This window comes from Pedosphaera parvula Ellin514 (assembly GCF_000172555.1).
Taxonomy (GTDB): Bacteria; Verrucomicrobiota; Verrucomicrobiia; order Limisphaerales; family Pedosphaeraceae; genus Pedosphaera.
The window spans coordinates 1-57,671 of the sequence record NZ_ABOX02000005.1; the positions used below are offsets into that span (position 1 = coordinate 1).

General features: G+C 53.5%; 39 protein-coding genes, 1 pseudogene and 1 riboswitch (1 of these 41 running past the window's edge). Of the genes and pseudogenes, 27 read left to right on the plus strand and 13 right to left on the minus strand.

What is annotated here, in order from left to right; all coding sequences use genetic code 11:
• The first annotated feature begins 51 nt into the window (after positions 1–51).
• On the plus strand, positions 52–1,266 hold the full coding sequence (trpB, locus tag CFLAV_RS05120) for a tryptophan synthase subunit beta (RefSeq protein WP_007413579.1): 1,215 nt from the start codon (positions 52–54) through the stop codon (positions 1,264–1,266).
• 116 nt (positions 1,267–1,382) lie between these two features.
• The gene (locus CFLAV_RS05125) at positions 1,383–1,934 is read left to right on the plus strand and encodes a tyrosine phosphatase family protein (RefSeq protein WP_150107279.1); all 552 of its coding nucleotides are present in this window, start codon (positions 1,383–1,385) and stop codon (positions 1,932–1,934) included.
• On the opposite strand, the gene CFLAV_RS05130 is transcribed toward CFLAV_RS05125, so the two are convergent.
• A complete protein-coding gene (locus CFLAV_RS05130; protein ID WP_160164486.1) occupies positions 1,876–3,141 on the minus strand; it encodes a M48 family metallopeptidase in 1,266 nt (421 codons plus the stop codon). The genes CFLAV_RS05125 and CFLAV_RS05130 overlap by 59 nt on opposite strands.
• Before the next feature lie 150 nt (positions 3,142–3,291).
• On the opposite strand from CFLAV_RS05130, the gene CFLAV_RS31855 reads away from it, so the two are divergent.
• The 5 genes from CFLAV_RS31855 to CFLAV_RS05155 all read left to right on the plus strand — a co-directional run bounded on the left by CFLAV_RS31855 (position 3,292) and on the right by CFLAV_RS05155 (position 8,723).
• A complete protein-coding gene (locus CFLAV_RS31855) occupies positions 3,292–5,052 on the plus strand; it encodes a sensor histidine kinase (RefSeq protein ID WP_007413582.1) in 1,761 nt (586 codons plus the stop codon).
• 85 nt (positions 5,053–5,137) lie between these two features.
• A complete protein-coding gene (locus CFLAV_RS05140) occupies positions 5,138–6,019 on the plus strand; it encodes a YicC/YloC family endoribonuclease (RefSeq protein WP_040547080.1) in 882 nt (293 codons plus the stop codon).
• A gap of 49 nt (positions 6,020–6,068) precedes the next feature.
• Positions 6,069–6,713, plus strand: coding sequence for a guanylate kinase (gene gmk / locus CFLAV_RS05145; protein ID WP_007413584.1), 645 nt, complete (start codon positions 6,069–6,071; stop codon positions 6,711–6,713).
• A 183-nt stretch (positions 6,714–6,896) separates the two neighbouring features.
• Positions 6,897–7,661, plus strand: coding sequence for an acid phosphatase (locus CFLAV_RS05150; protein ID WP_160164487.1), 765 nt, complete (start codon positions 6,897–6,899; stop codon positions 7,659–7,661).
• A gap of 6 nt (positions 7,662–7,667) precedes the next feature.
• The gene (locus CFLAV_RS05155; protein WP_007413586.1) at positions 7,668–8,723 is read left to right on the plus strand and encodes a serine hydrolase domain-containing protein; all 1,056 of its coding nucleotides are present in this window, start codon (positions 7,668–7,670) and stop codon (positions 8,721–8,723) included.
• A 241-nt stretch (positions 8,724–8,964) separates the two neighbouring features.
• Here the strand turns inward: CFLAV_RS05155 and CFLAV_RS05160 are convergent, their stop codons facing one another.
• The 3 genes from CFLAV_RS05160 to CFLAV_RS05170 form a co-directional block, all read right to left on the minus strand.
• Positions 8,965–9,615, minus strand: coding sequence for a 3-keto-alpha-glucoside-1,2-lyase-like domain-containing protein (locus tag CFLAV_RS05160; protein ID WP_007413587.1), 651 nt, complete (start codon positions 9,613–9,615; stop codon positions 8,965–8,967).
• 409 nt (positions 9,616–10,024) lie between these two features.
• Positions 10,025–11,785: a tetratricopeptide repeat protein gene (locus tag CFLAV_RS05165; RefSeq protein WP_160164488.1), complete on the minus strand. Its 1,761-nt coding sequence runs from the start codon at positions 11,783–11,785 to the stop codon at positions 10,025–10,027.
• 552 nt (positions 11,786–12,337) lie between these two features.
• Positions 12,338–12,622: a hypothetical protein gene (locus tag CFLAV_RS05170; RefSeq protein WP_007413592.1), complete on the minus strand. Its 285-nt coding sequence runs from the start codon at positions 12,620–12,622 to the stop codon at positions 12,338–12,340.
• A 237-nt stretch (positions 12,623–12,859) separates the two neighbouring features.
• Here CFLAV_RS05170 and CFLAV_RS05175 point away from each other — a divergent pair, with 237 nt between their 5' ends.
• The 5 genes from CFLAV_RS05175 (at position 12,860) to CFLAV_RS35425 (ending at position 16,232) form a co-directional block, all read left to right on the plus strand.
• Positions 12,860–13,189, plus strand: a complete 330-nt coding sequence (locus CFLAV_RS05175) for a hypothetical protein (protein WP_007413593.1) — start codon at positions 12,860–12,862, stop codon at positions 13,187–13,189.
• A gap of 212 nt (positions 13,190–13,401) precedes the next feature.
• Positions 13,402–14,178: a hypothetical protein gene (locus CFLAV_RS05180; protein WP_007413594.1), complete on the plus strand. Its 777-nt coding sequence runs from the start codon at positions 13,402–13,404 to the stop codon at positions 14,176–14,178.
• A 50-nt stretch (positions 14,179–14,228) separates the two neighbouring features.
• On the plus strand, positions 14,229–15,131 hold the full coding sequence (locus CFLAV_RS05185; RefSeq protein ID WP_007413595.1) for a HEAT repeat domain-containing protein: 903 nt from the start codon (positions 14,229–14,231) through the stop codon (positions 15,129–15,131).
• Between the two features lie 95 nt (positions 15,132–15,226).
• Positions 15,227–15,991 (plus strand): hypothetical protein, encoded by a 765-nt coding sequence (locus tag CFLAV_RS05190; protein WP_040547087.1) that lies wholly within the window; start codon positions 15,227–15,229, stop codon positions 15,989–15,991.
• Between the two features lie 103 nt (positions 15,992–16,094).
• Entirely contained in the window at positions 16,095–16,232 is a 138-nt protein-coding gene (locus tag CFLAV_RS35425) for a hypothetical protein (protein WP_160164489.1), read from the plus strand.
• 78 nt (positions 16,233–16,310) lie between these two features.
• On the opposite strand, the gene CFLAV_RS05195 is transcribed toward CFLAV_RS35425, so the two are convergent.
• The gene (locus CFLAV_RS05195; RefSeq protein ID WP_083808755.1) at positions 16,311–18,149 is read right to left on the minus strand and encodes an SPFH domain-containing protein; all 1,839 of its coding nucleotides are present in this window, start codon (positions 18,147–18,149) and stop codon (positions 16,311–16,313) included.
• A 181-nt stretch (positions 18,150–18,330) separates the two neighbouring features.
• A riboswitch (cyclic di-AMP (ydaO/yuaA leader) is annotated at positions 18,331–18,497 on the minus strand.
• Between the two features lie 240 nt (positions 18,498–18,737).
• Here CFLAV_RS05195 and CFLAV_RS05200 point away from each other — a divergent pair.
• From CFLAV_RS05200 to CFLAV_RS05220, 5 genes are all read left to right on the plus strand, one after another.
• Complete coding sequence (locus CFLAV_RS05200) at positions 18,738–19,787, plus strand: amidohydrolase family protein (RefSeq protein WP_160164490.1); 1,050 nt, start codon at positions 18,738–18,740, stop codon at positions 19,785–19,787.
• 504 nt (positions 19,788–20,291) lie between these two features.
• Positions 20,292–20,630 carry a P-II family nitrogen regulator gene (locus CFLAV_RS05205; protein ID WP_007413599.1) on the plus strand — a complete coding sequence of 113 codons (339 nt, stop codon included), beginning with the start codon at positions 20,292–20,294 and terminating at the stop codon, positions 20,628–20,630.
• A 69-nt stretch (positions 20,631–20,699) separates the two neighbouring features.
• A complete protein-coding gene (glnA, locus tag CFLAV_RS05210; RefSeq protein ID WP_007413600.1) occupies positions 20,700–22,112 on the plus strand; it encodes a type I glutamate--ammonia ligase in 1,413 nt (470 codons plus the stop codon).
• A gap of 434 nt (positions 22,113–22,546) precedes the next feature.
• On the plus strand, positions 22,547–23,905 hold the full coding sequence (gene dnaA / locus CFLAV_RS05215; protein WP_040547091.1) for a chromosomal replication initiator protein DnaA: 1,359 nt from the start codon (positions 22,547–22,549) through the stop codon (positions 23,903–23,905).
• Positions 23,906–23,976: 71 nt separating this feature from the next.
• Complete coding sequence (locus CFLAV_RS05220; RefSeq protein ID WP_007413602.1) at positions 23,977–24,948, plus strand: ABC transporter ATP-binding protein; 972 nt, start codon at positions 23,977–23,979, stop codon at positions 24,946–24,948.
• Positions 24,949–25,184: 236 nt separating this feature from the next.
• Here CFLAV_RS05220 and CFLAV_RS05225 read toward each other — a convergent pair whose 3' ends face one another.
• From CFLAV_RS05225 to CFLAV_RS05250, 5 genes are all read right to left on the minus strand, one after another.
• Positions 25,185–27,221 carry a monovalent cation:proton antiporter family protein gene (locus CFLAV_RS05225; protein WP_007413603.1) on the minus strand — a complete coding sequence of 679 codons (2,037 nt, stop codon included), beginning with the start codon at positions 27,219–27,221 and terminating at the stop codon, positions 25,185–25,187.
• 619 nt (positions 27,222–27,840) lie between these two features.
• The gene (locus CFLAV_RS05235; RefSeq protein ID WP_007413605.1) at positions 27,841–30,348 is read right to left on the minus strand and encodes a PEP/pyruvate-binding domain-containing protein; all 2,508 of its coding nucleotides are present in this window, start codon (positions 30,346–30,348) and stop codon (positions 27,841–27,843) included.
• Positions 30,345–31,259 carry a phosphatase PAP2 family protein gene (locus CFLAV_RS05240; protein WP_007413606.1) on the minus strand — a complete coding sequence of 305 codons (915 nt, stop codon included), beginning with the start codon at positions 31,257–31,259 and terminating at the stop codon, positions 30,345–30,347. The genes CFLAV_RS05235 and CFLAV_RS05240 overlap by 4 nt, the downstream gene beginning before the upstream one ends.
• A complete protein-coding gene (locus CFLAV_RS05245) occupies positions 31,246–32,508 on the minus strand; it encodes a 1-acyl-sn-glycerol-3-phosphate acyltransferase (protein WP_007413607.1) in 1,263 nt (420 codons plus the stop codon). The genes CFLAV_RS05240 and CFLAV_RS05245 overlap by 14 nt, the downstream gene beginning before the upstream one ends.
• A gap of 168 nt (positions 32,509–32,676) precedes the next feature.
• A complete protein-coding gene (locus CFLAV_RS05250; RefSeq protein WP_007413608.1) occupies positions 32,677–33,969 on the minus strand; it encodes an MFS transporter in 1,293 nt (430 codons plus the stop codon).
• 121 nt (positions 33,970–34,090) lie between these two features.
• Here CFLAV_RS05250 and CFLAV_RS05255 point away from each other — a divergent pair, with 121 nt between their 5' ends.
• The 5 genes from CFLAV_RS05255 (at position 34,091) to CFLAV_RS05275 (ending at position 41,712) form a co-directional block, all read left to right on the plus strand.
• Positions 34,091–34,957 (plus strand): tetratricopeptide repeat protein, encoded by an 867-nt coding sequence (locus CFLAV_RS05255; protein ID WP_007413609.1) that lies wholly within the window; start codon positions 34,091–34,093, stop codon positions 34,955–34,957.
• Between the two features lie 2 nt (positions 34,958–34,959).
• Entirely contained in the window at positions 34,960–36,960 is a 2,001-nt protein-coding gene (locus CFLAV_RS33645; protein WP_007413610.1) for a metallophosphoesterase, read from the plus strand.
• 352 nt (positions 36,961–37,312) lie between these two features.
• Positions 37,313–40,207 (plus strand): PAS domain-containing protein, encoded by a 2,895-nt coding sequence (locus CFLAV_RS05265; protein ID WP_160164491.1) that lies wholly within the window; start codon positions 37,313–37,315, stop codon positions 40,205–40,207.
• Positions 40,208–40,537: 330 nt separating this feature from the next.
• On the plus strand, positions 40,538–40,963 hold the full coding sequence (locus CFLAV_RS05270; protein WP_007413612.1) for a hypothetical protein: 426 nt from the start codon (positions 40,538–40,540) through the stop codon (positions 40,961–40,963).
• Positions 40,964–41,136: 173 nt separating this feature from the next.
• Positions 41,137–41,712: a YdeI/OmpD-associated family protein gene (locus CFLAV_RS05275; protein ID WP_007413613.1), complete on the plus strand. Its 576-nt coding sequence runs from the start codon at positions 41,137–41,139 to the stop codon at positions 41,710–41,712.
• A 55-nt stretch (positions 41,713–41,767) separates the two neighbouring features.
• Here CFLAV_RS05275 and CFLAV_RS31860 read toward each other — a convergent pair whose 3' ends face one another.
• Positions 41,768–45,322, minus strand: coding sequence for a DEAD/DEAH box helicase (locus tag CFLAV_RS31860; protein WP_007413614.1), 3,555 nt, complete (start codon positions 45,320–45,322; stop codon positions 41,768–41,770).
• 202 nt (positions 45,323–45,524) lie between these two features.
• Positions 45,525–46,889: a basic secretory protein-like protein gene (locus CFLAV_RS31865; protein WP_007413615.1), complete on the minus strand. Its 1,365-nt coding sequence runs from the start codon at positions 46,887–46,889 to the stop codon at positions 45,525–45,527.
• Positions 46,890–47,385: 496 nt separating this feature from the next.
• Here CFLAV_RS31865 and CFLAV_RS05290 point away from each other — a divergent pair, with 496 nt between their 5' ends.
• The 5 genes and pseudogenes from CFLAV_RS05290 to CFLAV_RS05315 all read left to right on the plus strand — a co-directional run.
• Positions 47,386–49,221, plus strand: a complete 1,836-nt coding sequence (locus CFLAV_RS05290) for a glycoside hydrolase family 15 protein (protein WP_040547095.1) — start codon at positions 47,386–47,388, stop codon at positions 49,219–49,221.
• A 699-nt stretch (positions 49,222–49,920) separates the two neighbouring features.
• Entirely contained in the window at positions 49,921–51,444 is a 1,524-nt protein-coding gene (locus CFLAV_RS05300; RefSeq protein WP_007413618.1) for a glycoside hydrolase family 25 protein, read from the plus strand.
• Between the two features lie 341 nt (positions 51,445–51,785).
• Positions 51,786–55,541, plus strand: coding sequence for a beta strand repeat-containing protein (locus CFLAV_RS05305; protein WP_160164492.1), 3,756 nt, complete (start codon positions 51,786–51,788; stop codon positions 55,539–55,541).
• A gap of 160 nt (positions 55,542–55,701) precedes the next feature.
• Positions 55,702–56,346, plus strand: coding sequence for an NADPH-dependent F420 reductase (locus CFLAV_RS05310; protein WP_007413620.1), 645 nt, complete (start codon positions 55,702–55,704; stop codon positions 56,344–56,346).
• A 97-nt stretch (positions 56,347–56,443) separates the two neighbouring features.
• A pseudogene (locus CFLAV_RS05315) lies at positions 56,444–56,667 on the plus strand (glycoside hydrolase family 15 protein); the annotation flags it as partial.
• Between the two features lie 28 nt (positions 56,668–56,695).
• On the opposite strand, the gene CFLAV_RS05320 reads toward CFLAV_RS05315, so the two are convergent.
• Positions 56,696–57,671: the 3' portion of a cobalamin B12-binding domain-containing protein gene (locus CFLAV_RS05320; protein ID WP_007413622.1), read on the minus strand. It continues 77 nt past the right edge of the window; the window shows 976 of its 1,053 coding nt (coding positions 78–1,053); its start codon lies off the right edge, out of view — the gene reads right to left on this strand; the stop codon is at positions 56,696–56,698.

Consider the following 57,671-nt stretch of genomic DNA (forward strand, 5'->3'; position numbering starts at 1 on the left):
TGCTGGAATTATGCACTCGCCCTTCGCGATGCTGCCTGCTAAATTCGGGTTATGAGTGCCATTGCCACTTCGTCGGTTCCTGATAAGCAGGGTCATTTCGGTCCGTACGGCGGACGTTATGTGCCTGAGACTCTCATGCACCCGCTGCAGGAGTTGGAGGCGGAATATTTCCGCAGCCAGACTGATCCTGAATTTCAGAAGGAACTGCAGTATTATCTGCGCGAATTCGTCGGCCGACCTACTCCGCTCTATCACGCGGAACGACTGACACGTGAGCTTGGCGGAGCGAAAATTTATTTGAAGCGCGAGGATTTGCTGCACACCGGCGCTCATAAGATCAACAATGCGATGGGCCAGATCCTTTTGGCCAAGCGCATGGGCAAGACACGGATTATTGCCGAGACCGGTGCGGGTCAGCATGGCGTCGCGACGGCCACGGTGAGCGCGATGTTCGGCATGAAGTGCGTCATTTACATGGGCGAAGTCGATTGCGAACGGCAGATGTTGAATGTGTTTCGCATGAAGATGCTGGGCGCAGAAGTGGTGCCGGTGAAAGCCGGTCAGCGCACTTTAAAGGAGGCCGTTAATGAGGCCATGCGCGACTGGGTGACCAACGTTCGCAACACGCATTATATTCTCGGCACGGCTTACGGAGCGCATCCCTATCCGTTGATGGTGCGTAATTTTCAACGTATTATCGGCGATGAAGCGCGGCGTCAGATTCTTGAGCAGGAAGAACGGTTGCCGGATTTGCTCGTGGCTTGCGTGGGCGGAGGCTCGAATGCAATCGGTTTGTTTTATCCTTTCCTCGAAGATAGCTCAGTGAAGATGGTCGGCGTGGAAGCGGGCGGACTGGGCATCGAGCCGGAGAAACACGCGGCGCGTTTCCAAGGCGGGTCGCTGGGCGTGTTGCAAGGCACGCGCTCTTATATTTTGCAGGATGAGCATGGCCAGATTCAATTGACTCACAGTGTTTCGGCGGGATTGGACTATGCGGCAGTGGGGCCGGAGCACGCGTGGTTGCGAGACCAAAAGCGTGTTGAATACAGCTATGCGACCGATGAGAAGGCGCTTGAAGCTTTCATGAAACTGGCGCGGTTGGAGGGAATCATTCCTGCGCTCGAGTCTTCGCACGCTATTGCCGAGGTCATCCAACGCGCGCCAAAAATGCGCAAGGATGAGATCATCATCGCGAACCTTTCAGGACGTGGCGACAAGGACGTGGCGCAGGTGGCGACGAAAGTTGGGTTGGAGATGCCCAAGTAAACGGCCCATGGGCATGGATGGTGCTTATTTTCAGGTTCCGGCCCGTTTGACAAAGCAAGCAAGCGTCTACAGAATGTGCCAATGATATATTCTATTCCAGCACCGTTATGAACGGGATGCCGTATAGAATATCCATCTGCGGCAAACAAGGGGTGGATAGTTTTTCCAGGCAGGGCGTTACACATTTGCTTTCCATTGAAGATCCGTCGGTTCCCAAGGATACGCCATCGTGGTTTTCAGGTCCGCATGAACAGGTGCGGTTTCATGATGTGGAAAGTGTGCGGGAGGCAGAGGCGATGAGAGCTGTGGCCCCGACAAAGGAAGATGTGGCGGCCATTTTAAATTTTGGAGAGGTCTGCTACAATGCTTCGGAAAACGGGAGAGTGCATTTGCTGATTCATTGCTTTGCCGGAGCATGTCGTTCGACAGCGGCGGCCTATGCGCTCATTTGCCAGGCGATGGGGCCGGGCTGTGCGAGGGAAGCATTGGAGCACGTCCTGAGCGTGCGACCGGAGGCATTTCCGAATTACCTGGTGGTAAAGCATGCGGACCTATCGTTGCAACGAGGGGGAGAAATGCTTCAGGCATTGGGACCGTTGAGATCGCAATTTAAAAAGATAGTAGACGAATGGGCTGAGGATCCGGATTTTGCAGGGGAGGAGAGTTAGTGTAACTTGTCGGAGCATTTGCAATGAGGGGCTTCCCGCCATGCAGCGACGGCAGGATGAAGTTTGCGGCAACCAGGAATCCGACTCCCATTGCCATTACCATACCCATCCGTGTTTGTTTGGCTGGAGCCTTCGGTCGCGGATAATCAGGGGTAACTCCGGCTGCGAGCAGACGGTCGTAGAGATGCGGGTGAGTCTGTTTATTTGTGGGATTGACTGCGGGTAAAAGGTTTTCACGATAAACCTTTTCCAATGCCTGCGCATAAGCACCATCGTCGAGCTCGTTTTCCTTGGCAATTTGGTCGGCGCGCTTCTCCATGCGTAACGAAAGCGATCGGGAAAATCGCAATACGACAAACATCAACACCGCAATCAGCACCAGGCCAAAAAATCCCAGATAATTCATGGCCGGTTTGATAAGGAGCCAGGGAAAAATCGCCAGTGAGCCAAGAAGTCGGCCAGCGAGAGTGGTTTTGGATTCGGTCAGATGTCCCAGCTCATGGGCGCAAATCGAGGAAACTTCAGCGTCATCGCAGAGCTCAAGCAACCGGTTGCTAAATAAGAGAACATTTGTCGTTGGAAACGCGTAGGCCTGTGCCATTGGACCTTCGAGCATCCAGACCTCTTTTACCTGAACCCGCATTTTGGAGGATGTTTGCTGAACAATTTGGACCAGCCGGGGAGTGGCCGGCTTCAAGAGTTTTACCAGCCGAAGGAATTTTAAATTGAGCCCGTACTGCCAGAAGAAATGAAAGGCGAGAATGATGATGATAATCGGCAAGGTAACCCAGCCAAATTCCTCAGGCATTAATGCAACGCCTCCCAGAAAAAACAGCCAGATGCCCAAGTGCAACACCCAAAATGCAGCCAGATGCTGCAGCAGCCTGCGAGAATCATAGCCTGCAAATATTTCCCGATTCATGGAAAGCGTGCCCAGGATGGCCCCCAACAGGGCCGCGACGACCAGGAGAAACCAAGCGCCGGCTGCTTGCGGATAACAGAGCTTAAGGGTCAGATAAAGTACCGCGGGAATGACCAGAGTATTGGATGTCGCTGAAACGCGAGCTGGCCAGAGCAACCTTGCCCGTTCTGTCCAATGTGCAGAGCCGGTGCGGCGCCAGGGTATCAGGGACAGCCAGTTCGTGGCGAACGCCAGAGCAAAAGCCCCCAGAAATAGCGCTGGTATCTGCCAAAGAAGTTGAGTCATGGGTTCACCTTCATGTGCCGCATCATAGCAATCAGGAGCTACTTGACAATTCTGATCAACCATCACGATGACAAACCCGGCGGATCGCACTGATTGTTTTTCAGAACTTCTGGGCTAGGTTGCCTTTGTCTTACTTCGAAGAATAATGACATGAAAAGGACAGCAACCCGAGACTTGCGGCTTATCTGGATTCTTTGTTTATTGGCGGGGAGCTTCCTGGTAACGGCAATTGGCAATGCACAAACCAATCTGAATGTTTCAAAGCCGGTAAGGTTGAGCGAAGCTGAGAAAGCGTGGTTGCGGCAACACCCGGTGGTGTATTGGGGAGTCGATCCCCATTGGCCTCCATTTTCGAGCTTTGACAGGCAGGGACGAGCCTCGGGCATCAATGTGGAAATGGTTGAGCTCATCGCGAAGCGGGCGGGATTGAACATCAAGCTGGTGCAGACGCCTGCGTGGTCTGAAACACTTCGCAAAGCTGACACGCGTGAGATTGATTTTATAGGCGGAATTGCACGCACCGAAGAACGGGAGCGGCTGCACGGTTTAAAATTTACCGAAGCCTATTGTTCATTCCCGACAGCCATCATCACTCGCGAGAATACGCCGTTTTTTACCCCACTTGAGGAACTCATCAAGTCGCTGCGAATTGCCCTGCCACGGAATTATGCCACCACGGAAGAGCTCCTGCGGGATTATTCTGGAGCGCGGGCGGTGCTCACAGATACCGAGGAAGAAAGCATGTTGGCCGTAGCCGGTAACAAGGCTGACGCCACCGTGCTGAACCTTGCCAGTGCCAGCTACATCGTGCATATGCGCGGGCTGGCCAATCTGAAGATCTCCGGTTTCACCGACCCTGAATTTTATCTGAGACTGGCAGTGCGCAACGATATGCCGGAACTTCATTCCATCCTGGAGAAAGGCCTGGCCACGATCGACAAGCGGGAAGCAGAAGCGATATATGCCAAGTATATTCTACCGGGAACGCTGGAGGAAATTAACTGGAGGACATGGCGTCGCCGGGTGATATATTTCATTTTAATTGGGGGGGCCGCACTGGTGGGGGCTCTGCTTTGGAACCGAAAACTGGCTGGTGAAATTCGCCGACGCGAGGCGGCAGAAATAGACTTGCGCCGGGTGCGAGACCAACTGGAGAAACATACCCGGGAACTCGATCGTCACGCCACTGAGATGCAGGGATTGAATGAGCGGTTGGTCAGCGCGAACAAGGATTTGGAGTCGTTCTCTTCTTCAGTATCACACGATCTCAAGTCGCCACTGCGACGGCTCCGGAGCTTTGTTGATTTGTTGCAGGAGGACGCTGGTGATACGCTCAACGCCGAAGGTCGGGAGTGCCTGGCCATTATCAACCATGAGGCGCGTCGAATGGGGCAGTTGATCGAGGATCTGCTGGCCTTTTCGCGAGTCGGCCGTTCGGAAATGCACCTGGCACCTGTAAACCTTGAGCAATTGGTGAACGAGGTGGTTCGCGATGTCCAGCTTGAAACCAAAGGGCGGGAAATCATCTGGCAGATTGAGCCTCTGCCTGAAGTGCGGGGAGACCGTGCGTTATTGCGTCAGGCTGTCGTAAATCTGATTGATAACGCCGTCAAGTTCACTCGCGGCCGCAGTCCGGCAAGGATCAACTTTGGTGTCCTGCCGGCTAAACCCGATGACAAAGAGGTGACGTTCTATATCCGGGACAACGGTTCGGGGTTCGATATGAATTATGCCTACGCCATATTCGAAGCTTTCCAAAGGCTGCATAGTCAGGAGGAATTTGAGGGCACGGGCATCGGGCTGGCCAATGTTCAGCGTATTATTCAGCGGCACGGAGGGCGTGTTTGGGCCGAGGGCGAGGTCAATAAAGGGGCGACCTTTTACTTTACCCTGCCTCGAAAGATGTCGTAGCTGCTGTACGTGCCAGACGATTCGACTTATCCCCTCCAAAAAAGGTTGGCCTGCAAGACCGACTTACTTCATAGTTTCTTGACGAATGAAATCAATGACGGGTTATGGGCGGGGTGAATGCGCCCAAAACGGCTTTAAAATCACCGTGGAACTGAGCTCTGTAAACCGGAAACAGAGCGAAATTTCGCTGGTGCTGCCACGCGAACTTGAAGTGCTCGAGGCGCAGGTCCGCGACGTGCTGAACAAGTCCATCGCGCGCGGCCGCCTGACGGTGCGCGTCACGCTCCATGCCGCCAATGGTCAGACCGCAAGCAAGGTGCGTTTGAACGTGCCGCTGGCCAAGGCTTACGTGAAGGAATTGAATCGCCTGGCCAAGGACCTCAAATTGGTTGGACCCATCACCCTCGATTTGCTGGCCCGTGCCCCCGGAGTTTTTGAGACGGACAACGAAATGGCGGATGCCGAGGATTTCTGGCCGGCGGTGGAAACGGCATTGAATAAAGCTCTCGCCACGTTGTTGAAGATGCGTGAACGGGAAGGCGCCCATCTGGCCAAGGATTTGGGGAATCGCATTGAGATCATGCGCAAGGCAGCGGTGCAGATACAAAAGCGGGCTCCTGAAGTGCAGAAGCGTTATCGCGAGCAACTCATCATGCGCATCAAGAGTGCCGGGGTGGAAGCGCCGGGGGTGGATGATGAACGTCTCCTGAAGGAGGTGGTTTATTTCGGCGATCGTTCGGATATTTCGGAAGAATTGACCCGGCTGCAAAGTCATTTCCAACAGTTCAGCGATTGCCAGACTTCAAAGGAACCGGTGGGGCGTACACTCGATTTTTTAGCGCAGGAAATGAACCGCGAAATCAATACGATTGGTTCGAAGGCGAATGACAGTCTCATTTCCCATGCGGTGGTGACGTTGAAGGCGGAATTGGAAAAATTCCGCGAGCAGGCTCAAAACGTCGAATAAAATTTCAATCCACGGGTTTAGTGGCGGTTCGCAGGCGATTCAAATTTACATGTCAGAGTCCACATCCAATCCAACGACGAGCACGGGTCCGTTGCTGATCATCATTTCGGCGCCGTCCGGCGGTGGCAAGACCACGCTATGCCAGCAATTGCTCGCCACCTATCCCGGTTCGATGACCAGGGCAGTCACCTGCACGACTCGTGCGCCGCGCGAGGGAGAGAAGGACGGGGTGGATTATTATTTCATTGATGCCGGGTCGTTTCTCAAGCGCTTGCAGGCGGGTAATTTTCTCGAGCACGCGACGGTTTATGGGAACAGCTACGGCACCTTGAAGTCCGAGGTGTTGGGCAAGTTGCGGCAGGGGAAGGATGTGTTGCTGAGTGTGGATGTTCAGGGGGCCACGACGATTCGCAACCAGGCGGAAGATGAGCCGGAGTTGAAGAAGGCGATGATCCAGGTGTTCCTGACGCCGGTATCGCTGGCGGTGCTGGAAGAGCGCTTGAAGCGACGCAATGCGGATGCCTTGCCGGTGATTCAAAAACGATTGAGCGTGGCGCGGCAGGAGATTTCGCAATGGCGTCATTTCGATTACCTGATCACGAGCACGACGATTGGGGAGGATTTGCGCCGGATGAAGGCCATCATTGAAGCGGAGAAGATGAGGATTACGCGGTCGCATCCGCCGGAGATGTAACGGAAAAAAGGGAGCGGTAACCGCAGATTCACTCAGATGAACGCGGATGGGGAGACGTCCGGACACGAGTGCAAGGATGGCTGCATGGAGGTGAAGGCGAGGGGGCTTAACCGGGAAACGGAGGGCTGGCTTTTTGGTATTCTTTCGTTATTGTTGCTGGCTAAATTAAACCGTTGTACTTTTATGAATTTTAAATCCAGATTTCATGGCTTGATGGCAAGGCAAGGTGCCCAGCGGCTCGGTGTGGCCTTGCTGATCCTCCTCTCGACCGTGGCGCCGGTTTTGGCTGAAGACCTTTACCTGGCTCCGGGCAAGCCGGATAGCATTGCGTTGTTGGGGCCGCCGCCGGTTTCGGGATCGGAAGAGCAGGCGGCTGATCTGGCGTTGTCCCAGTCGGTTTTTAAGGCACGGACGGAGGCGGAAACGGCTCATGCAACGAAGTCGGCCACGCTTTCGCTGTTCAACTTTGCGCCGGCGATCGGACCGTTCTTTCAACCGGGAAAATTTCCTAAGACGGAGGCTCTCTATGCCAAGGTGAAAAAGGAATTGCGCACGCCGATTGATACGCCAAAGAATCATTGGAAGCGTTTGCGTCCTTATCAGATTGACTCGGCTTTGGTTCTTGGTCGTGGGGAGCCGAGCGCCAGTTATCCGAGCGGCCACTCCACCTGCGGCACGGTTCAGGGTTTGATTCTGGCGGAAATATTTCCGGAAAAGCGGGAGGCCATCATGGAAGTCAGCCGTAATATCGGTTGGGACCGCGTGCTGACCGGCAAACATTTTATATCGGATGTCCGTGCGGGTCGTGTGTTGGGACAAGCGATTGTTCGGGAGTTGCTGGCCAACCCCGCTTTCCAGCGTGACCTGGCTGAAGCGAAGGAAGAGGCGAAGGCGGTTCAGAGTCAGCAGACGCAGCCGGCGGAGGCGCTGGTTGGGGCGGGGAAATAATTGTGCATGAAAATTTGGTTGTTGGCTGTGCTGTTGTTCTGCTCCCAGCTCGTCCGGGCGGATAAGGTGGATGGTTATGTCCGGGAGCAGATGAAGAAGGGAAGCATCCCGGGTGTGGCAGTCACGGTGATCAAGGATGGGAAGCGGGTGAAGACGGGGTTGTATGGTTTCTCCAATCTGGAACTCAAAACGTCGGTGACGAAAGACAGTGTTTTTGAGATTGGGGCGCTGACGAAGCAGTTCACGGCAGCGGGGATTTTGTTGCTGGTGCAGGAGGGGAAAGTGTCGTTGGAGGCTCCGATCAGCCAGTATTTGACGAATACACCGGCTGCCTGGAGCAGTATCACCGTGCGTCATTTGCTGAATCATACTTCGGGTATCAAATCGTTTACGGATCAGCCGGGGTTCGAGTTGTCGAAGCATCTGACGCAGCAGCAGTTCCTGGAAAATTTGGCGATATTGCCGCTCGAATTTCGGCCGGGGGAACAGTTCAAGTATGGGAATACCGGGTTCATCCTGCTCGGTTACATCATCGAGAATGTGAGCGGAAAGAGTTATTGGGAGTTCATGAACGAACGGTTGTTTGCACCGTTGAAGATGCGGACGACGACAAATCGGGAGCCGGCGACGGTGATGGCGGGGCGCGCGAATGGTTATGAGCGGAGCAAGAGCGGCGGGTTGGTGAATCGGGATTATAATCTTACGGAGTTGTTCAGCACGGGCGGGTTGGTTTCGACGTTGGAAGACATGGTGAAATGGGATGCGGCGTTGGCGGAGAACAAGGTGCTGAGTGCGGCGACGAAGGAGCTGATGTGGAATCCCACGCGGCTGAAGGATGGGACGATGAAGCATTATGGATTTGGCTGGGGGGTGGAAACGAATGGTCGGCGAAATGTGGGGCACAGTGGTTATACTTCAGGGTTCACGTCGAGTTATCAGTTATATCCGGATGACAAGTTGAGCATCATTGTGCTTTGCAATCTGGGTGAGGAGAGTCTGGCGACGATTTTGGCGGATGGGATTGCGAAGTTTTATTTGCCGGAGGTTAAGGTGGGTAAGTGAGTGGCAACGTGGATGTTGGTTTTTGAAATATTAAGATGTGAGAGGACAGAATTGGGAGATTAGAGTCGCGGGAGATCCCCGCTGCAACGAAGGGTCTTGGCGCATCTTCCCTCATGCCGGCCTTCTCCCATAGCAAAGGGAGAAGGTGACTACGGCTGGCGTCCCATAGTTAATTGGGCGTTGTGGCGTGGATTGCCATCATGGGTTCTTTTACGTTGGAGAGGTGAGGCGAATCGGCACCCTACTGAGCTGAGCTGAAGGAGAAGTCGTCGAAGAGGGTGACGCTGTCGGATTTGGTCCAGACGCCGACCTTGCCGGAATCCTTGATGGAGTCGTCCTGGACGTTGATGACCTGTTGGCCGTTGAAGGAGACGAGGAAGCGGTTGTCTTGGAAATCGACGCGGAGGGTATGCCATTTGTCGGGCAGGACTTTGACGTCGGCGGTTTTGAATTCTTCACGCTTGCCGCGGATGGTGTGGAAGATGACGACGCTGTCTTCCTTCGCATTGGCGCGGGCGACGTAGTAATTGTCCTTGTCTTTGCACCGCCAGATGACGCCGCCGGCCTGGTCTTCCTTGCCGCCCACGAGCTTGAATTTCACTTCGACAAAGCCGTTCTTGATATCGGTGTCCTGCTTGATGCAGATGGGGAATTCGGCTTCACCGGATTGTTTCAGAACCTGATGCGGACTGGGTGCGGTGTCATCCTTTTCCACGCTCCATTTGGCGCTGCCGATGCCGGTTTCGGTGCCGAGCCAGTGGGGTGGGAGCTTGCCGGGTTTGATGTCATCGAAATGGATGGTTTCGGCGTGGGTGGTGAGGGTGAGGGAAAACAAGAGAGCGGACAGCAAGGCCGGGGCGAATAGAATTTGGAGAGTGCGAAGCGGTTGCATTTGTCAAAAGGAGGAATACCGGAAAATGAGGGTGGTTGCAACCGTGGATAGGAGCGTCCGTCGAAACGAGTGTCGCGGGTCAGAACAGCTTGATAACATTGATCTGGTTTCAGATTCACACTCACACCTTATACCAGAGACTGGAATGACGCTCGCCGTTTTCGGAAGTCGAATTGTTTTGGAGACTAAGAAGGCAGGTTAACCACTGATGAACCTGAAGAGGCACGAATTGGGATGGGGTGTTCAGGCGGATGGCATTGATGTTGAGCGCGTGGAGAAGGAACTTTTATGTGGCCACAGATAAAACTCAGATTAAACACGGATGGGAGAAGCAAGCTGTGCTCGATGGTGTGTGCGTGACGGTGACGGGTTGCACGCCAAAATCGAAGGATGTGATTCCTAAAACGACTTATTTCGTGACCGGTTTTGCGGCTTTTGGAGGTTTGCTTACAAATTCAGCCGCGAGTTTCTTCCCCTCGGCAATTTGTTCAGGAGTAAGGATTGGAACCAAGGCTTGAAGGTTCACTTTGGCACTGCTTTGATTTTGAGCAACGGCGAGGGTGTACCATTTGTAGGCTTCGACCAGATCTGGAGTCACGCCGTTTCCGGTATCGTAGGCATAGCCCAATGAATTTTGAGCTGCAGCCACACCCTGTTCGGCTGCTTTGCGGAACCATTTCACTGCTTCGGCTGCGTTCGTAATGCCAAGCGAACCTTTGCTGTAGGCAAGGCCAAGGTTAAATTGAGCAACGGGGTTTCCGTGATCTGCTCCTTTGAGATACCATTTTAGAGCCTCCCCGTTATTTTGCGGCACTCCTTTACCTTGTTCATAGAGGAACGCCATACTGCCTTCCGCCTCAGCCAGTCCCTGTTCCGCTGCCTTGCGCGTCCATCGGGCATCTTCAGCATAATCCTGGGGGACACCCAAACCTTTTGAATACAAAATGCCAAGCCAATACTGGGCTTGAGCGTTGCCACCTTCCGCGGCCTTAAGAAACCATTTGGCGGCCTCTGTATAGTTTTTATCCTTAATATGGCAATTACCGAGTTGTAGTTGAGCCATTACTTTCCCATGACTTGCGGCCAGATAAAACCAGTTAGTGGCAACTTTCAGATCTTTGGCAACACCTTCACCGATTAGGTATGCCACTCCGCATTTGTACTGGGCTTCAACGACTCCTTGTTGCCCGGCCTTTTCAAACCACTTAACCGCCAGAGTAAAGTTTGTTTGAACACCCAGCCCCAGGAGACAACAGGTTCCCAATTGGAATTGCGCCAGGGCATTTCCGGCTTCAGCTGATTTGTAATACCATTTGACCGCCTCACCGTAATCTACCGGTACACCGCGTCCAAGGGCGTAATCGTCCCCCAATTCCAATTGTGCAAGGACATGGTTTTGATCGGCCGCCCGTTTGTACCACTGGGCGGATTCGCTTTGGTTTTTGGGAACTCCTTTGCCGCTGAACAGGCAAATGGCATACATGTATTGAGCCTCTGCCAATTCTTTTTCAGCAGCCATGCGGTACCACTTTGCGGCTTCGGCTTCATTTTTTTCGACTCCTTCACCACTTGCGTAATTAGATGCAAGTTGCAGTTGTGCGGATGACTCCCCCTGTTTTGCGGCCTTGCGGAACCAGCGTGAGCCTTCAACGGGATCCTTGGGTACCAGCTTTCCTTTGCAATAACAGTCACCTAAAACGCACTGCGCCAGGGCGTAATCATTTTCAGCGGCACGACGAAACCAGTTTATTCCCTCAGAGGGATTATAATGTCCGGAGGTGGGATCCACGCAAACAAGGCCCAGATCGAATTGTGACTGGACGGTTCCTTTTTCCGCCGACAAAGTGAGCAGGCGGACGCCTTCGTCCACGTTGGTTGCGACGCCGAGGCCTGCAACGTAGGCCATGCCGAGGTTGTGCATGGCTGGAACATAATTCTGGTCGACCGCTTTTTGATACCAGCCAATGCTCGCGGCCTGATCCTTTGCTATGCCGTCGCCGAAGGCATAGGCTCGACCGACAAGATATTGAGCTTCAGGCAGACTTTGTTCAGCGGCCTTGCGATACCAACGCAGGGCTTCAACGTTGTTGGTGGGGACACCAAAGCCGCGATCGTAGGCCGTTCCTAATTTATACTGAGCCACCCGATCTCCACGGTTGGCTGCAGTCATAAGTGATTTTATTTGCTTATCCCATTCGCTCGGTTGTCCATGTAATGAATTGATCTGCTTTAGGTCGGTAGATATGGAAAGGTCTTCCAGTTCCTTGAGGGAGGGTCGCGAGGTTGAATCGGGGATGTTGCCCAACACTGGCGTGCTCAAAGCAAAAAGCAAAATCAGGCCTGAGTGTGGGGCAACTTTTCTAAAGAGCCATTGTCTCCATGTTGACTGTCTGATTTCAGTAAAAATTCTGGTAACCATGTCGTTCGATCGGATCTGGTTTGTCGTTGGGCTTTTGCAAATTGTTTCGATACTTGCCAGGGAGTGTGCCATCCCGGTTAACCAACTAACGAGTAAAAAGTGGTAAGTGCTGCGGCAATCGCTAAAGCTTTGAAGATTGATGAGGAGGTGTGATTGAATTGTTGGCCGCGTCCGCGGATGGGCTCGATGGGCTGAATAAAGTCGCCGACGGGGTTTGAATTCCGGCGGAGCGTCATTCCACCGATTAATTGATGGCTGGCGCGGTGTCTTTGCAGCCCCGAGGCATCGACACGTCATATTGAATTAGTAAGCCAGGTGCGGAGCGCCAGCAGCGAGGAAGGAAAGAATGACCAGGATTATTCCGAGGATTTTGGTTCGCGAATGAATGCTTGTAGAAATTGAAGCGAGGCATAATGCAAGCCCCAGCCACGGGCAGAGATCAATGGTTAATGTATCGTACACGTAATGTGTGCGGTAACCATTCGAGCCGCTCCAGAAGACCAAAATCAGAACAATGATATTGGCGATGATCAACGCGCGATAAAATGCGCGCATGCAGGCAACATTCCCCTTTGGTATGAACGGCATTCCTGTCTTATGCCTGTGGGTGTAGTTATATGTCAAACCAAAGCAATGATTGGGGCAGAGAAAGGTAATGGCTAATTGATAATGGATAGTGGATCACGGGGAAAGGCGAGTCGGAGTTTGAGATGCTGGGCGGGATACGAGTCGACGGAATTTGGAATCGGATTGAGCCATGTTTAAACGGAAACGAATGATTTTAGGGATAGTGGTGGTCCTGTTGCTGGGAGCAATGGGGTATGGATGTTTTTCGCTTCTTCGTCTTCGAAGGTCAAGGTGTTTGGCAATCTGACAACCAAGGATGTGAAGGAGATTAAGGGTTTGGTGCAGCGGCAGATGAGGCGCAGCCGGTTGGAGCATGTGTGGGACATGCTTTGGGGTGGAGATTTCAAAGCGATACCTCAACGGTTTCGACTTGACGGAGTATTGGAGATAGAGCGTGTGGAAGCTTGCCCGAATGGGAAGGTTTTGGTTTCTGTGAGTATGCCGCCCTGGATCGATGCTGGTTACACATATGCGCTGAACCGTACCAATGGTTGGCGGATTGTGGAGCGGAGAGAGCATTGGCCTTGAGGGGGAGTTTTTCTGATGGGGCGGCGGAGCAGCCCGCTGAGAGTTGCGGCAGTTTGACGGATTGAACGGCGGACCGCGTCCGCGGGTTGGCTCGATGGGCTGAGTTGAGTCACCGACGGGATTAGAATTCCGGGGTCCGGACTGGCACCATTCCACACGGGCATCAGCGTCATTCCACCATTTCAGTGGTTGCTGGCGCAGAAGGTTTTGGAGTGTTTGGCCGCCTACGCGATTGGCACGATGAATTGGATTATGTCGTGAGGGAGGTCAGGGATCGCGGCGCAACGCGTCCTTACCCCATATTGATTGCTGGCGCGGTATATGGAGTTGTGGGTCGCGTACGCGATTTAGGCAAGAGAGTGATTATAATCCTTGGCCATGTCAGTGCGGCGCCCAAGGGACTGGATCGCCCTACCTACGATTGCTGGCGCAGATGGTATATCGCTGGTGGAATTCTAAAGAGTTGTTTAAATAGTTGCGTGCAATCTGAGATGAAGAGCCATCTGAAGCGAGCGGGGATTTATTGCCTGCTGGTGTTGGTGGTTTTCTGGTTGGGGTTTCGGTTGATTTGTGAGTTTTGGCCGGTGCCGGTGTTTGTGGTGAAGGAGCGGGTGTTGCGGGCTGAGGAGATTACGGCAACCGCCAAGGCTTTTAACATTGATGAGGCGCATGTTTCCAAGACGACGAGGGATGCGACGGCTTGGCGGGATGCAAAAGAGAAGCCAGTAAGTGCTGGGGATCTGCGGCGGATACGGGCGAAGTTGGCTTGGGGGTGGAGTGGTTATTTGCCCACTAGAATTGGGGTGGTGGATTCCAATTCGGTGGAGGTTTTGGCAACGGTTGGCAAGTATTATAAGAAATGTACTGTGGTGAGACGCGAAGGGCGTTGGGTGGTGAGCTCGGAGGCGTCGGGGATGTATTGCCTGGATAGTAGAAGCATCATGGATCGCGTGGTTGATTGGTTGGGTTCAGTGATGCTGGGGGATTAGAACCACACAATTTGGTCGTTTTTGAATGGACGAGGATTTATGATTTGCGCATGGCCAAACAGGTTTTTCTGAAGCGATGGATTTTGATCGGGGTGCTGACCATTCTGGCTGCGATTGCGGTTGGGTATTGGAGGAAGCAGACTTACAAGGGGAAGTTGATTTCAACATGGTTCAAGGAGTGCTATAGTTTGGATGAAGTTGTTAGTGATCGGGCAAGGCAAGCGGTTTATGATATGGGTGTGCGGAGCGTGCCGGTGATAATGGAGCTGTTGCAAGCCCGTGATTCGCGTTTCAAGCAGCAAACAATTGATTGGACTCAAGAACATTTGCCCGTGCGTCTGTGGTTTCGTCGTGACGAGGAGAAACAAAGCAATGGACGCGATGCAATCGGGTTTCTCAATCCAGAAGCGAGGCGGGTGTTGGCCCCGGAGTTGAATCAAATACTGTATGATACAAATCATTGCAAGATTGCGGCACGTGCCCTGGCTGTTGTTGGAGTGGAAGGCATTCCGCACCTGAATGTAGCGCTCACCAATGCGGATGAGTCGATTCGCCTTCAGGCTGTTGACGCGTTGGCAAATTATCTATCCTGCACAGGGCGGGTAACGGAAATCGTCGTGCCGAATTTATGCGCAAATGCGCTGAACACAAATCAAGATTTCATAGTTCAATATTTTGCAGCGTACGCGCTGAGAAATATTAACAAGCGAGCGGACATAACTGTGCCGACTCTACTCCAGGCGGTTCGTAATTTTAGAAACTATGACCCCGCAACCTCTATGTATATGGCAGAGATCATGGAGGGAGTTGCTCAATTTGGAACGAATGCGCGTGTGGCAATTCCGGATTTCGTAAAGGCTCTTGAAGATACAGACTTCAGCATTCGAGGTGAGGCTACCAACTGTCTTAAACGAATTGATCCGGAAATGGCGGCGAAGATGGGAATACAGTAGATGGAGGCACGCGGATTCCCATCGTCCAAATCTTCTCCATTCTTCAGCGCGGTATGATGAGGGAGCATTTAGTCATTATTTTTCGTCTATTAAATATGAAACAATTCAAACTGTGCCTTGTCGCGATTTTCCTTGTCATCTCGACAGGCGTTGCCATGGCGCGCGCGGTTCGGACTTGGACTTATCAAGAGTTGTTGGATAAGGCTGACCTTGTGGCCATCGCAACTCCCACGGCCACTGATGACACCAAGGAGCATATTAATCTGCCGGGCTTCGATGGCCAGCGGGTCATTGGTGTTGAAACCAAATTTAAGGTCGCTGCGGTCCTGAAGGGGGATAAGGCGCTAAAGGATTTTGTTCTTCACTACTACCGGCCCGGGCCCGATGGCATGGTGGTTGATAACGGTCCGACTTTTATCTCTTTTCCCATTTCAAAGAAACCGACAGATCGCACAAGGACCTATATTCTTTTCCTTCTTCGAGAAGCTGATGGTCGCTATGCGTCAGTCGTCGGCCAGTCGGACCCAGGATTGGGCATCAGGGAACTTGAGGGGGTGTACAGCAGCGCGGTTGTTGAAACCCAGACTAAGCTGGGTATCGACGTTGGGAACGTTCTTAGGGAGTGCCAGACTATCAAACCCGGGATGACACGTGCGGAGCTTTCCAAGGTTTTCAGCACAGAAGAGGGTGGTCTTTCGACTGCCAAACATCGGACATATGTTTTTCACGATTGCCCCTACGTGAAGGTGGACGTTGATTTTAATCTTTCAGACCCGAAGCAGGATGTGCTTGATGAGCGTCCGACGGATACAATTGCCAAGATTTCCAAACCTTATCTCGAGTGGGGTGTTAATGATTGAGAAGGGGTACGTTTGGTGGATGTCTGAATTTGGGATGCGATGGCCAGCGTATGCGAGTTGAGGGAAAGAAAAGTTAGATCCCGCTCACACGGAGATGCTACCCATGAAACGATTGATGTTGGCAGGTTTGAGTCGTGGGGCGCGTGCGCGGGTGGGCGGACCGGGTTCGGCAGAATCACAGACGATGTCAGAATTCGAGTCTTTCCAGACGGGCACCAGTCTCATTCCACCGATTAATTGATTGCTGGCGAAATGAAAAAGGGGGCGGCGTCTCGTGGAGACACCGCCCCGGCCCACCTCCTGGGTCTTGTTTCCCGCTTTACGAAGTCGCAGTTGTGGTTGTGCTCGGCGGTGCGACGGACTTATCGCCGACCTGGTTGCGGAGCATGAGGCCGATCATGCTGTCGACGAGGCCGTTGCTGGCGCCGGCGTTGTTGACGGCGACGTCGGGCGTGATGCGGACGTTGCGTTCGCCCACGATTTGCATGAGTTGCATGACCGTGTAACCCTGCGTGCCGATGGCGTCGACACCAGCGCGATAGGCTTCGGCCTTGGCGTTACCGGTGGCGCGAATGGCTTCGGCTTCACCGAGGGCGCGGAGGCGGATGGATTCGGCTTCGCCACTGGCCTGCTTGATGTGCGCGTTGGCCTGGAGTTCGGCGATGTTGACGCCTTGCTCGGCGCTGACGACTTGTTGCTGGATGTCGGCCAGCGAGGTTTGGCGGACGAGTTGTTGGCGCTGTTTTTGTGCCGCTTCCTGGGTCTCGTACGTCTTCCGTTGTTCCTCCGCGATTTTGCGGTCGGTTTGCGTGGCCATCAGGGTGGCGGGCGGATTGATGTCGCCGATGAGCGTATCGATGGCTTGGACGTCGTAGGCGCCGATGGCGACGCGGATGTGTTCCGCGGCGTCGGTCTGGCGTTCGCTGCGTGCGCTGAGGAAATCGAGCACGGTGAAGTTCTGCGCCGAGTTGCGGAAGTAATTGCCGACAATCGGTTGCAGCACGTGATCGACGAGGTTTTGCATCGAGCCGACACGCGAGATGACCTTGGGGGCATCGAGCGCGCCGACGTGGATGATTTGCGAGACGTCGAGGTTGAAGGCAAAGCCATCGCGCGAACGCACGGTGATGGAGCTGAGTTTGGCATCGTAATTATGCGACTCGGTGCGATTGGCCCAGTTGAGGACGATGTTCGTGGTGGGCACGAGTTCGACCTTCATGATGCGAGTGTTGATGGGATGTTTGCCCGGATAGAGCGGCGAGACCCAAACGCCTTTGTGGCCAGGATTGACGAGGTCGCCATGTTTGAAGTCGACGCCGCTGACATCTTCGTGGGCTTTGCCGACGAAGGAGATAACCACGCCGACGTGGCCGATGGGGATTTGCAGCATCGGGACTTGTTCGACGTGCGCGAACCAGGGGTTGAGATTCCAGGTGCCCGACAGGAGAATTTGCTCCTGCAAGCCGCGTCGACCGCCGCCATTCAAGAAAGCCTGGGCGTTCTGGAAGTTGTCGTGATCGGCAATGATTGGGCCGGCGATTTCACTTTGCTCGATTGGACGACCATCGAGTGTGGTGACAATGCCGACTTTATCCGGCTCGACGTGGCGGAGTTGGAGATCGTGGGACATCATGCCGTGCTCCTGGGCGTTGTACGAGGTGATGACCGTGAACAGCGCGGTATTAATGCGGTACGTGCCGGCAGTAAGGATGCCGAGTTGACGGCCTTTCTCGCCGCCGTAGACGAGGAATTTGCGCGCGTCCTGGAAGTTGTCGCTATCGACGACTTTGGCCAGAATGCGTTCCGAGGGAATCGGCATGCCGTCGGCCGCGACGACGAGGGCGATTTCGCCTTGTGGCACGATGGTGACGGGGACTTTGATGATGCGATATTGCCAGCGCCAGAATCCGAAATGGAGACCGGGCGCAAGAGTATCGGCCTGATAACCGGCTTCGCCATTGAGGGCGAGGAGTTGGCCGGGTGGCAGGGATTTGCCGGGCGAGAATCGTTTGATGACCACGCCGACCTGACGTTCGTGGATGAGAACCGTCCCGAAAATCAGCGGACCTGCGAAGAGCAAGGCGCCGAGGATGACTGCCGCGACGCCAATGAGGGCGCTGGGGAACACCTGGCCGAGGATAAGAGTATTGGCCATCATAACAACCTTCTACTGAGGTTGCGCACCGCGCGTTTGTTTGCCGCCGGGTCTGCGGCTGGTCGCCGGCCTGCATGTTTGCGACAGGCCATGGCGATCAGTGATCGCTTTCCCGGTTGCCGCGCGATGCGACAACGCATTTTTTGTGGGGAGACCGTGAGAGCCGCGACATGCGGCCTTAGAGGATCGCCCTTCCAATTGCCGACGAGGTTAGCTGACGGGCTCGGTCCTGGAAGTGACCTTGATCGCGGTTACCCGCAATCTTACGCCCCATCCTCAAATTGCTTTGAGGAACCTGGTTCCCCCGCGTTGACCTTCAGGAAGGAAGGCCAACTTAGGCTGCTTCATAACTACACACGACCCATTCGCTCTTTTAAGAAAAAATGTCAATTGCGATCGGGAGGTGCGGAGGGTAAGTTATTGATGCAGAGGCTAATCCTACGGTTCGATGTTTTGGCTCCGGAGCAGAAGAAAGCTTCAAGTGGACTGAAATTGATTCTGAGAAGGGTTGATTGCAACACGGGATTAGGCATTGGAACAACTTGGACGATTCCATATGCTCGGAAGAATATTGGGGAAAGAAAAATCGAAATGAAACACGAGGTCAGTGACCAATCTGCAGGACCGTTGACAGCTAGGCCGACTAATTCCGGAGAACGCAAGCCGATTGATATGCACGTGCATATCGTGGGTAATGGCGCGGGAGGATCGGGATGCCGATTGCATTTGAGTGGATGGCACAAGCCGCTGGCGTCGATGATGCTGAAGGGGATTGGCTTGCCGAAAGAGGCGTTGACCGGCGATCTTGAGGGCTTGTATGTGGCGAAGTTATTGGAGTGGGTGCGTGGATCATCGTTGGGAGCGATTGTGATTTTGGCGCAGGATGAAGTGCGCAACGAAAAGGGAGAGGTGATGCATGGTGTGGGTTCGTTCTACGTGCCGAATGATTATGTGCTGAAGCTGGCGCGAGAGAATGCGGAGTTCCTGCCAGCCGTTTCGATACATCCAGCACGGCCTGATGCGATGGAGGAATTGGAGCGTTGCCTGGCAGAAGGTGCGGTGATGATGAAGTGTTTGCCGAATTGTCAGAATATTAATTGCGGCGACAAAAAGTTTACAAAGTTTTGGGAACGGATGGCGGAGGCGAAGTTGCCATTGCTTGCGCATACGGGAGGTGAGCACACGGTGCCGGTGGTGCGCAAAGAATTTGCGAACCCGAGAATATTGGAGTTGCCGTTGAGATGCGGAGTGACGGTGATTGCGGCGCATTGTGCGACGAAAAGTGGTTTGACTGATCCGGAGTATTTTTACGATTTCGCGAAGATGACGGAGGAGTTTCCGAACTTATATGGGGATACCAGCGCGTTCAACGTGCCTCTGCGCGGGCGGCATATTGATAAATGCGTATTGCGGCCGCTGGTGGAACGGATGGTGCATGGCAGTGATGTTCCGGTGCCGGTGAGCGGGATCTGGGCGTGGATGCGCGGCTATCTGGATTGGGATAGTTTACAAAAATGGGGTGAGAACCCCAATGTGCTGGAAAGAGATTATCAGCTCAAACTCGCCATGGGGTTTCCTATGGAATGCTTTACCCGGATTCACGACATCATGAGGCCCGTTGGGAAGAATTCTCCAAAGTAGCAATTCATGGGGTTTCCTTCTGCTTTTCCTTGAGGTTCAGGAGCTTGTAGAAAATTGCTCATAGGCTGTGGAATCGAAGCCGTTTATAAAAATAAAAACCGGGCTAGTCAGTCAGGGGGTGACCGAAGAGCCCGGGGAATTTTCGAATTAGTACAACAGTAGGATTACGTAGACAATCGATCCTAGCCTGTACCAAGCCAAGACCGAAACTCTTAAAGGGCTATACAAAGAACAATTTTATCGTAGCCCGAAATTCAATGCGTAATCTTATGGCTATCTAATCACGAGACCTTGGTCATGTCAACACCCGACCCAAGGTATTAGTTGCGCTTTCCATCATCATTAGGCTTTAGCCTTATGAGCCATCTTGAGCGTAAAACAAGCTAACATCGCAATTGGGCATGGGCAAATTTTTCAATGAAATAATTACAAATTGTTTTGCGGCCAATATTCCTGTTTACAGGCCATGGGTGGTTGTTAGTATCTGGCCAGCAACGCGCACGCATGAAGAAAATTGAAGCCATCATCAAACCGTTCAAACTCGAAGATGTAAAAGAGGCGCTCTCAGAAATGGGTGTCGAGGGCATGACGGTTTCAGAGGTAAAAGGATTTGGTCGTCAGAAGGGGCACACCGAGATTTATCGCGGCAGCGAATACACGGTCGATTTTCTTCCTAAAATCAAGCTGGAGATTGTGCTTGCGGATGCCCAGGTAAACGATGCGGTGGCCGCCATTGTGAAGGCGGCGAAGACGGGAAAGATTGGTGACGGAAAAGTCTTTGTCAGTCCCATCGAGAATGCGGTTCGCATTCGCACCGAAGAAACCGGCGATAAAGCTGTTTAATATTTTTTTCAATTTCCCCGTTCTAATCAGAACGGGGTTTTTTGTGACTGAACCTAAATAACAACAAGAATGAGCACACCTAAGAATGTGATTGATATGGCCAAGAAGCAGGGGGCCAAAATGGTGGACATTAAATTTGTCGACACCTTTGGAACCTGGCAGCACTTCACCGTGCCTGTGGCCGAGTTAACCGAAGAAGTTTTTGAAGAAGGATTTGGATTTGATGGTTCCTCCATCCGCGGTTGGAAGAGCATCGAAGCTTCAGACATGCTGGCCATGCCTGATCCCAATACTGCCTTCATCGATCCATTCTGCGCAGCGCCCACTCTGAGCCTGACCTGCACCATCGCGGAAACCGGCACCAAGGAAGCCTATAACCGTGATCCTCGCGGTATCGCGCAACGCGGTGAAAAATATCTCACCTCCACCGGTGTTGCCGACACGGCCGTATTCGGCCCGGAAGCTGAGTTCTTCATTTTCGACAACGTGCAATATGATCACAAGCCCAACGGCACGTTCTACAGCATCGATTCCGAAGAAGGCATTTGGAACAGCGGCCGCGATGAGATGCCAAACCTTGGTTATAAGGTCCGCTATAAAGAAGGTTATTTCCCGGTAGCTCCCACCGATACCCAGCAGGATATCCGCACCGAAATGGTATTGGTGATGGAACAATTGGGCATCAAGGTGGAGCGCCAACATCACGAAGTGGCGACTGCCGGCCAGGCTGAAATCGATTTCCGCTTTGATACGCTGGTCAAGACTGCCGACACGATGATGTTGTATAAGTACATCATTAAAAATGTGGCTCGTCGCCATGGCAAAACCGTTACTTTCATGCCGAAGCCTCTGTTCGGTGACAACGGTTCCGGCATGCACACTCATCAATCCTTGTGGAAAAAGGGCAAGCCTTTGTTCTTCGGCAAGGAATATGCCGCTTTATCCGAAATGGCGCTGCATTACATTGGCGGTATTTTGAAGCATGCCAAGGCACTCTGCGCCATTTGTAATCCAACCACCAACAGCTATAAGCGTTTGGTGCCAGGTTATGAAGCTCCGGTGAATTTGGCTTACAGCGCCAGCAATCGCTCGGCGGCAATTCGTATCCCTTCCTTCAGCAATAATCCGAAAGCGAAACGCATCGAGTATCGCCCGCCGGATCCGGCAGCTAATCCTTACCTCGCCTACACTGCATTGCTCATGGCTGGTCTGGATGGCGTGATTAACAAGATTGATCCCGGCGAACCGCTCGATAAAAACATCTATGAGCTGCCACCCGAAGAATTGGCCAAAGTGCCAAACGTTCCCGGCAGCCTGGGTGAAGCCTTGGATCATCTGGAAAAAGATCACGAATTCCTGCTCAAGGGCGACGTGTTCACCAAGGATTTCCTTGAAATGTGGGTTGCCAACAAGCGCAAGGAACATGATGCATTGCGCCTGCGCCCGCATCCCTACGAATTCTTCCTCTATTACGACGTGTAGTTCGTGAATAAGTGTTCGAGGGCACCCCGCTCGCGGGGTGCCCTTTTTTGACCTCAGAAGTTAAAAAGCCCTTGATTTTATTAGGCGAACGTCGGTTGTGAATAACTCGTGAATAAAAGTTAATATGTTGTCCTCGTAACTCTGGTGGGATTGGAATAGAACATCCCCCGCACAACCGATTCAGAAAGTTGGGCCGACGGTCGAGAAGTAGTAATCAGGGTTTCTTTTGAGATTTTTGTTTGTAAGTGGTTGCAGTAGTAAAACTTACGCATTCAATTCGGGAAAACATTAGACAAGATGATTGGGGCAATAAAAAAAACGGTGAATGCGAATGTTATTAGTCCTTGTAACCAGTGCAATGAAGGTGTGTTACGGGCGCGTTACGGGGCTAGGTGAATAAAATCATGGAAAATGGGGCATTTGGGACTATAAACATGCAAATTTCTGCGGAACATATCTGGACTGCTGCGCAAGAAAAACTGCGTGCGATGTTGAACGGTGACACTTTTAATCTGTGGTTTGCACCGTTGCGTCCGCAAGCCATCCATGGAGACTGCATCGTCTTGGAGGTGGCAAACGATTTTTGCGAGGTATGGCTTAAGGATAACTACATTGGACTGCTTCAAGAGGTTTTGACCATCACGTCCAAACGTCCCTTACAGGTAAAGTTTGTCGTGGCCACCCAGACGGCTTCGACCACACCTGCTGGCCTGGACATTCCGGAAAAAGTTAAGGTGGTTGAAGCCACCGCACCAGAGCGTTCCTCGGGCGAAGCGGCGTTCAATCCTAAAAATACTTTTGAAACGTTCGTTGTGGGTGGCAACAATAACTTTGCTCATGCGGCGGCTCAGGCGGTCGCTCAAGCTCCCGGGAAGTCCTACAACCCGCTCTTCCTTTACGGCGGTGTGGGTCTGGGCAAAACCCATTTGTTGCACGCGATCGGTCACCATGTCCTCAGCCATAAGAAAGGTGCGCGCGTGGCCTATGTGTCCTCGGAAAAATTTACCAACGAATACATTGATGCGATTCAGAACAACCAGATCGCAAAGTTTCGCAAAAAATATCGGCAGACCGATGTGCTGCTGATCGATGATATTCAGTTTTTAGCGGGCAAGGAGCGTATTCAGGAGGAATTTTTCCATACCTTCAACGCCCTGCACGAAGCGCACAAACAGATTGTTTTGACGTGCGACCGTCCTGCGAGCGAAATCCAGAACTTGGAGCATCGCCTCGTCTCTCGTTTTGAATGGGGTTTGGTGACCGACCTGCAACCGCCGGATATTGAGACCCGCATGGCGATTTTGCGCAAAAAGGCTGCATCGATGGGTGTGGAACTACCCGAGGACATTTTGAATTTCCTTGCGAATCGCATTCGTGCGAACATTCGCCGGTTGGAAGGTGCATTGATTCGTGTCGCTTCCTACGCGTCGCTGACCGGCAAGAAACTCACCATTGAAGTGGTGGAAGGTCTGTTGCGCGAAGTGCTGCACGAAGAAGGGCGCTATTCGATCAATATCGAAACCATCCAGAAAAAGGTGGCGGAGCATTTTGACATTCGTCTGGCTGACATGACCAGCAAGCGGCGGCCGGAAAACATTGCGTTTCCCAGGCAGATCGCCATGTTCCTTTCCCGCCAACTCACGGAAGGGTCGCTGAACTCCATCGGTGAAGCATTCGGCGGGCGCGATCATGGAACGGTATTGCATGCGTGCCGGTTGGTGAAGGACCGCATGGAAGTGGACCCCAGTGTGCGGCAGGTCGTAAGTTACCTTGAAAAGCAGTTGCTGCGTTGACAAACGCCAATCTGCCCGCAGATTAGTGCCCAACCTTGCAAGGGCTGCCAACAGTTTCCAGCAACGCACCGGTGATCCAGGTCAAAGGCCTCACCAAGGCGTTTCGCACGTACAAAAAGCAGCCAGGATTCGGCGGCGCAATTAAAGGTCTGTTCAATCGTAAATACGAACAGACTTTCGCGGTGAAGGATGTGAATTTCTCGGTGGAGGAGGGCGAACTGGTTGGTTTTCTTGGGCCAAATGGAGCGGGCAAAACCACCACTCTCAAAATGCTGGCGGGATTGCTTTATCCGACCACTGGTTCCGCGCAGGTGCTCGGTTATGTTCCCTGGCAGAGAGATGATGGCTATCGGCGGCAGTTTGCCCTGCTGTTGGGGCAGAAGAACCAGCTTTGGTGGGATTTGCCAGCCTTGGAATCACTGGAATTGAACGCCAGGATTTACGGCATTTCACGGGAATCACTTCAGAAGACCGTGGACGAAATGACTTCGTTACTCGACGTGAAAGACAAGCTCAACGTGATGGTGCGCGAGTTGTCTCTCGGGGAGCGAATGAAGATGGAGTTGATTGCCTCGCTGTTGCATAAACCCAAAGTGCTCTACCTGGATGAGCCGACGATTGGCCTGGATGTGATTTCGCAAAAGACGGTGCGGGAATTTCTGCGGGAGTACAACGCGAAGCAGAAGACCACCATTCTGTTGACCAGCCATTACATGGCAGACATTCAGGAACTCTGCAAGCGAGTCATTATCATTGATCACGGAACCATATTTTTCGACGGCAAGCTAAGTGAAATCATCGATCGCTTTGCCGATTCCAAACTCATAACCATCCAGTGCGAAGGGGGAAAGCAGTCTCCCTCCGAACACCTGCAGAAATACGGACAGGTCCTGGAACAAAATGCAACCGAGATCAAATTGAAGGTGAAGCGGGAGCGCGTTATTGCCGTTTGCAAGGCTTTGCTGGATGAGTTGCCCGTGAGCGATATAGATATCCAGGAAGTGCCGATTGAAGACGTGATTCGGCAAATTTTCGCGAGATAAGGCGTTTTTGGGCGATTGTGCAAGCGAGGTTCCGGCCATCAAATTACCCTGTGCGGCGTAAAGCACACCTATTCCCACAAAATTTTTCTTGAACTGAGCTTGAAGATGATATGAGATGGCGCCGACATGGGTAGTTATTCTCACCAGCTTTTAAGCAGACGCCAAGGAGGTGCGGTTGGGCAGGCCAGGTGCCAACTTCCCACTAATCTGATTCCGTAAATGGTGCGAAGTTTGTGTCAGGATTTTGTTCGTAACATCTTTTCGGCCGCTTCCAATTGTTCGCGATTTCCTAAAAGAAGCACCTGATCGCCAGCGACGATTTCATGGTCTGGTCCCGGATTCACAATGGCCTCACGATTTCGCTCAACAGCTACGAGATTCGCCCCAGTATGGGTTCGGAGTTTGAGTTGATCGATTCGCTTTCCAGCAGCGCCCGATCCCGGTTCGATGACAACTGTTAGCAATTCAGCATGAGCAAGAATTCCCTGGCGCGAAGGTGCTGCCTGATCCTGCCGGGGAACGGGAGGTTGCGCGAATGTTTCCTGCAAAGCGATCTGTGCCTTGGAATAAAGTTTGATGAAGGAACGCCACAGGAACACCGTGACCAGGGCGACAATGAGCAAAAGTGCGCCCAACACTTCAATCGGGGGCAGCAGGGTCGAACTCAAGGCGACAACAAAAAAACCAAGACCCACGACTCCGGCAAGGGGAATGATCTGGGATATGACCGCGCGAATGCTGTCAGTTCGGTCGCCAGCAGTGGCGCGTTTGACACTGAGTTCGGCAATCAACAATCCGAGAGCCTGCAGTTTTCGAAAAGTGGCAATTAAAAGCGGCAAGCTGCAGAGGACGGCGGCCAGCCACAAAATGGATTTGAGCTCGGCATCTCCACGGGCACGCTTTGGCAGCCATTCGGGCTGACGGCGCGCCAGATAGGCGTCGGCAATAAATATTGCGGAAATTAGGGCGAGATTTAAGCCAATTTGCCAAAACCACCTACGGATGAGCTTGCCGGAGGTCGCCTTGGAACTGGAGTTGCCTAATTGACCAACCCAGCGGGTATACACCGCCAGATAACCAATGATCGAAGGTGGCGCAAATCGGTCAATAAGCGTGACCACTCCATCGGCGCCCTTGATTAAATAGGGTGTAAACAAAGTCGTGATGGCGGAAACTGTCACGGCGATGGGGTAAAGGAATTTGCTGGTAACGCCCAGAGTCAGTCCCAGCGAGGCGATGATGAATGAAAATTCGCCTATTTGCGCCAGTCCCATTCCCACCCGCAGTGAAGTGCGAGTGTCGTTGCCGGCCAGAAAAGTGCCGAACGAACAACTTAATATCTTGCCCACCACCACCGCCACGGTGATCACAACAATGGGCAGTGCGTACTCAACGAGCAGCCCAGGTTCAATCAGCAGCCCAATCGATACAAAGAAAATGGCGCTAAACATGTCACGAATTGGTTCCATGAGATGTTCGATCTTTTTGAGTTCTCTCGCCTCGGCGATGACCGCGCCGATGATGAAGGCTCCCAAAGCCACGCTGTAGCCGAGTTTAACCGCCAGCAGGCATACGCCGAAGCAAAGACCCAGAATCGTGATGAGCAGGACTTCGTTACTCCTGAACCGGGCCACATATCCAATCAACCGGGGAAGAGCCAGCAAACCCACAATCAGCACAACCACCAGGAAGATGCCTAGGCGTTCGACCGTTGAGACGACCTCTGCCAGCTTCAGTGAGCCGCTCATGGCAATACCCGAGAGCAGGGCGATCATCACGATGGCCATGATATCTTCGACGATCAGGATGCCGAAGATGAGTTCGGCAAACCTCTCCTTCGATTTGCCCAAATCATTCAACGCCTTGATGATGATAGTGGTTGAGGAAATCGAAAGCATGGCTCCCAGAAAGAGACTGTCCATGTTGTTCCAGCCGAAGAGCCGGCCAATTTCGTATCCCGCCCATCCCATGAGCAGGATTTCAGAGGATGCGGCGATGAAGGCAGTGGCTCCAACTTGCTTCAGTTTTCTCAAACTGAACTCAAGGCCGAGTGAAAACATCAGGAAAATGACGCCAAGTTCGGAAAGGGTTTTGATGGTCTCCTCATCCCTGATCAAGGGGAAAGGAGGTGTGTGCGGACCAATGATCACTCCCGCGATGATATATCCGAGGACGACTGGTTGCTTGAGACGATGAAAAATCACCGTGACTACTCCCGCAACGAGCATCACCACCGCCAAATCTTGAAGGAATATAACCGCGTGCGAACCCATGAGCTTTCAAAGTACGCTCTGGAGTCGCGTTGCGTCAATGCTGGCTGGTTAAGGCAGCAGGGCAGGCATCTCAATGCCACCGCAATCCGGTGGAAAAACAATTGATTTTGCGAATTGGCGCAGCTCCGAAGTCCTGCTACGGCTAATGCGTCATGAATTGAGACGCCCCAGCCACCATATTCCAGACGAACCAGCCGTAACGTAAACTACCCGCATTGGAAGCAGGCAATGCGGGTAGTTTAAAAATGATCTGATTTCGTGTCGAGAAAAATGGTGTGGCGGCAAAAACTCTGGGGCAGAACCCATTTAAGTAGGTGGCAAGATGTTCGATCATATTTCCGAAATCGCCGAGTCAAAGAAACCCTTTATTGTCACGGTTTTCGTCGCTCGAGGTGCATGATTTGTGACCGAATTTTTTGCCGACTACTTAGATACGTCTGCCCTAGATGAAGCAGGATTGGCGACAAGCTTTGTGTTTAAGCCCGAGTTTATTGGCAACACAGTCCAATTACCTCCGATCGCAGGATTAGAGTGCGCGCGACCATCGGTGCAAATGGCGCATTGGAGCGGGGCAGGGCGGTAACAGATTTCGTTCAATAACCACTGCGCCATACCGGGTCTAAAGCAACCAGACCTTGCCTTGTGTGCCATCGACACGGACATGCTGACCGCTCTTAAGGTGGGTGAGGGATTGCTTGACTGACATCACGGCTGGTATGCGCATTTCGCGTGCGGTCACTGCCCCATGTGAAAGCGGGCCACCACTTTCAGTGATCACGGCTGCAGCGGTGTAAAACAACGGCGTCCAGGTGGGATTGGTTGTCCGCGCCACGAGCACCGCCCCTTTGGGGAACCGGGCGAAGTCTTCCGGTCCCAGCACAATGAAGACCGGTCCCTCTGCCTGGCCGGAACTGCCGGCCAACCCAGAGAGAACAACGCCTTCAAAAGTTTCCTTCTGCTTTTTCTCACCTAAAATCCATTCGGGCTGGCAGGCTTTATCCTGCAGGCAAGCGGCCTTCTGCTGGCGGACGAGCGTCGAAAACTCCTTCCACCCAGTCTCATTGTCGATATCAATGGCATGGCTGATCTGTTCGATTCGCGCAAAGAACAAGTCCATGGAGTCGGAAAGAATACCCTGCCTCACCAAACGCTCTCCCATTTCCCGCAACCCGCGACGCAACAAGGGAGTGAGCCGGGTGGTTTGGTAATGTTCCAAATCATCCAACGAGGTATACAGACGGGCAAGGCGAATGAGTTCTGCGAAAAAGAAGTGCAGGTCCCTGGGAATTTTTTGGTAGAGTTCAATTTCGGCTTCCAACATGCGATTCTTCAAATCGCGTTCCTTGTCTGTCGGGGATTGAGTGGTCGGTGACTGGAGTGCCAGCCGAATGTTATCGAGAACAACCCAGGGCATTTCGATCCAGGTAGGCGAGTAGGCATCGAAATCCATCTCACGGTGCCCGTGGTCGTGAAGGAACTTCTGAAAACGATCATTGAACTCCGGGAATCGTTGCAGAGTATGATTTGCGATTACTTCCTGCGAGCTGCATTGTTGCAACAGGACTTCCAGGCCCGGTTGGGAGCGGACCATGGAGGCAAGTTCAAACAGCTCTTTATTGATAATACCGGTTTTGGTTTCGCAGAAAGCCATCAGGCGGTCGAACAGGGAGTTGGCCGTTTCCGAATCAAAGTTCATCGCCAGCAGCCGTTGCAGCAGTCGATGAAGCGTGCTGTGAGTGATGGAAATGGCGATGTTGGGCTGGAAATATTCGGCGCCGTGTTCGTTCACGGCGAGCACGTGTTTCCACACCTCACGCAAACTTTTATCTTTCAGCGATGCGGATTGGAATGCGCCAATACGGATGAGATGTTGATCCAGATCGCGCAGCCATCGCGAAGGCAGTTCCTGAACCCAGCGAAATTCCTGCCGAATGGCGGGAATGGCGGCGACGAGTTCCTCAACGTTGCGCACGGAGAAGGGTGTTCGACGGCAGTAGAGTTCAACAATCGCCTGGTTGCCGTAAATATAATGATTGTGCATTTCAAACCACTTGCCGTGATAGGCGGGAAAGCCCATCAACTGAAATGAAAAGCTCAGCGACCGATGGAAACCGTGCTCGACGAAATCCCAGGTCAGGGGAGTGAGGGCGTTGGGAAATCTTTCGGCCGATTCATCGCGAGTCCAGCGAGGCGGAATGGTCGTGACCGGGCGCGATTGCATCAAATACAAGGTTTCATCGGCAAATCCCCACTCGATATCCTGGGGAAACCGGTAGCTGGCTTCGACTTGAAGCAGCAGTGCAGCCAGTTGTTCCAGTTGTGTTTTGTTCAGGCATGGTTTGCCTGCTTCTTCGGACTCGAGATGCACTTCCCGTATTCCGCTGGAAGAGCTGATGACCTTTCTCGATTTGCAGGCAATTTGCGCAGAGCGAAGAGCGCGGGTGGATTTATCGATGATGTACTGGTCGACCTCCCCTTCGCCGCTGACAACCGATTCGCCGAGGCCGAAATTTGCGTTCAGAATCATTTCGCTCAAATCCCCGGTCACTGGGTTAATACTGAATCCGACGCCGGCCACTTCGCAGTCGATCATCTGCTGAACCACGACCGCCATGACGGCCTGAGCGTGGTCAAAATGTTTTTGGTGGCGATAGGCGATGGCGCGGTCGGACCAGAGCGAAAGAAAGCAGGCTTTGATCTTTTCCAGGATCAGCTCCGGCGTGGAGCAATTGAGAAAGGTTTCATGTTGTCCGGCGAACGCTGCTCCAGCCAGATCCTCAAGAGTAGAGGAGGAGCGGACAGAAAAGCTTTGTGCCACAGGGAATTTGGCGAGCTGCGCGTGCACCTCGCTGACCAATTGCTGAGGCAACGGTATTTTGGCGAGATCGCAACGCAGCTCTTCGCTTTCCGTGCGCAACCGTGCGGGAATGGTAAAAGAGAATCCATTTACTCGCTGCATCAAATCTCCCTGGCTGGAGATAAAATCCTTGTAGGCTTGTGTGCTGACCACAAAGCAGGGTGGAACTGGAAAGCCGCGTTGGGTGAGGATGGCGAGGTTGGAACCTTTACCGCCGGCGAATTCCGGTTTGGCCGCCAGGGAATCATCAATCGTGAGAGTGTAGTTCATAAGTTTTTGGTGTTGAGTGCAGTCACAGGTAAATCGGCGGCGCTTTGCGCAGGATGGGTTGTTGTGCTTTTGAGCGGAAACTTGTTGGCGAGCCAGAGAGCGAATCCGGCCAGGGCGAAGCCACACAATACGTCGATGGTGTAATGATAGCGGAGATAAATGGTCGATAGCCAAAGGCCCAGGCAGGGAATAAGAAGACATTTAAATCTCTTGGGACAATGACGACGATCAAAAAAGAGCAGGAAAGCCGTGACCGCACAATGCAGGCTGGGGAAAACATCGACGCCATTACTCCCATGCACCACCAAAGCAGCATTCCATTTGGTGAAGCACCAGCCGGTCAGTGGAATGGTAAAACGATCTGCCATTGCAATGTGCGGTCCGCTGGCGGGCAGGAGTGAGTAACCGAGGAAGCCAAGGCCGTAGATCGTAAAAAGTCCGACAAAGAATTTTTTCAACACGTCGAGATTGCCGAGAAAATAGGTAATCAAGCTGAAGGCCAGATAAGGAAAGAAAAGGAGATAACAGAAACTGAAGAGTTCCGTGAAAACCGGGTGCACAAAAGCTTGCCAACGGAGGCTGAGACTGCCGCCCAGGAGAAGATCATCCATTCGTTGCAGCAGGGTATCCATGTGCGCCGGTTGGATTTGTGGTATGGCGATGCTCATGTGGGCATAAATGAGGTTCATCGCCACAGGATAGAACAAAAGCCGAAGCCGCCAGCGTGTGGGAGTTTCATGACGAAGACAAAAGCCGACTACCACGAGGTTGAGAGCGAGGACGGAAGAGTAAAGCAATGCTGATGGACTAGATAGACCAGTCGCGAACACCAGCCGCAGCCACGTGATGACGAGGAAGCATCCAAAGAAAAGCTCGTGCGGCAGCAGTGAGATGTTTTTATTCAGCTTCATTGGGCAATGAACTGAGTAACGATTTATGGCGGGCGAGCATGGGAGCGCGAAGTTCCGGATAGCGCATCTGGTTATGAAGAGCGACGGTTAGCTTCTTCGTAAGAGGATACAACTTCAGGCCTGCCCAGGTGAACGCAACATACCCCAGCAGGAGTAGCGGTTGCCCGAACAGGATCGCTACCAAAGACACTATTCCAATCCAGAGCACAAAAATGGGGAAGCCCACGAGGATGCGCCAAAGGGTGATGACGTTACGATCATCCGCCAACCTCTGTCCGGCAAACCAACCAGCAAGAAACGGTGGCAAATTTAAAAGGATGGCAGCACTTACAATTGGCGATGCCAACAGCAGTCCCAAGACATATAAAGCGACTGAGCCTGAAGGAAAGAGCGGGACACCCTGGTGAAGCAGCAGCTTTCTGGCAGTTAATTCGGGCTTCAATTTATTCCAAGCCGTGAACTCAGCCTCGGTTTTGGATTTTTCCAAAGACTTGAGGGTTTTGAAATAGGATCGAGAAGTTCCGAGGCTGGCTGCGTATGCCAAGCGTTGAATGATCTCCTGATGCTCAGCACTGCAAACATTGATCCCGACTGTTTCCAAAGCCGTTTGCACGCGACGTTTCATTCCGCGCAACTGTTCAAACTGGCTGTGGTCTGCCGGCAACTCGGTGGAGATTGGCTCGCCGACGACGACCTCAACCCGGCTGCGAAAACCCCAGGGACATTCATAGTGAATGCCGAGCGGAATGACCTGCAGCGCCGGGCCGCCCGCGCGAAGGTAATCGAGCAACAGCCAGATGGCGCCGCTCTTAAAGGGCAGGTGGCTCGGTCCCAGCGAACTTGTGCCTTCGGGAAAAATGAATAATTCGCCTCCTGCCTGCAAATGTGACAGACATTGTTTGAGAGCAGTCTCGTTGAGGCTGCGGTTGCCTTCATCTTTCAGGCGATTCACCGCGATGCCATGAAAGAAAAGACGAGCAAACCAATTTTTGCGAAGTTGGGTTGAAATGAGAAACGTCGGTCGGCGCAAAACCCGGCGGTAAACGAAGCCATCTACAGCACCATTACGATGTAAACCCAAATAAAGAACCGGACCAGTTTGCGGCAACCGCTCCGGGTGAATGACCTTAATGCGCGAGAAGTACAGCCTGACAACCCAACGGTTTAGCAAGGCATACCAAATGGCGGACAAGGACTTAGTCCCCTCATTCTGCCGGGCAGCAGAACCGGCAACCGAACTCAATTCCATTGAACCCACAACTCTCATTGGCAACACAGTGCATCAGAATGAAGGGGCTGTGTTAATTGATAAAAAACAGGGTTTATCGATTAAATCGATGGTTGTCCGATGCCTGGCATGCCAGCCGCAAAAATATCAAACCGGAGGGATTTTAGAAATCGGAAGGATGAGCTGAAGCTAACTTCCTGGACTACTTTCAGGTTGGGTCTGCAATGTTTCGGCGTTTGGTGTTTCTGGCAGTGGAGTGGAGAATTCGTGACCGATGACGGCGAGAACGGCAATGGAGCCGACAGCGTAAATGGAGGCGGTGGCAAAGATGGTTGTGCGCATGCCAATCCAATCGGCGAGGCTGGTGACAAGCAAGGTAGCAATGGGAAACAGTCCAAAAAGACAGATACCAGCGACGGCAGATACCCGGCCACGCAGGTGATCCGGCGCGCGCTCCTGCACTATTATGTTCGCCAGACCGATGCAGGTGGAGGCTCCAATGGAAAGGAGAATGAGGCATCCTGCAGCAATCCAAACGCGATGCGTCCAGGCCATTCCCATCAAGGCGATCGTGACGGCGATGATTGCCAGCGCGAGACGAGCCCGCCTGCCGCTGCGGGAGACACCCAGTAGCGTGATGGAACCGGTGAGCGAGCCGATGCTGGAAATGGACATCAAAATGCCGAGTTGTCTGGCTTCGACATGCAAAATATCCCGAGCATAGAGCGGCATCATTACGATCATGACCGGCACGACAAAGAAAGTGGCAATGCAGCCCAGCAGCAACATGGCCCAGGTTGGTTTGTCGGAGCGAACATGTTTAAAGCCTGCCTTCATGCTGCCTGAGCGTTTTTCCTTTTCTTCCTCTGAATGAGGCGCCCTGCGTGGAATGGTCAGCAGGGCGATGATCAAGGCTACAAAGCTGATGGCATTCACGAAAAAGGCGGAGGAGGTGCCCCAGAAACCGATGAGAAAACCGGCTGCGGAAGGGCCGATTAAACGTGTGGCATGAAAGACCGAGCGGTCAATGGCAACCGCAGTGGCAATGTCGCATTTCTCAACCAGTTCCGGGACCATGGCGGAGGCGGCAGGCATTTCGAAGGAATTGGAAATGCCAAGAACCACGGCGACAACCAGGATATGCCAGATTTGAATCTGGTTTTTAGCGACGAGGAAACCGACGGCGACGGCGAGAATGATTTGAACCACCTGGGTGATGAGGAGGATGGTGCGTTTGTTATGGCGATCAGCAAATTTGCCTCCCACCATCGTCAGCAACAGCATGGGTATGCCGGAAGCGAGTTGGATTTTGGCCAGATCGACGGCTTTGACCGTGAGCGATGTCATCACCCACATTTGGGCCATCGCCTGCATCCAGGTGCCGGTCATGGAAATAGCTTCGCCCGTCATGTAGCGGCTGAACGCTCCCCGGCGTAACAGCCCCATGGCTTTGGCGAAAGTAGGTCTGGGCTCACTGCTCATTCTCAATTTAGCGACCGGACAAGGGAACGTATAAAGGGCAACATGGCAAATCAATTCGGCTGCCCGGGTGCAACGAGTTTTATGCTCGCTACGGCAGGCAGAGTGAATAACATCGAGAAAAATGATCCGAAGGTGTTTTTGGCAATATGTACTTGGTGCATTGTTCCTTTTTGCTGTGCAGGCAAAGCTTTTGGCGCATGGGGACTTACATGGACGGATCGCAGCGCTAACCATCCAGATAAATGCGGAGACGAATAATCCGCAACTCTATCTCGAGCGCGGGGAGTTGCATCGATTGCATGAGGAATGGGAGGGGGCGCTGGCCGATTTCAACCGGGCTGCAGCACTTGATCCAACCTCAAAACTGGCCGAGTTGGGTCGTGGCAGAGCTCTGCTGGGGGCCGGGAATCCAAAAGAGGCTTTGCTGGCTTTGGAGATTTTTCTTAAGGCCTTTCCGCATCACATTGAAGCCCGCCTGACCTATGCCCGCGCACTCTCGCGCTTGAATCGGCCTGCGGAGGCGGCTGAGAACTTCAGCCAGGTAATCCAACTCACGCCTGATCCCATGCCGGACTATTATCTCGAACGTGCACGCATGTTGGTTTTGGCAAACCGTTTGGACGAAGCATTGAACGGCCTGGATGAAGGCATCAAAAGAACGAAGGCTGTGGCCTCTTTGCAACTGCCGGCAATCGATTTGGAAATTCAGCAAAAGCATTTCGATGAGGCTTTATCCCGACTGGATCAATTGTCAGCCCTGGCTCCCCGAAAGGAAGCCTGGGCGGCGCGACGTGGAGAAATTCTGGAACTGGCCGATCGAACGACGGAGGCGCGAGCGGCTTACATGTCAGGATTAGCATGGCTGCAAGATTTGGCGCCGGCACGACGCCAGACACGCATGATGGTGGAGCTGGACCACCGGTTGCGTGAAGGATTGGAACGGTCGGAAACAAAAGAATTCCAGTTGAGAGCAGAGGTAAAAAAGTGAGAATGCCGATGTATGCCAAATCGAAAAACTTCGAGCGCCTCGTGATGATTTTCAGCCTGCTGCTGGTGGTTGTGGTGGCCCAAGCCACTACCGTAACCCGCGGGCCGTACCTGCAAATGGGGACATCGAGCGGAATAATAGTTCGCTGGCGTACGGATGCCACTAACGAGAGCAGCGTGATTTACGGCACTAATCTCGCAGCGCTCAATTTCACAAACGCTGACTCAACGCCAACAACCGAGCACGAAGTCAAGCTCACCGGTTTGTCTCCCGATACGCGGTATTACTACGCGATTGGCGATGCGATCGGAGTCCTGGCGGGAAATGATACAAATACTTTTTTTGTAACGGCGCCGCTCGCCGGAGTGGCGCGGCCGACGCGCATTTGGGTGATTGGCGATGGAGGTTGGGCCAACGGGGATCAGGCGGCAGTGCGGGAGGCCTACTACAATTTTACCGGTACGAACCATACGCATCTTTGGCTGCTGTTGGGAGACAATGCCTATTACACCGGCACCGATGCGGAGTACCAGAGCGCCGTATTTGACTCGTATAACAGTATGTTGCGAAAATCCGTGGTTTGGCCCACCTTGGGAAATCACGATTCCGCCTTCTCCACCGAATTTACCACCAACTATCCTTACTTCTCGATCTTCACCCTTCCAGCCAATGGGGAAGCTGGGGGCGTTGCTTCCGGCACAGAACATTATTACTCATACGATTATGGGAATATCCATTTCGTTTGTCTTGATTCCATGACAGCCGATCGTTCATCGAATGGAGCGATGGCCAATTGGTTGAGGACTGATCTGGCGGCGAACACCAACACCTGGCTCATAGCCTTTTGGCATCATCCACCTTATACGAAGGGATCGCATGATTCTGATACTGAAATTGAACTGATGCAGATGCGGCAGAATTTTGTGCCCATCCTGGAGGATGCGGGTGTGGATTTGATTCTGTCGGGACACAGCCATGATTATGAGCGGTCCTATTTCATGGACGGCAATTACGGGCCATCCTCTGCCCTCAACACCAATACCATGTTCATCAATGGCGGTAGCGGTCGCGAGACGAACGGTGTCGGTGCCTACATGAAACTTGAGGGTGGTCCGATTGGACATCAAGGGGCCGTGTATGTGGTGGCAGGATGTTCAAGTTCCATGGAGGGAGGGCCGTTGAACCATAATGCAATGTATGTTTCGTTGAATTCGTTGGGCTCGGTCGTGATTGACGTTGCCAGCAACCGTTTGGACGCGCTCTTTCTGAGGGAGACGGGGGAAACGAATGATTGGTTTAGCATTGTGAAGGACAGTTACGGTCCCCTGGCAGGCAATCTGGTGGTTCGCGCTGATTCCTCAACGAATTTGTTATTCCAGGCGGGAAACACCAATCAACATGGTTCGTGGTATGCGTTAACCAGCGCGCCCACCAACGGGTTGATAAGAAACTTCAACCCTCCGACAGGGACGTTCACTTATACCCCCGTGCGCGGATCAACCAACGGCGACTCGTTTCAATTTGCCGTTACGGATGGGCAAACCAGCAGCCCTCCCGCGCTGGTGAACATTGCGGTGCAATCATTGAGTGACACCAATCACAACGGGATGGATGATGCCTGGGAGCGTCTTTACGGAGTGAGCGATCCGAATGGTGATCCTGATCAGGATGGCATGACAAATTTGCAGGAATACCTGGCGGGAACCAACCCGCAGGATGGTAATTCCTGGCTGCGCGTGGGCAAGATAGTAGGAGATGCCAGCCAGCATATGATTTTAACCTGGCCCTCCATAGGCGGAGTGCGTTACCGGGTTCTTTACAGCAACGGAGACGCAAATGGAAATTTCAACGGGACGTTTGTGCCGATCGTGCGGTCAGTAGAGTCGGAAATGGCCGCAGGCGCGGTGGGCTCACCGTCGAGCCTGAGTTTTACCGATGATTTTTCTTTGACTGGCGCATCGGTAAATGGGAAGCGGTTTTACCGCATCCAGGTTGTGCGCTGAGTTTGAACGGGCCAGGGCAGGTTCCACGAACCCATTTCCTTCAACCCTGCGATTCGTTTCAAGTATTGCAGGTTGCTTAGGCTTCAGCGGCTCGAAAAATCCAGACCTTTCAGATCAACCATGTAAGCACAAGAGTAACTAAGGTATGCATTCGAGGGCATCCGCGGAATGACTTTTAGAAAGTCAGAGTGTCTCGAATTGGGACGTGGTCAAGGACGGGTGGAGGGCGGCACTGGGTTTGTTGCGTTGAAATCAAAGGGTGGACTTTAAAATTGCGTACAAACATGTAGGTGCTTTGGCAATGGTCTGGGTTTTGCTTAAGAACAATCCGCCGATAACGATTTGTAAACAAATGAACTCCGAGGCAAAGCTATTTGGATTGCCGCTGCGAACTTTTTCCAAGATTGCGGCTGGAATGGTGGCTTTTCTTGGGACATTCGTCCTGATTGGCTGGGCAGCAGACTTCAAATTCCTGCTTCAAATCATTCCCGGGATGCCGGCCATGAATCCGTTGACGGCCGTCTGCTTCATTCTGGCCGCCATTTCCCTGATTTGTTCACAGCAGACTCCGGGGACAGCTCCTGACCCGCTCCTGGTGTACATCGGCCGCACCTGCGCTGCATTTATAGGCCTGGCAGCGCTCCTGAAACTTGCAAGCTCGTTGACAGGCTGGGGTTTTCAAGTGGATCAACTGCTCTTTCGTCACGAGTTGGCTGCTCAATCGGTTCATTTTCCCAGGGCCATGTCGCCTAACACGGCCATCAATCTGTTCTGCTGTGCGGCGGGACTGGTCACCCTGGACAAGCGGACGAAGCGTGGTCAATGGCCGGCTCAATATCTGGCCATCTGGACAATGCTGTGGGCCTGGCTGACACTGGTCAGTTACCTTTTTGATTCCCGATCCTTTTATTCCACGACGAGCTATGTGCCGATGGCGTTGCATACCTGCGCAGCCTTTGTGGTGTTAACTTTGGGCATGCTGACTGCAAGGCCGGAGCATGGTATTATCGCAACACTCTGCAGCATGGAAGTGGGAGGCAAGATCACGCGCCGGTTGATGCCGTTGGCCATTTTCATTCCTTCCCTGTTGGGCGGGTTGAAGATGATCAATCATGGGACCAGTTTGTTCGCGGCCGATTTCAGTGTGTCCATGGTGGTGATAGCGAGCATTGTCATTTCCATGGCAATTATTTGCGGCATTGGAGCGGCGTTGAATGATTCAGCGAGAGAGCGGCGGAGAGTGCAGCGCGGATTGCGCGACTCGCAGCGGCGGTTCCGATCCATCTGGGAGCATTCAGCGGATGGAATGCGGTTGACCGATGGGGAGGGAACGATGATCGACGTCAATCCGGCGTTTTGTGACATGGTGGGTATCAGGGCGGAGGAACTCCTGAACAAACCGATTTCCGAGCTCTTCGCGGATGATGAGGATCCCAGGCGGAGTCTGCAAAAATATAAGGAACGTTTTCGGGCTGGGATGATTGATCAAAACCTGGAAAAACAGATTAAATTCCGTTCAGGCAGGGTGGCAGATGTGGAAGTTTCCGTATCGTATGTGGAATTGGAGGGTGGGAAGCCTTTGTTGCTCTCCATATTCCGGGACATTAGTGAGCGCAAGATCGCCGAGACGCAGATTAGGGAATTGAACGAGGTGTTGGAGCGGAGAGTAGCTGAGCGCACTGCAGAATTGGAAGCAAGCGAGCAACGCTATCTATTTTTGGCAGATTCCATGCCCCATATTATTTGGACAGCGAAGCCGGATGGCAGCCTCGATTATTTTAACCAAAGGTGGGTTGAACACACCGGCCTGAATCTCGAAGAGGCGAAAGATTGGGGTTGGCAGGCGGCCATTCATCCGGAGGATCTGGAAAGCTGCATGGCACGATGGAGCCAGGCTTGTGAGACGGGTGAGAGCTTTGAGACAGAATACCGGCTTAGACAGGGCTCTGATGAGGTTTACCGCTGGCATTTGGGACGGGCTCTGCCACTCCGGGATGAAAAAGGTGACATTGTCCAATGGGTTGGAACGTGCACGGATATTAATGATTTAAAGCAGGTGCAGGATGAGTTTAAGCGCCTCAACGCGGATTTGGAGAAAAGGGTTGAGGACAGGACCAATGCCTTAACGAAAGCGAACCTGGCGCTGGAGAAGGATCTGGATAAGCGCAAGCTGGTCGAAGCTTCCCTGGCGAGGGTTAAAGCCAAACTGGAAGCCATTTTGGATGCGGCCACACAGGTGGCGATCATCGCGACTGATACAAACGGGATCATCACCATGTTCAATCCAGGCGCGGAGCGCATTTTGGGTTATACCAAAGAGGAAATGGTCGGGAAGGTCACGCCTGAGAGGTATCATGTTCCGAATGAAGTGGAGAGTTACGGTGCGCAACTGAGTGAAGAATTTGACCGGACGATTGCCGGATTCAGTGTTCTCGTGGAGCAGGCACGGCATGTTGGCTATGAAGAGCGGGAATGGACCTACGTACGGAAAGACGGCCTATTGATACCCGTAAGCGTGGTCGTTACGGCCTTGCGGGAGGCAGATGGCAAAATGGTTGGATTCCTGGCAATCGTCAGGGACGTTTCCCGGCGGAAGGAAGCAGAAGCGGAATTGCGGGCCAGCGAAGCGCGTTTCCGTGCGCTGTCAGCGTCATCGCCCATTGGAATTTTTCAAACTGATCTGGCCGGGAATTGCCTTTATGCAAATGCCCAATGGTTGCGTCTGGCTGGCTTGAGATCGGATGAAGTGACGGGCCTGGGCTGGACAAATGCGATTTATCCACCGGAGCGTGATGAGGTGATGAAAGAAATGGCCGCCTGTTCCAAAGAAGGCAGGGAATTTACGCGAGAATTTCGGGTGCAAACACCGGAAGGAATCGTGCGCTGGGTACGTTCGCGGGCAGCCACCATCATGGCCCAGGGCAAAGCGGTGGGATACGTTGGCACGACGGAGGATATTACTGAGCGCCGAGCCGCGGAGGAGCAATTGCGCCGCTTCGCCGCCGATGTGGAGAACACCAACAGCGAATTGAAGGAGGCACTCGCGAAAGTGAAAACGTTGCGGGGCCTGCTGCCGATCTGCTCTGGTTGTAAAAAGATTCGGGACGACAAGGGGTATTGGAATCAGATTGAGTTTTTCATCCGTGACCATTCTGATGCCAACTTCAGCCACGGAATGTGCCCGGAATGCGCGAAGCAATTTTTCCCGGGGTTCGTGGCCGTCTCCGGTAGAACTCAAGGGCGGTGAGGCCCAGGGACAGGCGGACTGAACAAGAGCGATGAATATTCTTTCATACATGCTTTCTGAGAAGTCGGTGCGATACTTCCAGCGGAAGCCGGGGGAATTCGATGCTTTTGGATCGTGCGTCTGAGGCTTGCGAACAGGCTAGGGATGCGGAACCTGGCTTTTCTTTCACCGGAGTATCTGGGGGGGGGCGGGTTGACGTAACAAGGCGGGAGCGGAAGTTGTAATCCACCGTTGCCTGTTCTCTCCATTTGCGCAAAGGCGAATAATAATAGAGATTATTTTAAACGCGCTATATGACGCGAATGAAAACTCAGATAATCTTTTTACTCCATGACTTCGCAACCTGATTCCCCATCGCCATCAAACGCCGACCAGCCTCGGCAGAACTTGCAAGCCCTGCGCCAAAGCATCCTGGATTTGCACAAGACATTGATCGATTCCGAAAAGGTTGGATACGAGCAGACTTTCGGCCCGATTGAATCGCAAAACAAATTTCTGCAATTGCTGATCAGCGACCCGTGGTTCGCCTGGTTGCATCCGTTGTCTGAGTTGGTGGTCGTGATGGATGAGACTTTGGATGGCGAGGAGCCGGTGACAGCCGAGATCGTCAAGCGCTTTGCGGCAGAGACCAAAGCTTTATTAAAAGCTTCCGAGGAAGGCGAGGGATTCGAGCGGAGCTACTTTGAGGCGTTGCAGCGCGAGCCGGATGTGGTGATGGCGCATGCTGAAGTGGCCAAAAGGCTGAATGTCAACTGAGTTGCCTTGGGCATTGGAAATCAGGAAAGTTTTCTGTATTTAGTCGTCGCATGAGAACAAAGGTTAAGCCCATTCCGGACGTAGCTCCGCAAGAGATGCAAAAGCGATTGGCAGATTTTTATGCGAGGATGGCGTTGCAAAAAGGCGCGTGAGAAAACCTGTTGCACGATTCAATGGAGATTATTTGTTTCACCTCGGCTGCGGATTTCCGGCAATGGCTGAAAACGAACGGTGGTAAAGCCACCGAGGTCGTGGTCGGCTTTTATAAAAAGGATTCAGGCAAAAATGGCATCACCTATGCGGAAGCTTTGGATGAGGTGCTTTGCTTTGGCTGGATAGATGGCGTGCGGAAGCGGATTGACGGGTTGAGTTACATGATTCGGTTTACGCCACGAAAGCCGAAGAGCATCTGGAGCAAGGTAAACATCAAACGGGTAGAGGCCTTGAAGGAACTGGGACGCATGCAGGCGACGGGTTTACAGGCATTTGCGAGACGTGATCCGGCGAGGTCGGGCATTTACTCATTCGAGAATGCGGAGCGAAAGCTGGAGGCCGCTGCGGAGAAGCGGTTCAAAGCGAATAGGAAGGCGTGGGAATTCTTCCGGGCGCAGGCACCGTGGTATCAGCGGACAGCCAGTTGGTGGGTGATGAGCGCGAAAAGGGAGGAGACGAAGTCAAGACGGTTGGAACAATTGATTCAGGATTCGGAAAAGGGGCAAAGGCTGGCTCATCTGGCCAGGAAGGTCTGAGCTTTCAATGGGCGGGAGTGCAGCAGAGACGGGCTGCCTTCGTCACGCTGGTCGCTCATGGAGCATCACTCAGGAGAAACTCCAGATCCTGCATGGTGAGGCTTTGGGCAAACTTTTCTTCACCGAGAACATCGTCAGCGAGGGAGGATTTCTGCTTCTGCAGTTGCCGGATTTTTTCTTCAATGCTCTCCTTGATCAGCAGTCGATAGGCAATGACATTGCGTGACTGGCCGATGCGGTGGGTGCGGTCGATGGCCTGGTTTTCCACGGCCGGATTCCACCAGGGATCAAAAAGGACGACGTAGCTGGCGGCGGTCAGGTTGAGGCCGAAGCCGCCGGCCTTGAGCGAAATGAGAAAGACTGCCGCACCTTCAGTTGCCTGAAACCGTTGTACCAACTCGCCGCGGTTTTCGGTGTCGCCTGCCAGGTAAAATAAGGGCCAGCCTTTGGCTTCGATGTCGGTTCGCAGGATGTCGAGCATGTCCACGAACTGGGAAAAGACGAGGACTTTTTGGCCTTCCTCCACCAAGGGTTCGAGTTGTTCGAACAAGGCGTCCACTTTGGCGCTGCTGGCGCGGGATTCCGGTTTGACCAGCCGGGGATGGCAGGAAATCTGACGGAGACGCAGCAGCGAGGTGAGAAAATGAAAGCGCTCTTTAGCGAACTCCTTTTGGGTTTTGACTCGCAGGAGCATTTGCTGCGCACGTTTCAATTCAGCGCGGTAAAGCGTTTTTTGTTCCCCTTCCATTTCGCAGTACAAATCCTCTTCGATGCGGTCGGGCAGATCCTTGGCGACTTGGGACTTGGTGCGTCGCAGGAGAAAAGGGCGGACACGCGCAGAGAGGCGACGCCGGGCAAAGGGATCCTCTTTCGCATCATACAGACGGGCAAACTGAGTGCGGCTGCCGAGAATGCCAGGCATGGCGAAGTTCATGAGGCTCCATAAATCGAGCAGGCGGTTTTCGATGGGAGTTCCGGAAAGAACGAGCCGGTGTTGCGCCTTCAAGGCGCGTGCCACCTGGGCCGTCTGAGAATTCGGATTTTTGATATATTGCCCTTCATCCAGAATCACGGCCAGCCAGTTCACGGGTGCGAGCGATTCACCAATGAGGCGGAGCTGGCTGTAATTCATCACGTGCAGATCGGCTTCATTCAGCGACCGGAGAAGCTGGTCGAGGCTGCTGGCCGTCCAGACCTTGACTTTCAAACCGGGGGCAAAACGAGCGGCTTCGGCGCACCAATTGTCCATCACGCTCTTGGGACATACGACCAGCGAAGGGGTGATTTGCGCCTTGCCCGAGCCGCGCAACCATTGCAGCCAGGAGAGGGTTTGCAACGTCTTGCCCAGCCCCATGTCGTCGGCAAGAATGCCGCCGAAACGATTCTCCGCGAGATAGGCCAAAAAATGAAAGCCTTCCTGCTGATAGGGGCGGAGCGTGGCTTGAATCGATTCGGGAAGAGCCAGGGTGACGCGTGCCTTGATTTCCCCGGCCCGGCGTTGAACGTTCTCGAACTGTTCTTCCGGGAGAAATTTTTTCGCGGAATGCTCCGCTAATTGAAGAGCGTGGAGCCGTTGCGGCGCGGCGGTCAGTTCGCGGGGATTCAATCCCAGTCGGGCGAGTTGTTCATCCTCTTCGGCGTCCAGGTTGAAGTGGAGTTTGCGCCAGCCCTTGCCTTGCAGCCGCACATAGCCGCCACGGGCGTTGAGCAGCAGGTTGAGTTCCTCCTGAGTAAGCGTGGTGTCGGTGACATCAAGAACAACCCGCAAATCGAACCAATCCATTTCCGCTTCGGCAACATCCAGCCGGACGCGACCGGCGATGGCATCCTGGGCGAGAGAGGCGAGCTCGCCTTTTAATTCAATTTTAATCTCGGACGGCAGTGATTTGAGCCAGACGGCAAATTGTTCCGGAAATTTTTTGGTGACCCGGATGGACCACAGGCCGGCGTAGCTTTCCCAGCGGGCATCGAAAGCGGTCAAAAGGGAAGAAGCGTCGTAGAGAGAACTCCGGTCGAAAAGCGTAATGGCCTCATTCTTCGCTTTCTTTGAAGAATGCAACACTTGCGACTGGGCATTAAGCCACGAATTTCCATTCCAGATTTCCACAGCTTTGCCATCCGGGGATTGAGCCTGAATTTGAATCGTGCAGATTTCACTATTGCTTCCGGGATAACTTTCCGCGAGCGCACAGGTGATGGCCAGATGCAAAGGAATCGTGCGCACACGCTCGCGAAGGCGCGGCGGCATTTCCAGGTTGAGAGAATGAAGGAGCATCGCGCCGGAACGGCTCTCCAGAGCGGGGGCGGGAATTAAATTATCGCGATTGGGCGCCAAGATGTCGCTCTCGGTTGAAGGTCCGCGGAAAACGGCGGCGCGGGTGACGAAGAGCGCCGGGCGGCCCTCGATCTCGCAGAGAACCGGAGGCATCGGCAAGCCATCTGTGCGTTCCAAATAAAACCGGTAATCGCCGGATGTGTCCGCCGGGGAATCAAATCGCCAGCGGAGGGTGGCATCCGGTCGCTCGAAAGGCTGGCCTTCAGTATTGACGAGCAAGTCGTTGAATTCGGGCATGCGGAAGAGGCGCCCCAATTTTTTAAGCGGGGAGGCATCCGAGTAAGGCAGTTCGGGACGGCTGCCAAAATCCAGGCGCGAAGAAAACGTCTCCCACAACCATTCCAATTCAGGAGCGAGCACGGTACGGCCATTTTGCAACTCGCCTTGTAATGTCCTGGCCTGGGCTGCCTTGACGGCTTCGAAGTTTTCGCGGCCCGGAAGCTTCCATTCCAGGACGGCAGCTTGTTCAGTGAAGCGGACACGCAACTGGCATGGATTGGTTTTTGTGGCAACTGCTGGCGCGGACCAGGACAGGGATTGATCGAGGGTTTGTTTCCATTGCTCGATCTCCTGCTCACGCCGCCAGGATTGCAATTTTTGCCTGATCTCGTCCAGGTTGGTTACAGGTTGCAGGAATGCGGGCACAGAGGAGCCTTGTTCCTGAACTGCGTTGGCCACATATAACCAGAATTCCCGCAATGTATTTGGAAACGAAGGCCAGATGTGCAAGGGGCCCCAACCGTTCACTTTCAGCTTTAGCCCAAGCTGTTCAAAATGCCATTGGCTGATGTTGCCGTAGCGAGTGCATTCTTTGTAGATGCGATCGAGCCTTTTAAGAAATGACTTTTCTTCGGCCTTCAGCGCCCGATTGAGCGCTCGTTTTACATCGTCGGCAAAATTTCCCGAGGAGGGTTTTGGTTTGGAGGAGGGTTTACTGGCGGTTGAAGGGGCTGATCCATCACTCAATTGGTGCATGGAGGGGGAACTGTATTCCGCCAATAAGGCTCTCATGGCTGCATAGATATGTTTGCAGTCAAAGCCGATGGGGCAAGAACAGTCGGCATCCCAGCCGGCTTGAGCGTCGAACCAGAGAGTCACCCTGTAAATTTGAGAGCCTTCAATCGTTGCGGAAAATTCATTCGGGGAAGTTTGCCGAATTGCAGGAATGCGGTCCTGAACGAAATATCTTTCACCACGCGCCTGCGCGTTGGAGGGCAATGAGTGCATGAACTCACTGGCTTGCACTGCTGTGGAAGGCAAAACGAGCGTCGGCATCTTTAATAAAAGCCTACGGCAAACATGGCCTGCCGCAAGTCAACAAACAGAAAACGACGGCCTTCGAACCTCGAAGAATGAGCGGATGGAAAAAAGAAGGTTTATCAGCCAATAGCACGCAGCAGGCGCACATCAGGGAAAATTGAAGCCGGAAGCTGGGGCTTGAGCGACAATGAATTGGATGGCTGAGTCTGGGTTTTCTTTATTTACTGGCCAGGCTTTTTTCCACGCCAGCTTTCCATTCGTCGCCGAGTTCCTGGAGGGTTTCGCCGGTATATTGTTTCCAGAGATCCTCGGTGTATTTGCCATCACGAATGGCGGCATTCATTTTTTGAATGAGATTCTTGTCATATTTTTCAACGACATAATTAAGGAAATTGGCGGTGATGCGATAGCTGGCATCGTAACGGGCGCGGGAAAGATTCCGCTTCGTGATTTCACACCCGTGGCTCTCGGGTTCGTACTTATACCAGCGGATGTAATCAGGAATGCCTTCGACCATCCAGCCAGGGGGGCGCGTGGCACCGGGGAACTTGCGTGGTGCGTAACCGTACTGCTGGATAACATGCACTTCCTCGTGCAAAAGCGAACCGATCGCCTCGCCTTTAAGTTCATTCTTGAGCCAGTCTGAGTTGGCGGTCACACGTGTGCCGCCCGTGGCGGCAACGCCCTTGCCGGGCCGGATGGAAATGCTGAATTTTTCGGGAGCGGTGTAGCCTTCACTTGGAAGCATGGAGACAATTTTTGGATACCATTCAGCGAGAACGGGGGCGAGTTGCTTTTCTGCCCAATCTTTTAGTTCCGGAGCGCCCGAGGAATCAATGGAAATGACGCATTTGCCATCGGTGGACTTGATAACAAAAGCGCTCACAGCGCTATCAGCTGCCGAATCAGTCTTGGCGTCCTTGTCCAGGACATCGATTTCACTATAGAAGGTATTGCCAAAGGCGTCCTCAGCTTCAGTTTGCGAACAGGCGAAAAGAAGATAGCGGTAATTGCCGATGGTGCCTTCGGAATCGGAGATGCTGACGCCATATTGCCCGCCTTTCTCACCTTCCTTTGGGCGGGTATCCACGTTGGCGATCAATTTCCAGCCGCACTTTTCAGGGTCAGTGTCCTTTTTAGGCTTCTCCTGGAAATCCTTGGCGGTGCCGTCGCTGCCGTAGAGCTTGTAAACCTGCGGTGCCCGGGAATCTGTGTGCCAGGAATAGGTGTTGATTTGTTTGATGTTGATGGTGCTGTTGAGATCCATGAGGAGCCGCCCGCCATCGGTGCCGACCATGAAGAAAAAGTTTTCGCCGGGCTCATCAGCATCGGTGGGAACCCTGCCGTCATTAAGCTTGCTGATGTCCCCGCCTGCGGGGTCCCGTTCCCCATCGATGACCGTAATATTCGCCTGCTTGCCGGCATCTCTGCGTGAAGGTTTGGGAACATTCTTGAATTTGAAGCCCGCGGCCGCCTGTTCATTGTCATTATGATCGACAATCGTTTTAACTTCGCCAAACGAAGCCATGCAAGAGGTCAGGATAGTTGTAACTCCCAAAAGTAACACGCTGCAATTTTTCATAAGATTGTCGGCTGTTTAAGGACAAGAATATGTTACTCAGTTAGCTCTCCGTGTAAATGTGAAAACTGACTCGATCAATACCGAATGCCAAGGTTAATTTCCGAAATTGGGAAAAGAAACAGAATGAACGAAGGAAATAAATTTGAGGAATGGAAACTGAAAAGTCATGGCTTTGGGGACCAGGAAATTCATTAGTCATGGTGAGCAGGGTGCTTTTGATTTGAGGCGGCGTTGTCGGCCTGGTCGCTATCTACGGATAGCGCCTGCGGGCTCCGCCTTGCCTCAAACCAAAATCCCTCCTGCCATTCGCAAATTTCTTTTGGCATTCGGTATACGCGTGGGGATAGATTGTAAGCTTTGGGAATGTCGAGGAACAGGTGGTGGGCAGAAAGGGAAGGTCGAGCAAAATGGTCGCAATTCACCAAGGAGGCGAGAAGCGATGCAGGCCGTTGATACTCCTTTTTGTAACTGACCGGTGGTAATGATAAGTTACTGCATGCAAAAGGGTAGGCACAGAGATTCGGATGAGCATTATAAACCTATCGAGTGTTATGGTGCCATTGGTGATTTGTATACCGTGGCCCTGGTGGCAATGGACGGGTCGATTGATTTCATGTGTTATCCGGAATTCGGGTGTCCTTCCATTTTCGGGGCGCTGTTGGATTACCGAAAAGGAGGCAGTTTCAAGCTGGCTCCCATCATGGAGGAGGTGGAGCACAAGCAACAATACATTCCGGACACGAACATCCTGCTCACACGATTCCTGGCGGAGGAGGGGATGTCGGAGGTTTCTGATTTCATGCCGATCATGGAATTGGGCCACGCCCATAACCTGGTGCGACGGGCGAAGACCATTCGCGGAGACATACGGTATCGGATGATTTGTGATCCGCGCTTTGATTATGGGCGGGCGGAGCATCGGGTGGAGAAGAAAAGGGATGGCGTGCTTTTTATCAGCAAGGGTGAGGACAGGACTGTGTTGCGATTGCGCAGCACGGTTCCGTTAAAAATTGTCAATGGTGCAGCCATGGCTGAGTTCAAGTTGCGTTCCGGCGAAACGGCTTCATTTGTGCTGGAGGACGGACGGCATAAAGGGCCATCGCCCTCGGCAGCGCCGCATTACGTGGCGGATTCGTTCAAACAGACGATGAACTTCTGGCAGGATTGGATCAAGAAATCGAAGTATCGCGGGCGGTGGCGGGAAATGGTGAATCGATCGGCGCTGGTGTTAAAGCTGTTGACTTCCTCCCGTTATGGCTCGGTGATCGCAGCACCCACGTTTGGGTTGCCGGAGGAGATTGGTGGAGTACGCAACTGGGATTATCGGTATACCTGGATTCGGGATGCTTCTTTCTCACTGTACGCGCTGATGCGACTGGGTTACACGGGCGAGGCCATGGCGTTCATGCATTGGATTGAAGACCGGTCCGCCGAACTGGAGCCAGGCAAGCCGTTGCAGGTGATGTATGGAATCGATGGACACAAGGAACTGACCGAATGCGTGCTGGAGCATTTTGAAGGTTATCGGAAATCACGTCCGGTGCGCATCGGGAATGAGGCCTACAAACAACTTCAACTCGACATTTATGGGGAGCTGCTGGATTCGGTTTATATCTACAGTAAGTTCGGTGAGACGATCTCATATGAATTGTGGAAGCATTTGACGCAATTGATCAACTGGGTGTGCGTGAACTGGCAGCAGCCGGACGAAGGCATTTGGGAAGTGCGAGGCGGAACGCGGGAGTTCCTTTATTCCCGCGTGATGTGCTGGGTGGCGGTTGACCGTGGCATTCGGTTGGCGCGGAAGTGTTCGCTGCCCGCGCCCATGGTGGAATGGCTGAAAATCCGGGATGATATTTACCGGGATGTTTATGAGAATTTCTGGGATCGCGACCTAAAAACCTTCGTGCAATACAAAGGGGCGAAAACGGTGGATGCGGCGGCACTGCTGATGCCGCTGGTGAAGTTTATTGGGCCGACCGATCCACGCTGGCTTTCCACGCTGGAGGTGATCCAGAGGGAACTACTCGAAGATTCGCTCGTCTATCGCTACTGCGTTTTGAAAGGAGCGGATACAGGTGTTCCGGGCCGGGAAGGAACGTTTTCCATGTGCTCCTTCTGGAATGTGGAATGTCTGGCGCGCGCGGGCGATCTCAAGCTGGCGCGTTTTTATTTTGAAAAGACGCTCGGATATGCCAATCACCTGGGATTGTATTCCGAGGAGCTGGGTTTGAGTGGTGAACATCTGGGGAATTTCCCGCAGGCTTTCACGCACCTGGGATTAATTAGTGCGGCATATGATCTGGATCGAAAGCTGGACGAAGCGCAATGAAGCAAATGCGCTCATTATTGACCTGGTTTTTGTTGGACCAAAGTTGTTGTCGTAGAATTGCGAGCCCTTTTTCGAGGGTGGGATCCTGTTCCGTATACGCGGATGGAGGCTCGTGCACCTGCACATCGGGTGGAATGCCGCGGGCTCCGCGAGTGGAAATGCCGACGGTGGTGACCTGCGGGAGACATCTCATCATTGTCACAAAACCTTCGCCGCTGCTGACGGCACCGGGGTCTATGAGACAGACAACCCGACCAAACGAATGGTTTCGGTTCGATCATGAGATTGGTGGTGCCGGCTCTGACGTTGGAGAGTTCCAGTGATTGTTTCAGGAATGTGGCGGCGATGTGATAATCGCCTGGCGGGACGTAGATTTCGAAGTCGCCGCCTTTTTCGGTCACATAATACTCGTCGAAGTTTGTGCCGGCAATCTTAAGAAGATACGGCGTTTCCTTCAGAGCGGGAGTGGCTTCCAGTTCAGCTTTCGAGAGGGCGTTTTACAATGACGGGCATTACATGAACATGTGCTTGCGCGGCTCCTGAGTGAGTTGTATTACTGGGGGCAATACCACCTGCGTTTTGAACCGGCCATGGTTTTCGAATCGTCGCACGCTTTTCGCTGCCTCAAATCATGGAGCCAACAGTTTTAATATTTCGATCCGTACAGACAAAACCCCACAACCAACAGGAGCAAATCCAATGAAAAAATCCATCCTCAACATTGCCGTTTCCGCCCTGCAACGGGTGGCGATCAGCGGTGCCGTATTGGCGCTGGCTTTTGTGCCCGGACGTGCGCTGGCGCAGCGTCCGGTAGGCGTTGATGTATCGTCGTATCAGGGCTCGATCAACTGGACGAGCGTCCGGAACTCCGGCATCACGTATGCCTGGGCTAAAGCCACGGAAGGTGTGACTGTCAACGACGGATATTTCGTCGGCAATGAAAACAACGGCAAGGCTGCGGGCGTTTACATGGGGGCTTATCATTTTGCACGTCCGAACCTGAACAGCCCAGCTGCCGAGGCGAGCCACTTCTGGGGTGTCGCAGGCCCATATATCAAGGCCGATGGCAAGAGCTTCATGCCGATGCTTGACTTCGAGGTTTTTAGCGGCGTGGTCGGGGCGAGCAGTTACTCGGACTGGGCCAACCAATGGTGCAACGCGATCGTGAGCGATGCGTCCGCCGCGGGGACAGTGGTCAAACCGGTGCTGTATACCAGCGCGTGCAGCGCCTGCAACTTTAACAGCAGTGTGGCGCAGTGGATTTCCTGGATCGCCGATTACAACGGACAGAATCCTCAAACTGGCACGCCGTGGAGTGTTTGCGGAAGTTGTGATGTTTGGGGTGGGGGCTCGTGGAGCCTGTGGCAGTTCAGCAGCAGCGGTTCGGTGTCTGGCATCGCGGGCAATGTGGATATGGACGTGTTCAACGGCAATGATGCCGGCCTGGTGGTGGTGGGAACGGGTCCAACCTATCTGACAAACCGGGTAGGAATGGCTCGCAGCGCCAGCGGTGCGGGTTATTGGATTGCGGCTTCGGATGGCGGAGTCTTTTCTTTTGGCGACGCTCATTTTTATGGTTCGATGGGCGGTCAACATCTGAATGCGGCAGTAGTGGGAATTGCCGCCCGTCCTCAAGGGGATGGTTATTGGCTCGTGGGCGCGGATGGCGGCATTTTTAGCTTCGGCAACGCCGGCTTCCACGGTTCGATGGGTGGGCAACATCTGAATGCGCCAGTCGTTGGCATGAGCGCCACTCCTTCGGGCAATGGTTACTGGCTGGTGGGTTCAGATGGCGGGATCTTTGGCTTTGGAGATGCGGGCTTCCACGGTTCGATGGGTGGGCAACATCTGAATGCGCCAGTCGTTGGCATGAGCGCCACTCCTTCGGGCAATGGTTACTGGCTGGTGGGTTCGGATGGCGGGATATTTGCCTTTGGCGACGCCGGTTTTCATGGCTCGATGGGCGGACAACATCTGAATGCCCCGGTGGTGGGCATGGCTTCAAATCCTGCCGGAACTGGCTATTGGTTGGTGGGAGCGGACGGCGGCATCTTTGGTTTTAACGTCGGCTATTATGGCTCGGAAGGTGGCCAGCGCCTGGCTGCACCAATCGTTGGGATGTCCAGCTCCGTGGATGGCTCCGGATATTGGCTCGTTGGCAAGGATGGCGGTATCTTCAGCTTTGGCGATGCCCCCTTTGAAGGGAGTGCCGTGTTTCATTGATTGGCATTTGTGAGCGGGAGGCTTTCGAGCTTCCCGCTGTTTTATTGGATTCGCATGAATGAAGCATTCCGCTGCGGCGAAAAGAGATTGACGGTTTGAATAGGTTAAGGCATAAACTTCTTCGAGTTTCCCGACCTGCAGGCATTTTACCAAAGTTGGGCGTTGTTCCTAAAAGGAAGATTTTCCAGAAGCAGAAGTGGTTTGAATTATTGTGTCGTCCTGTGATTTCGAATAATGCCGATATGACTCCGGACCTACGCCAAATTATTTTCATTCAGAAAACAAACTTCGAAGATTTCCTGACCCGTAAAACCTCAAATAACCCTAATCAAAACAGTCCTATGAAAAAACTCTTACTATTGTGTTCTTGTCTATGTTTGTTGATCTTTGCCAGTAATGCCAGGGCGGTCGTTACCTATTGGGATCCGATAGGCACTACTGGAGCCAATCCTTATTTGGGCGACTTGTCGGGCTCATGGGAAGCTGCTTCCTGGAGCACTTCTGGCACCGGTCAAGCCACCCCGGTAGCCTGGGTGGATAATTCCGCCGCGTGCTTTGCCGTTCACAGCGGCACTGGTACTCCGCTTTTCACGGTCACTGCGAATGCCAATCATAACATAGCGGGCTTTTTCGATGGGCCGCTCACCCCGAATCCTTGTCCTGTGCTTGTTACCGGTACTGGCGTATTCACCTTGGTGGCCGGCCTTGATGCTTTTGACGTCACCAGCAACGCCGGTGACCCTGGCAGTGTAACAATCAATAACGCGATGACTGGCCCCGGCACAGTCACGCCTGAAGGCAGCGGCCAGATCTTTCTGCATGGCACAAATTCTTATACTGGCGGTGTTTCCTTTGGTTACGCGGGCGCCAGTTTTATCGGCATTTTAAACTTTAGTAACAGCGTTGCCCTTGGCACCGGCAACATTGGGATCTCAAATTCTCCCGGAGGCGCGCTCGTTCTCGAAGGCAGTTCTGCCATGACCATTACAAACACCGTCTCTGGTGGAATCGTTAGCAGCCTTAATATTGTGGCGAATCCTGCCGGTTTGACATTTACCGCCCCTTGGACTTTGGGGGGTGTCCCACTGTCCATCGGCGCGGGTGGCAGCGGAAATTTGGTTACCATCTCCGGTCCAATTGATGGCTATGGCGGCATGAAAAAATTTAACGCCAGCACCCTGATGTTATCCGGGGCCAATACCATTAGCGGGAACACGTTTTTAAGCAATGGTGTTGTCCGACTGGGCAACCCCGCAGCGCTGGGATCGTCCCTTGTCACTGTTATCAACGACGTCACGTCGGGCACGCTGGATTTGAACGGCATCGCAGGTATTAATACCGCCCTCGTCCTGAACGGTACGGGGTTTGGCGGCGCCGGGGCGTTGATTAACAGCAACACCAGCACAACGGCGACACTTATCGGCAATGGGACCGTGGCGGCTGCCACGGTCACTGCCGCCGCGAATGACATTACCTCGCCGGCAACGATAACTTTTTCCGGTGGTGGCGGCAGTGGCGCCGTTGCCACGCCGAGTCTGGGTGTGACTGCCTCGAGCTTTACCATTAATGCCGGCACACAAAAGTACACGGCGGTCCCGACTGTCGTAATCAGCGGTGGCGGCGGAAAATTTGCGTATGGCACATGCGTCCTTGCTGGTACTTCTCCCAGCGTGATCAGCACCACCATCACCATCGTAACTCCGGGTTATGGTTACACCAGCGCTCCGACCATCACCTTCACCGGTGGCACCCTTAGCGGAACGGGCACGGCTCCGACCGGAACCGGTAATGCAACGCACTTTGCATTGGTGGGCGCGCGTATCACTCAAAGAGGCAGCAATTATACTTCTGCGCCGACTTTGACGCTCAGCAGCGGGAGCGCCACCGCCGTCGCACAACTCGCTTCTGTGAATCTAACCAGCAGCAGCAGTGTGGGCGGTCCTGGAAACATTACCATCAATGATAGCATCACCGACTCGGGCACCTTCAGCGGATTGACCAAGGTTGGAGCGGGCACTGTGACCCTCACCGCGGCGAACACCTATACTGGCCCCACTGAAGTGAACGGCGGCACGCTTGCTTTGACCGGCAGCGGCTCGTTGCTTTCGTCCAGCATCACGGTTGACCCGGGAGCCACATTTGATGTGTCGGGTCTGGGCTCGCTCAGTCAGATTGGTGTCACTACCATCAATGGCGATATCAGCGGCACTGTCGCCCTCGGTACAGCCTCACAGCCTGTCGCGCTCACTTTCACACCCACGGCATTCACGGGCGATATGGCAAATCCTGCTCTGTTTGTTTCTGCCAGCGTGCTTTCACTCAGTAACAACGTGTTTTTTGTCAATAACGCTGCCGGGTCACCCTTGGGTGCGGGGATTTACAATTTGATCCAGGTGGGCGACGGCACCACGGGAACCATCATCGGCTCTCCCAACGGTGTCGCCTTCGTCGGCGGGGCCGGGTTGGCTTCGGGCGATGTGGCCTCCGTTTCGGTCGTCGGCTCGACCGTGGTTCTGACTGTGACAGCTGCCACTCACGCAACCACAACCGCGCTCTCTGCCACTTCGCCCCTCACCTACGGGCAGTCCACCACCTTTACCGCGACTGTTGCTCCCGTTCCTACCGGTGGCGATGTGCAATTCTATGTCAATGGAATGCCATTGGGCGTTCCAGTGCCGGTCAGTTCGATTAATGGCACTGCCACTTCCATCGGCACCAGCACGTCCCTCGCGGCAGGCAGCCCATCGATCACTGCCCAGTATAGCGGGTCCACTAACAGTGCTTATTCGCCGAGTTCCGCCAGCGCTGTTACCCAGGTGGTGAATCCGGCGTCGTTGACGGTGACGGCGAACAACCAGACGGTCAATTATGGCACTGCCATTGCCCTCACTGGCAGCACGCAATTTACCAGCAGCGGGTTGGTGAACGGTGAAACGATCGGGTCGGTATCAATGGCGGTGAGCGGCGGCGGTGCAAACAGCGAAAGCATTGGAACTTACTCCATTACCCCAAGCGCGGCGACGGGCGGCTCGTTCAACGCGGCCAATTACAACATTACCTATGTTGGCGCTTCGACAGGTTTGACGGTGAATCCGAAGCCCCTGACCATCACGGCGTCGGCGCAGAGCAAGGCATATGGGACGACGCTTACCCTCGGCACCACGCAATTCACCAGCAGCGGCCTGGTTCTTGGCCAAACGATTGGTGGAGTGACGCTCAGCGCCAGCGGTGGCACGGCGGCAACGGACCCGGCGGGAACGTATACGCTGACCCCGAGCGTAGCGACAGGCGGCACGTTCATCCCGGCCAACTACACCATCACCTACGCCACTGGCGTTCTGACGGTCACCAAGGTGGCGATTACAGTTACCGCCACTGCTGAAACCAAGACTTATGGTCAGGTTGTCACTTTTGGAAGTGGCAGCACGCTGTTTACGGTCACCGGCCTTGTGAATGGTGAAACAATTGGCACGGTTACCCTGGCCTGCACCGGCGGGACGGCGAACGCGGCTGTATCTGGTTCGCCCTACACCATCACCCCGAGCGTGGCGACGGGCGGCACGTTCACCGCAGCCAACTACACCATCACCTATGCGACCACCGGCAAACTGACGGTCAGCGCGCTGCCAGTCGCGCTCAGCGGCACGCGGTTATTTGACGGCACCGCAACTGCGGCGGCGGCGATCCTGTCGGTGACCAATAAAGTTGGCGCCGATGTGGTGACCGTGGGCGGCGGCAGCGCCACGCTGGCCAGCACGAATGCCGGTCCAGAGGCGATCACCTCGTTCGCGACATTGACCCTGGGTGGCGCAGCGGCGGCGAACTATACGCTGACCGGAGCCAGCGGCACGGTGCTCATTACGTCGCCATCGATCACGATCAGCTCCGAATTCGTTGACTCGACCGGAACCAACTTCGTCATCACCTGGGCCTCTTCGGCTGGCGTGGTGTATCATGTGATTGGCACGAACAATGTGGCGGCACCTCAAGCCTCCTGGCCAACCGTGGCTGGTCCGATCACTGCTACCGGCGCCTCCACCTCCGTTACCAATGCGATGAGCACACCGATGGAGTTCTTCCAGGTGGTCAGCCCGTAATTGGCAGAGACGATTGACTTGATTCAGCCCGCCGCCGGATTTTCCGGCGGCGGGTTTTTTTGTTTGCAAGTCCTCAGCTTGCGGGAATGCAATCCTGCGGTATGGTTTGCCGCCAATTCGTTCAAGGCAGAAATAAGCGCAAACAAACTCAGGAGCTAACATGAATATTGCAATGATAGGTGCAGGGAATGTCGGCGGCACACTCGGAAGTCGCTGGGCAAAAAATGGTCATAAAGTCACTTTTGGCGTTCGCAATCTGGGTGATGCCAAGGTGCAAAAGGCGGTCGGCGCGGGCGGGGCGAATGCCAAGGCGGCTTCGATTGCTGATGCAGTGAAAGGTTCGGAGGTTGTCGTGCTGACAGTGCCGTGGGAGGGGACGCAAGCGGCCATTCAATCTGCGGGCAATCTCAATGGAAAAATTCTGATTGATTGCACGAACCCGGTGATCATGGGTGCGGAGGGACTTCAAAAAGGCCTGGTGCTGGGGCACACTACTTCGGCTGGAGAGCAGGTCGCCGATTGGGCCAAAGGGGCGAAGGTCGTCAAAGCGTTCAACACAACAGGCGCGGGCAATATGGCGAATCCGAATTATGGTTCGCAGAAAGCCACGATGTTCATTTGCGGTGATGATGCTTCGGCGAAAGCCACCGTGAAGCAGCTCTCGGATGAACTTGGCTTTGATACCATCGATGCTGGTCCGCTCACGGCAGCGCGGTTGCTGGAACCGACTGCGATGCTTTGGATGCATCTCGCGTTTGCGTGTGGGATGGGGATGAATTTTGCGTTTAAGGTTTTGAAGAGGTGATTTGGGGAAAACCACGGTTGAAGTCATTCAGTTCAACCACGAATGGGCACGAATAAAAGACTGCTTTCCGGGCGATGGTGATCCCGAATTGTTGCTGATGTGTTCGTTCTGGAACGTGGAATGCCTGGCGCGCGCGGAGACTTGAAGCTGGCACAGTATTATTTCGAGAAGACGCTGGGGTATGCCAATCATCTGGGATTGTATTCCGAGGAACTCGGTTTGAGTGGTGAGCATCTGGGAAATTTCCCGCAGGCATTCACGCATCTGGGCTTGATCAGCGCGGCGTATTATCTGGATCGGAAGTTGGATGATGAGGCGTAACGAAATGGGTGCTGGCATGGCTTCAACTTCAGGACGAAGCGCCAGCCATGGCGGAATCACCTGAGACCAGGGCGAGAGCTTGTTCAGGATTATATGCAGAAGCGTCTGCTCCAAACTTCTTCCAAAGGTCCGGACAAAGGTTAAAGGGTCGTCCTCCGATCAACACTTTCGGTTGGTTTTGTTTTGAGGTCTCCCGTATGAGCTTCACGACCGCTTCCAATTCCGGCAGATGGTAGGCCATGGTGACGGAAAGACCGATGACATCCGGTTTCCATAATTCCAATATGGATGGAACATTATTTCTGGGAACATTCGCGCCTAAAGGAACGACATCCCAGCCTTCGATTTCAAAGAAATCACCGAGGATGCGGATGCCTAACTCGTGACGCTCGTTAGCGACACAGAATCCCACAAACACGCGGCGCTGCTTGATGCCTTTGAAGAAGGCGGCGATTATGGACATCGTTGTTTCAATGACCTGCGCGCAAAAATGTTCCTGAGCTTCATTGATTTGCGCAGTTTGCCACAGCCGGCCGATTTCATAGAGGCAGGGTCCGAACACGTGTTGATAAATCATGGCTGGCGCGGTGCCTGACCTGGCTGCCGAGAAGACGAGCCGGCTGGCGGCGGCTTTTTGGTTATCAAGCAGGGCGTTGAGAAAGTTCCGCGTGAGATCGGCCAATGGCGCCGTGGGGTCCAAATACGACGGCGGATCAACCGGGAAGGTTGAAAACTCGTGAAGCGTGCTGGTAACGAGGTCGGAGGCAATGGCGCTGCAGTCCGCAGGTAGATTTTCCTTCAGCACAGTTAACAGAATTTCGAGATTGCGCTTCAAATCCGACTCGGGTGTGCCGCGGGAAACTGAAACTACTTTTATCCACGCAACATAATCGCGGAACAATTGGGGCGCCTCATAAGCCAAAGCCTCGGCCAGGTAGGCAAAATGGAGCTGATTGTCCTCCAAGTACTTCTCGCGCGGATGCCGCTGCTCCAAATCAGGAGCC

Excerpts from the sequence above, each read along its gene's own strand:
- trpB (WP_007413579.1), top strand. The coding sequence starts at position 52 with ATGAGTGCCATTGCCACTTCGTCGGTTCCTGATAAGCAGGGTCATTTC.
- CFLAV_RS05125 (WP_150107279.1), top strand. The coding sequence starts at position 1,383 with ATGCCGTATAGAATATCCATCTGCGGCAAACAAGGGGTGGATAGTTTT.
- CFLAV_RS05130 (WP_160164486.1), bottom strand. The coding sequence starts at position 3,141 with ATGACTCAACTTCTTTGGCAGATACCAGCGCTATTTCTGGGGGCTTTT.
- CFLAV_RS31855 (WP_007413582.1), top strand. The coding sequence starts at position 3,292 with ATGAAAAGGACAGCAACCCGAGACTTGCGGCTTATCTGGATTCTTTGT.
- CFLAV_RS05140 (WP_040547080.1), top strand. The coding sequence starts at position 5,138 with ATGAAATCAATGACGGGTTATGGGCGGGGTGAATGCGCCCAAAACGGC.
- gmk (WP_007413584.1), top strand. The coding sequence starts at position 6,069 with ATGTCAGAGTCCACATCCAATCCAACGACGAGCACGGGTCCGTTGCTG.
- CFLAV_RS05150 (WP_160164487.1), top strand. The coding sequence starts at position 6,897 with ATGAATTTTAAATCCAGATTTCATGGCTTGATGGCAAGGCAAGGTGCC.
- CFLAV_RS05155 (WP_007413586.1), top strand. The coding sequence starts at position 7,668 with ATGAAAATTTGGTTGTTGGCTGTGCTGTTGTTCTGCTCCCAGCTCGTC.
- CFLAV_RS05160 (WP_007413587.1), bottom strand. The coding sequence starts at position 9,615 with ATGCAACCGCTTCGCACTCTCCAAATTCTATTCGCCCCGGCCTTGCTG.
- CFLAV_RS05165 (WP_160164488.1), bottom strand. The coding sequence starts at position 11,785 with ATGACTGCAGCCAACCGTGGAGATCGGGTGGCTCAGTATAAATTAGGA.
- CFLAV_RS05170 (WP_007413592.1), bottom strand. The coding sequence starts at position 12,622 with ATGCCGTTCATACCAAAGGGGAATGTTGCCTGCATGCGCGCATTTTAT.
- CFLAV_RS05175 (WP_007413593.1), top strand. The coding sequence starts at position 12,860 with ATGTTTTTCGCTTCTTCGTCTTCGAAGGTCAAGGTGTTTGGCAATCTG.
- CFLAV_RS05185 (WP_007413595.1), top strand. The coding sequence starts at position 14,229 with ATGGCCAAACAGGTTTTTCTGAAGCGATGGATTTTGATCGGGGTGCTG.
- CFLAV_RS05190 (WP_040547087.1), top strand. The coding sequence starts at position 15,227 with ATGAAACAATTCAAACTGTGCCTTGTCGCGATTTTCCTTGTCATCTCG.
- CFLAV_RS35425 (WP_160164489.1), top strand. The coding sequence starts at position 16,095 with ATGAAACGATTGATGTTGGCAGGTTTGAGTCGTGGGGCGCGTGCGCGG.
- CFLAV_RS05195 (WP_083808755.1), bottom strand. The coding sequence starts at position 18,149 with ATGATGGCCAATACTCTTATCCTCGGCCAGGTGTTCCCCAGCGCCCTC.
- CFLAV_RS05200 (WP_160164490.1), top strand. The coding sequence starts at position 18,738 with ATGAAACACGAGGTCAGTGACCAATCTGCAGGACCGTTGACAGCTAGG.
- CFLAV_RS05205 (WP_007413599.1), top strand. The coding sequence starts at position 20,292 with ATGAAGAAAATTGAAGCCATCATCAAACCGTTCAAACTCGAAGATGTA.
- glnA (WP_007413600.1), top strand. The coding sequence starts at position 20,700 with ATGAGCACACCTAAGAATGTGATTGATATGGCCAAGAAGCAGGGGGCC.
- dnaA (WP_040547091.1), top strand. The coding sequence starts at position 22,547 with ATGCAAATTTCTGCGGAACATATCTGGACTGCTGCGCAAGAAAAACTG.
- CFLAV_RS05225 (WP_007413603.1), bottom strand. The coding sequence starts at position 27,221 with ATGGGTTCGCACGCGGTTATATTCCTTCAAGATTTGGCGGTGGTGATG.
- CFLAV_RS05235 (WP_007413605.1), bottom strand. The coding sequence starts at position 30,348 with ATGAACTACACTCTCACGATTGATGATTCCCTGGCGGCCAAACCGGAA.
- CFLAV_RS05240 (WP_007413606.1), bottom strand. The coding sequence starts at position 31,259 with ATGAAGCTGAATAAAAACATCTCACTGCTGCCGCACGAGCTTTTCTTT.
- CFLAV_RS05245 (WP_007413607.1), bottom strand. The coding sequence starts at position 32,508 with ATGGAATTGAGTTCGGTTGCCGGTTCTGCTGCCCGGCAGAATGAGGGG.
- CFLAV_RS05250 (WP_007413608.1), bottom strand. The coding sequence starts at position 33,969 with ATGAGCAGTGAGCCCAGACCTACTTTCGCCAAAGCCATGGGGCTGTTA.
- CFLAV_RS05255 (WP_007413609.1), top strand. The coding sequence starts at position 34,091 with ATGATCCGAAGGTGTTTTTGGCAATATGTACTTGGTGCATTGTTCCTT.
- CFLAV_RS33645 (WP_007413610.1), top strand. The coding sequence starts at position 34,960 with ATGCCGATGTATGCCAAATCGAAAAACTTCGAGCGCCTCGTGATGATT.
- CFLAV_RS05265 (WP_160164491.1), top strand. The coding sequence starts at position 37,313 with ATGAACTCCGAGGCAAAGCTATTTGGATTGCCGCTGCGAACTTTTTCC.
- CFLAV_RS05270 (WP_007413612.1), top strand. The coding sequence starts at position 40,538 with ATGACTTCGCAACCTGATTCCCCATCGCCATCAAACGCCGACCAGCCT.
- CFLAV_RS05275 (WP_007413613.1), top strand. The coding sequence starts at position 41,137 with ATGGAGATTATTTGTTTCACCTCGGCTGCGGATTTCCGGCAATGGCTG.
- CFLAV_RS31860 (WP_007413614.1), bottom strand. The coding sequence starts at position 45,322 with ATGCCGACGCTCGTTTTGCCTTCCACAGCAGTGCAAGCCAGTGAGTTC.
- CFLAV_RS31865 (WP_007413615.1), bottom strand. The coding sequence starts at position 46,889 with ATGAAAAATTGCAGCGTGTTACTTTTGGGAGTTACAACTATCCTGACC.
- CFLAV_RS05290 (WP_040547095.1), top strand. The coding sequence starts at position 47,386 with ATGCAAAAGGGTAGGCACAGAGATTCGGATGAGCATTATAAACCTATC.
- CFLAV_RS05300 (WP_007413618.1), top strand. The coding sequence starts at position 49,921 with ATGAAAAAATCCATCCTCAACATTGCCGTTTCCGCCCTGCAACGGGTG.
- CFLAV_RS05305 (WP_160164492.1), top strand. The coding sequence starts at position 51,786 with ATGAAAAAACTCTTACTATTGTGTTCTTGTCTATGTTTGTTGATCTTT.
- CFLAV_RS05310 (WP_007413620.1), top strand. The coding sequence starts at position 55,702 with ATGAATATTGCAATGATAGGTGCAGGGAATGTCGGCGGCACACTCGGA.